This is a genomic window from Spirosoma lituiforme (genome assembly GCF_054776635.1).
Map to the genome: position 1 here is coordinate 1 of NZ_BAAHBO010000011.1, position 57671 is coordinate 57671.

Annotated in this window: 54 protein-coding genes (1 of these 54 running past the window's edge); 21 read left to right on the plus strand and 33 right to left on the minus strand. The window is 45.4% G+C overall.

What is annotated here, in order from left to right; genetic code table 11:
* A partial coding sequence (locus ACYU87_RS25250; RefSeq protein ID WP_461136790.1) for a right-handed parallel beta-helix repeat-containing protein occupies positions 1 to 1129 on the plus strand: 1129 nt, incomplete at its 5' end.
* 335 nt (positions 1130 to 1464) lie between these two features.
* Here ACYU87_RS25250 and ACYU87_RS25255 read toward each other — a convergent pair.
* Positions 1465 to 5103 carry an ABC transporter permease/M1 family aminopeptidase gene (locus ACYU87_RS25255; RefSeq protein WP_461136791.1) on the minus strand — a complete coding sequence of 1213 codons (3639 nt, stop codon included), beginning with the start codon at positions 5101 to 5103 and terminating at the stop codon, positions 1465 to 1467.
* On the minus strand, positions 5093 to 5977 hold the full coding sequence (locus ACYU87_RS25260) for an ABC transporter ATP-binding protein (protein ID WP_461136792.1): 885 nt from the start codon (positions 5975 to 5977) through the stop codon (positions 5093 to 5095). Before ACYU87_RS25260 ends, ACYU87_RS25255 begins: the two co-directional genes overlap by 11 nt.
* 205 nt (positions 5978 to 6182) lie before the next feature.
* Here ACYU87_RS25260 and ACYU87_RS25265 point away from each other — a divergent pair, with 205 nt between their 5' ends.
* The gene (locus ACYU87_RS25265) at positions 6183 to 7217 is read left to right on the plus strand and encodes a sensor histidine kinase (RefSeq protein WP_461136793.1); all 1035 of its coding nucleotides are present in this window, start codon (positions 6183 to 6185) and stop codon (positions 7215 to 7217) included.
* A complete protein-coding gene (locus ACYU87_RS25270) occupies positions 7218 to 7922 on the plus strand; it encodes a LytR/AlgR family response regulator transcription factor (protein WP_461136794.1) in 705 nt (234 codons plus the stop codon).
* A gap of 377 nt (positions 7923 to 8299) precedes the next feature.
* Here ACYU87_RS25270 and ACYU87_RS25275 read toward each other — a convergent pair whose 3' ends face one another.
* The 22 genes from ACYU87_RS25275 to ACYU87_RS25380 form a co-directional block, all read right to left on the minus strand.
* On the minus strand, positions 8300 to 9277 hold the full coding sequence (locus ACYU87_RS25275; protein WP_461136795.1) for an adenine nucleotide alpha hydrolase family protein: 978 nt from the start codon (positions 9275 to 9277) through the stop codon (positions 8300 to 8302).
* Between the two features lie 319 nt (positions 9278 to 9596).
* Positions 9597 to 14708 (minus strand): Eco57I restriction-modification methylase domain-containing protein, encoded by a 5112-nt coding sequence (locus ACYU87_RS25280; RefSeq protein ID WP_461136796.1) that lies wholly within the window; start codon positions 14706 to 14708, stop codon positions 9597 to 9599.
* 317 nt (positions 14709 to 15025) lie between these two features.
* On the minus strand, positions 15026 to 15310 hold the full coding sequence (locus ACYU87_RS25285) for a hypothetical protein (RefSeq protein WP_461136797.1): 285 nt from the start codon (positions 15308 to 15310) through the stop codon (positions 15026 to 15028).
* Positions 15311 to 15438: 128 nt separating this feature from the next.
* Positions 15439 to 15705 carry a hypothetical protein gene (locus ACYU87_RS25290; protein WP_018621604.1) on the minus strand — a complete coding sequence of 89 codons (267 nt, stop codon included), beginning with the start codon at positions 15703 to 15705 and terminating at the stop codon, positions 15439 to 15441.
* A gap of 105 nt (positions 15706 to 15810) precedes the next feature.
* On the minus strand, positions 15811 to 16596 hold the full coding sequence (locus ACYU87_RS25295; protein WP_461136798.1) for a nucleotidyl transferase AbiEii/AbiGii toxin family protein: 786 nt from the start codon (positions 16594 to 16596) through the stop codon (positions 15811 to 15813).
* Between the two features lie 160 nt (positions 16597 to 16756).
* A complete protein-coding gene (locus ACYU87_RS25300; protein ID WP_461136799.1) occupies positions 16757 to 17083 on the minus strand; it encodes a DUF6922 domain-containing protein in 327 nt (108 codons plus the stop codon).
* A 66-nt stretch (positions 17084 to 17149) separates the two neighbouring features.
* The gene (locus ACYU87_RS25305) at positions 17150 to 17332 is read right to left on the minus strand and encodes a hypothetical protein (RefSeq protein ID WP_461136800.1); all 183 of its coding nucleotides are present in this window, start codon (positions 17330 to 17332) and stop codon (positions 17150 to 17152) included.
* Between the two features lie 91 nt (positions 17333 to 17423).
* Positions 17424 to 17819: a YWFCY domain-containing protein gene (locus ACYU87_RS25310; protein WP_461136801.1), complete on the minus strand. Its 396-nt coding sequence runs from the start codon at positions 17817 to 17819 to the stop codon at positions 17424 to 17426.
* Between the two features lie 52 nt (positions 17820 to 17871).
* Positions 17872 to 18615, minus strand: a complete 744-nt coding sequence (locus tag ACYU87_RS25315; RefSeq protein ID WP_461136802.1) for a TraM recognition domain-containing protein — start codon at positions 18613 to 18615, stop codon at positions 17872 to 17874.
* 105 nt (positions 18616 to 18720) lie between these two features.
* On the minus strand, positions 18721 to 19428 hold the full coding sequence (locus ACYU87_RS25320; protein WP_461136803.1) for a hypothetical protein: 708 nt from the start codon (positions 19426 to 19428) through the stop codon (positions 18721 to 18723).
* A gap of 70 nt (positions 19429 to 19498) precedes the next feature.
* On the minus strand, positions 19499 to 20107 hold the full coding sequence (locus ACYU87_RS25325) for a phage replication initiation protein, NGO0469 family (protein WP_461136804.1): 609 nt from the start codon (positions 20105 to 20107) through the stop codon (positions 19499 to 19501).
* Between the two features lie 36 nt (positions 20108 to 20143).
* Entirely contained in the window at positions 20144 to 20527 is a 384-nt protein-coding gene (locus tag ACYU87_RS25330) for a LytR/AlgR family response regulator transcription factor (protein WP_461136805.1), read from the minus strand.
* Between the two features lie 265 nt (positions 20528 to 20792).
* A complete protein-coding gene (gene topA, locus ACYU87_RS25335; protein ID WP_461136806.1) occupies positions 20793 to 22994 on the minus strand; it encodes a type I DNA topoisomerase in 2202 nt (733 codons plus the stop codon).
* 8 nt (positions 22995 to 23002) lie between these two features.
* A complete protein-coding gene (locus tag ACYU87_RS25340; RefSeq protein ID WP_461136807.1) occupies positions 23003 to 23254 on the minus strand; it encodes a hypothetical protein in 252 nt (83 codons plus the stop codon).
* 33 nt (positions 23255 to 23287) lie between these two features.
* On the minus strand, positions 23288 to 23467 hold the full coding sequence (locus tag ACYU87_RS25345; RefSeq protein ID WP_143100762.1) for a hypothetical protein: 180 nt from the start codon (positions 23465 to 23467) through the stop codon (positions 23288 to 23290).
* Between the two features lie 158 nt (positions 23468 to 23625).
* Complete coding sequence (locus tag ACYU87_RS25350; RefSeq protein WP_461136808.1) at positions 23626 to 24471, minus strand: DUF5131 family protein; 846 nt, start codon at positions 24469 to 24471, stop codon at positions 23626 to 23628.
* A gap of 117 nt (positions 24472 to 24588) precedes the next feature.
* The gene (locus ACYU87_RS25355) at positions 24589 to 24942 is read right to left on the minus strand and encodes a hypothetical protein (RefSeq protein ID WP_461136809.1); all 354 of its coding nucleotides are present in this window, start codon (positions 24940 to 24942) and stop codon (positions 24589 to 24591) included.
* Between the two features lie 116 nt (positions 24943 to 25058).
* Complete coding sequence (locus ACYU87_RS25360) at positions 25059 to 25472, minus strand: hypothetical protein (protein ID WP_461136810.1); 414 nt, start codon at positions 25470 to 25472, stop codon at positions 25059 to 25061.
* A gap of 184 nt (positions 25473 to 25656) precedes the next feature.
* Complete coding sequence (locus tag ACYU87_RS25365) at positions 25657 to 25908, minus strand: hypothetical protein (protein WP_461136811.1); 252 nt, start codon at positions 25906 to 25908, stop codon at positions 25657 to 25659.
* A gap of 47 nt (positions 25909 to 25955) precedes the next feature.
* Positions 25956 to 27476: a toprim domain-containing protein gene (locus ACYU87_RS25370; RefSeq protein ID WP_461136812.1), complete on the minus strand. Its 1521-nt coding sequence runs from the start codon at positions 27474 to 27476 to the stop codon at positions 25956 to 25958.
* 52 nt (positions 27477 to 27528) lie between these two features.
* Positions 27529 to 28398 carry a DUF3945 domain-containing protein gene (locus ACYU87_RS25375; protein ID WP_461136813.1) on the minus strand — a complete coding sequence of 290 codons (870 nt, stop codon included), beginning with the start codon at positions 28396 to 28398 and terminating at the stop codon, positions 27529 to 27531.
* Positions 28399 to 28446: 48 nt separating this feature from the next.
* Positions 28447 to 30537, minus strand: a complete 2091-nt coding sequence (locus ACYU87_RS25380; protein WP_461136814.1) for a DUF4099 domain-containing protein — start codon at positions 30535 to 30537, stop codon at positions 28447 to 28449.
* Between the two features lie 81 nt (positions 30538 to 30618).
* Here ACYU87_RS25380 and ACYU87_RS25385 point away from each other — a divergent pair, with 81 nt between their 5' ends.
* A complete protein-coding gene (locus ACYU87_RS25385; protein ID WP_100992994.1) occupies positions 30619 to 31647 on the plus strand; it encodes a M23 family metallopeptidase in 1029 nt (342 codons plus the stop codon).
* Positions 31648 to 31722: 75 nt separating this feature from the next.
* On the opposite strand, the gene ACYU87_RS25390 is transcribed toward ACYU87_RS25385, so the two are convergent.
* The 4 genes from ACYU87_RS25390 to ACYU87_RS25405 all read right to left on the minus strand — a co-directional run bounded on the left by ACYU87_RS25390 (position 31723) and on the right by ACYU87_RS25405 (position 38731).
* Positions 31723 to 32124, minus strand: a complete 402-nt coding sequence (locus ACYU87_RS25390) for a helix-turn-helix domain-containing protein (protein ID WP_100992995.1) — start codon at positions 32122 to 32124, stop codon at positions 31723 to 31725.
* 143 nt (positions 32125 to 32267) lie between these two features.
* Positions 32268 to 34403 carry a YWFCY domain-containing protein gene (locus ACYU87_RS25395; protein WP_461136815.1) on the minus strand — a complete coding sequence of 712 codons (2136 nt, stop codon included), beginning with the start codon at positions 34401 to 34403 and terminating at the stop codon, positions 32268 to 32270.
* Between the two features lie 335 nt (positions 34404 to 34738).
* Positions 34739 to 38215 (minus strand): relaxase/mobilization nuclease domain-containing protein, encoded by a 3477-nt coding sequence (locus tag ACYU87_RS25400; RefSeq protein WP_461136816.1) that lies wholly within the window; start codon positions 38213 to 38215, stop codon positions 34739 to 34741.
* A 24-nt stretch (positions 38216 to 38239) separates the two neighbouring features.
* The gene (locus ACYU87_RS25405) at positions 38240 to 38731 is read right to left on the minus strand and encodes a plasmid mobilization protein (RefSeq protein WP_100992998.1); all 492 of its coding nucleotides are present in this window, start codon (positions 38729 to 38731) and stop codon (positions 38240 to 38242) included.
* Positions 38732 to 39720: 989 nt separating this feature from the next.
* On the opposite strand from ACYU87_RS25405, the gene ACYU87_RS25410 reads away from it, so the two are divergent.
* The 17 genes from ACYU87_RS25410 (at position 39721) to ACYU87_RS25490 (ending at position 54012) form a co-directional block, all read left to right on the plus strand.
* Positions 39721 to 40443 (plus strand): ParA family protein, encoded by a 723-nt coding sequence (locus ACYU87_RS25410; RefSeq protein WP_461136817.1) that lies wholly within the window; start codon positions 39721 to 39723, stop codon positions 40441 to 40443.
* Positions 40444 to 40465: 22 nt separating this feature from the next.
* Complete coding sequence (locus ACYU87_RS25415; RefSeq protein WP_100993000.1) at positions 40466 to 41074, plus strand: DUF3408 domain-containing protein; 609 nt, start codon at positions 40466 to 40468, stop codon at positions 41072 to 41074.
* Positions 41075 to 41086: 12 nt separating this feature from the next.
* Entirely contained in the window at positions 41087 to 42061 is a 975-nt protein-coding gene (locus ACYU87_RS25420; RefSeq protein WP_461136818.1) for a hypothetical protein, read from the plus strand.
* 117 nt (positions 42062 to 42178) lie between these two features.
* A complete protein-coding gene (locus ACYU87_RS25425) occupies positions 42179 to 42511 on the plus strand; it encodes a DUF4134 family protein (RefSeq protein ID WP_018622904.1) in 333 nt (110 codons plus the stop codon).
* A 57-nt stretch (positions 42512 to 42568) separates the two neighbouring features.
* Entirely contained in the window at positions 42569 to 43129 is a 561-nt protein-coding gene (locus ACYU87_RS25430) for a DUF4134 family protein (protein WP_461136819.1), read from the plus strand.
* 7 nt (positions 43130 to 43136) lie between these two features.
* A complete protein-coding gene (locus ACYU87_RS25435; RefSeq protein WP_018622902.1) occupies positions 43137 to 43463 on the plus strand; it encodes a DUF4133 domain-containing protein in 327 nt (108 codons plus the stop codon).
* Positions 43464 to 43509: 46 nt separating this feature from the next.
* Positions 43510 to 46017, plus strand: a complete 2508-nt coding sequence (locus ACYU87_RS25440; RefSeq protein ID WP_461136820.1) for a TraG family conjugative transposon ATPase — start codon at positions 43510 to 43512, stop codon at positions 46015 to 46017.
* A 21-nt stretch (positions 46018 to 46038) separates the two neighbouring features.
* Positions 46039 to 46830: a hypothetical protein gene (locus ACYU87_RS25445; protein WP_461136821.1), complete on the plus strand. Its 792-nt coding sequence runs from the start codon at positions 46039 to 46041 to the stop codon at positions 46828 to 46830.
* A gap of 28 nt (positions 46831 to 46858) precedes the next feature.
* Positions 46859 to 47782 carry a hypothetical protein gene (locus ACYU87_RS25450; protein ID WP_100993005.1) on the plus strand — a complete coding sequence of 308 codons (924 nt, stop codon included), beginning with the start codon at positions 46859 to 46861 and terminating at the stop codon, positions 47780 to 47782.
* Positions 47783 to 47800: 18 nt separating this feature from the next.
* Positions 47801 to 48817, plus strand: a complete 1017-nt coding sequence (locus ACYU87_RS25455) for a hypothetical protein (protein WP_461136822.1) — start codon at positions 47801 to 47803, stop codon at positions 48815 to 48817.
* Between the two features lie 32 nt (positions 48818 to 48849).
* The gene (gene traK, locus ACYU87_RS25460) at positions 48850 to 49506 is read left to right on the plus strand and encodes a conjugative transposon protein TraK (RefSeq protein ID WP_093831988.1); all 657 of its coding nucleotides are present in this window, start codon (positions 48850 to 48852) and stop codon (positions 49504 to 49506) included.
* Entirely contained in the window at positions 49506 to 49805 is a 300-nt protein-coding gene (locus tag ACYU87_RS25465) for a hypothetical protein (protein WP_461136823.1), read from the plus strand. Before traK ends, ACYU87_RS25465 begins: the two co-directional genes overlap by 1 nt.
* Positions 49806 to 49811: 6 nt before the next feature.
* Positions 49812 to 51227: a conjugative transposon protein TraM gene (gene traM, locus ACYU87_RS25470; RefSeq protein WP_461136824.1), complete on the plus strand. Its 1416-nt coding sequence runs from the start codon at positions 49812 to 49814 to the stop codon at positions 51225 to 51227.
* A gap of 58 nt (positions 51228 to 51285) precedes the next feature.
* The gene (gene traN, locus ACYU87_RS25475) at positions 51286 to 52296 is read left to right on the plus strand and encodes a conjugative transposon protein TraN (RefSeq protein WP_461136825.1); all 1011 of its coding nucleotides are present in this window, start codon (positions 51286 to 51288) and stop codon (positions 52294 to 52296) included.
* A 2-nt stretch (positions 52297 to 52298) separates the two neighbouring features.
* The gene (locus ACYU87_RS25480) at positions 52299 to 52886 is read left to right on the plus strand and encodes a conjugal transfer protein TraO (protein WP_461136826.1); all 588 of its coding nucleotides are present in this window, start codon (positions 52299 to 52301) and stop codon (positions 52884 to 52886) included.
* Positions 52887 to 52898: 12 nt separating this feature from the next.
* Positions 52899 to 53306, plus strand: a complete 408-nt coding sequence (locus ACYU87_RS25485) for a TraQ conjugal transfer family protein (protein WP_461136827.1) — start codon at positions 52899 to 52901, stop codon at positions 53304 to 53306.
* Positions 53307 to 53370: 64 nt separating this feature from the next.
* Positions 53371 to 54012 (plus strand): hypothetical protein, encoded by a 642-nt coding sequence (locus ACYU87_RS25490; RefSeq protein ID WP_461136828.1) that lies wholly within the window; start codon positions 53371 to 53373, stop codon positions 54010 to 54012.
* A 354-nt stretch (positions 54013 to 54366) separates the two neighbouring features.
* On the opposite strand, the gene ACYU87_RS25495 is transcribed toward ACYU87_RS25490, so the two are convergent.
* The 5 genes from ACYU87_RS25495 to ACYU87_RS25515 form a co-directional block, all read right to left on the minus strand.
* A complete protein-coding gene (locus ACYU87_RS25495; protein ID WP_461136829.1) occupies positions 54367 to 54954 on the minus strand; it encodes a hypothetical protein in 588 nt (195 codons plus the stop codon).
* Between the two features lie 884 nt (positions 54955 to 55838).
* Positions 55839 to 56252, minus strand: coding sequence for a hypothetical protein (locus ACYU87_RS25500; RefSeq protein WP_461136830.1), 414 nt, complete (start codon positions 56250 to 56252; stop codon positions 55839 to 55841).
* A gap of 88 nt (positions 56253 to 56340) precedes the next feature.
* Positions 56341 to 56688 carry a single-stranded DNA-binding protein gene (locus ACYU87_RS25505; protein WP_461136881.1) on the minus strand — a complete coding sequence of 116 codons (348 nt, stop codon included), beginning with the start codon at positions 56686 to 56688 and terminating at the stop codon, positions 56341 to 56343.
* A gap of 269 nt (positions 56689 to 56957) precedes the next feature.
* Positions 56958 to 57539: a hypothetical protein gene (locus ACYU87_RS25510; RefSeq protein WP_461136831.1), complete on the minus strand. Its 582-nt coding sequence runs from the start codon at positions 57537 to 57539 to the stop codon at positions 56958 to 56960.
* An 88-nt stretch (positions 57540 to 57627) separates the two neighbouring features.
* Positions 57628 to 57671 carry the 3' end of a hypothetical protein gene (locus ACYU87_RS25515; protein WP_461136832.1) on the minus strand. It continues 505 nt past the right edge of the window, so the window shows 44 of its 549 coding nt (coding positions 506–549); its start codon lies beyond the right edge, outside the window; the stop codon is at positions 57628 to 57630.

Here is a 57671-nt window from a genome sequence, read left to right on the forward strand (position 1 = left end):
TGTCTACTCAAATATTATCCGCATGATAACGGTACAGCTTACGCAAAGCAGTCTTATACGATTGATCGGCAGGAATACGAAGAAAGGTATCGGTTGGATTACCCTTTTGTTGGTCTGCCTGGGGCACCCGCTACGGGCCCAGGTGATCTATGTGGACGCCGTGAAGGGTGATGATCAGGCTACGGGCTCCGTGAGCCAGCCAGTGGCCAGTGTGCATCAAGCAGTCCAATTAAGCCGTACCTTTTCAGGGGAACGGGATATCACCATCAAATTAGCGCCCGGCCTGTATGTTCTCTCCCAACTCATCAAGATTCAGCCCGCTGAGAGGGCTGATACGACTCGTTTCATTCTGGAAGCGCTCGTCATGCCCGATGACCCGGCCTGGAAACCGGCCAGTATGCCCGTTATTCAGTCCATTTCTGCCAACAACTTAACGACCTATTTTGAGCACTGTGCTGGGCTGGAAATTCTACGCAACAAGGTGTCAATACGAGGCATAAAGTTTGTCGGCAATGCCAACCCGTCGGTTGAGTACTACTATCCCATTGAACGTGACAGCGCCAACTTGAAGGACTTAACCGTATCACAATGCTTGTTTATCGGCGAGCGTAACTGGGCCCCCATTCAAGGTGCTGTCTATATGGAGGGGGCCAACACGGTTCAGGTAGATCATTGTATCTTTTACCACTGTAAGAATGCACTGCTACTCTTCTATTCGGCCAAAGGCTTTTCGCTCACCCACTCCATTATCGACGGGGCCTACGAGTCCGCTATCTGGTATGGGTATAAGAAAGAAGCAGACGCCCCCTTTGTCTTTCGGAATAATATCATTACCGGCAGTGACTACTTCTTTTTAAGCTCAAAAAGCGAAAATCATCCTTTATTTACATTTAGCAACTCGGTAATTACGGGCAACGTCCATTACATGGGCGTTTATGATAGTGGTCAAGGGCCAACCCCTTACCAGCGCCCTGGTACTCACCAAGAAAGGGGTATTCGGAAAATGGGAAAAGTTATCCTAAACCAGGTTACCCCGATGGGTATCCCCCGCAATTATTTGCACCCTACGGCTCAATCAGCGGGTTACGATCTAGGTGCCGGGTTGTTCAGAATAAATCCCCAAAAATAGCTAATCCGGTCACTAATCAGTTGTATATAGGGCATCTTGAACCGTGTAGAAGAATCAATCCTTTATGTTCAAAGCACGGCAATGAAAACACTTTCGTGGCCAGAATGAGTTATAAAGTAGGGGTTTGAGAGGTTTATTTTTCTTAAAAATCAGGGCTTCATTTAACGCCCGAATTAGGTACGTGAGAATGTTACATGTCTCAAGTGGGAGGGTATTTTGAGATTGTGGAAGGGGATTAAATTCTTAAAAGGACATGACCTTGTTTTAACCCCCTGAATGGCTGGACAAATTTTCGAGGCCTGGCCTCCCTAAGAACAGCCTTTGAAAAATGAATGTCAGTTGAAACGTTTCAAATTATTCCCAGCATTTCTGTCCAGTAAAGTAGCATAGGGGTCTATTCCCACAAATTCCGGCCGGCCCTTTACTTTAACGCTAATCGTATGCGTTCCCGCCTGTAGCTTATACCTCTTTACATATAAAGGATTCGTTTGCCGTCGTCCGGCTTTATTCATGGTACCTCTTGCGAAAACACCCAAGTCTATGTAATCATTTGTCGTTGGGGCAGGTACTTCTTTACCGGTTTTATCCAGCACTGTTTTGGCAACATGCACCGAAAAGGTAACCTGGTATTCGTTTTTTTCAATCGGAATGGCTTTAGCCGCTAGTATCTTGTTATCATATAGGGTTACCCTTAGCCAGTTATCGGCTAAATAGTAGGCTAAGGAGTCGGGCACATGCTTTTGCAGATACTCGTAAAGATCATCATTACCGGCATACGGCGGTTTGTTTTTAAAGGCATACGCCTGTTTAAAAGCATGCAAAGCGGCATTTAAACGATCCTCGCCGATTAGGTTTTTTAACCCATACAGGACCACGCCGGCTTTTGCGCTTTGCTGGGGGAAGTTCATCGTCATCAGCGGTTGTTCGGGTTCATTCAACCGGGCTCTCCGGTAATGGTAATCCGTCAACTGATCCAAAACGATAGCACGCATGTTCGTCGCTCCGTACTTCTTTTCCATCAAGGCCAGCGCGCTATAAGTAGCCAGCCCCTCGGGTATGATCAATGAGCCAACCGTGTTATTGGGCGCTACCTGGAAGCGCCACCATTGCTGGGCCAACGTACGGGCGGTACGGAAACACGTATAATCGAACTGGTTCGGGTCGCTGACATGAGCGTTCCAGGCAAAATCTTCTGTATACGCATCAAGCGTAGCCAGCGACGTTATTTTGTTTTGATAAACATTGGTCTCGGCCAGGCGGATTGCCTTGAAGGGGTACTCCCCGTAAGCCTGGCTGAAATAATGAAGCCCATCTTTATAGGCGGCCATAAAGCGGATGATATTGGCGGCATGTTGGGGATGATAATAAATAGCGATTGCCACCGAATGATCCAATTGCACTGTGTCCTGCAAAACAGCATAGCGGGCCGATAGGATACTTATGGGCATATAAAGTCCCGGATCGGTTTGTGTATACTGAAAATAATTGCGCCCGTTCTGCTTCCATTGGTTAACCAATGTTCCGGGCGCGAGCGCCGTTTGATCAGCCGAGGTGCTAACGGTTATATCCAGCTTTAAGAGGTCAATGGTCGGTCCTGCTTTCAAGGTTGCCCGTCCGGCAGGGTCATCCTGCGGAATAGCACCAGGCTCGTTTTTTTTAGGTAAATGGTATCTTCGGCGTTCAAAGGGGTCGGTCAACTCCTCGAAAGCATCGTACCCCAAGCTTGGCAATCCGCCTTGAAAAAAAGTGCCGTTATGCAGCATAGTTTCGGCGTAGGTATCATTGCGGAAGCCGGGATAGCCCTGCCAGGATTGGACTTCCAGCAGCAACGAATCACCCGGCAGCAGCGCCCCCTCAAACTGATACAGCCGGTATTCAGCCGGTTCACGTGCTGGCCTGAAAAAATTAAATAGCCCGCGAGGGTAATAGAGCGGATAGGTATAGGGGATCGCTTTCCCGCCGGTTTTGACCCTAAAATCGGTTAATTCCTCACCATCGACGAGTAATTGGGTAATTGGCTGTTTTGTTTTATTTTGGATGGTAACCCAGGCATGGGTTAACGCTTGCTGTTTAGCTGGGTAGAGGTCAACCTGTGATCTGATCCGGGTTACTTTTGGCAGCGGCAGTCCGGCAAACTGTTTTAGGACCGTCTCAAACCGTACTTTACGTTCTGTTTGCTCGTGTTGAGTCAGGTAATTGTTCAGGTAGCTTACGTTATAATAAATAAAGATACCGACAATCAGGAAAGCGGCTAAGACAACCAAGGTTATGCATTTAGTCGTCTTATCAAAACGTTGTGTAGCCAAGCTGAACCTGTCTTTGAACGTACTACTTATGCCACGATTATAGCCTAAAGCGGAAAGGATAATGAGCAGCCCGCCAAACAGCAGCCAATAGGTATTAAACCAACTTACCGGTACCAACATATGCCCTAGTCCGTCCATATCGGACAATTGATAAGTGGGGGTAATACCATAAAGCAGCAGGTGATAATCCAGAGTGCCTGATTTATTTAAAAAGAACAAAGCCAGCCAGAGTAGTAGCCCAATGGTATGACCTACAAATTTTTGATTAACCAGTACATGCACCACATAACAAAAGATGACAATCTGGATGAATCGCGGTAGTAACAGCACAAAAACCTGCGTAGCATATAATCCGAAATTAAACTGGTAGAACCCTTGCGCGATCTGCACGCTTAAGCCGCAGATTACCGGGATTAGGGCCATACTCATGCCCAGCGTAAGTAAAGTAAGCAGTTTAGCCGCGTTTAACAGGCGGTTTGATGGCGGTAAGGTATCGTTAATGACGGCAAATCCGCTGCTGCGTTCGCGATGCACGATTTCGCCGGTATAAAACAGGAGGAAAAGGAAAATATAAAAGGGAAACGTATCATTGAAAATAGTAAACAGCAAAACTGTGCGCGGAAACTCGGGTATGCCAAAGGGGGAAACACCCATCCCAAAAGCTAACAAAAGAAAAAAGACACCACTGGCTAAAATGATCCAGAAATAATTGTCGGTAACCAAATTCAGCCATTCTGTTTTGACCAGGCTTACCACTATGCGCCTGCTATACGGGTTATTAAAACTGACATGGACGTTTGGTATGGGTGCTACCGGTGTGTCTGAAGCGGTGTCAACAACGAGCTTTTTAGCTGTTTGCTCCTTAAAAAAACGGCCAAAGCTAAACCGGCCATAAGCCGAAAACAAGATAGCCAAACCAATCGCTATCCATAGCAACCTGTTTACTAAAAACGTCCCCCTGATGGCGATCAGAGACGAATTTTTCTGGATAACGGTCGCCTCATTGGCTTGCAGCATGACCCCGTTAATGGCAAAAGGGTCAGCCAGGTTGACCACGGTGGCGCTGTGGTCATGCATCAGGAAAAAGAAAGACAAAAAATAGCCCAGGAATAAAAGCACACCACCCCCATAGATCACCTTTACACTGCGCGTTAGTGAAACCAGCCCGTAAAACAAGGATGCCGTAAAGAATAAATTCGGCAGGGCGATGGTAAAAAATGGGTGCAGGTAGTAAGCGGGCGCATTGGTCCCGTATTGTTCAGCGTAGCGCCAACCCAGTACAGGGCCAAGCAGCGTACCCCCATAAGCGCCAATGATCATTCCACTGGCGATAAAAAGTAAGCAGCTAAAAGCGCCAAGGTATCGTCCCCAGAAATAACCGGCCTCGCTGATGGGATACGTCAGGTAATACTGTTGCGTGCGGTATTCAATGTCCCGGTAGATCGGCAAACCCATCACCGATGAACCGATCATGGCCAGGATCATACTCATGGCCGCGCACCATAAGGCGAGTACAAAAGGCGCATTGATATGCTCTTTTTCCGATAAGGGTATAGAGCCGGTCGCAAACGTGCCCAGGCTAAACATCAGTACAGCGGCAAAATATAAATACGTGGCGGGCCGCCGGAACTGTATGTGCAGCTCGAATAGAAATAGTTTAGTAAACATGAGTAGCCCGATTAATGATCTGGGAGAAATAAACATCTTCCAGGCTGGCTTCAACCGGGATAAATCCGTCCCCTGCTTCTTGTTCCGCCATTATCCGTATATGCAGTTTGCCGGTTTTTAATTGGGTTGAAATAACGTCGTACTTCGTCTTATACTGGTCGAGTTCAGCCGTTGTAATGGCTTTGCTATAAATCTTACCATTTAGTGCGTTAACGGCTTCACTCGGTTCGCCCGAGTAGCGTACCTCACCCCGGCTGATGACCGCGAAACGGGAACAAAGCGTACTGACATCGTCCACAATATGGGTAGAAAGGATCACAATCGTATGTTCGCCCAGGCTGCTGAGCAGGTTATAAAAACGGTTTCGCTCAGTGGGGTCAAGTCCGGCGGTTGGTTCGTCAACAATGATTAGTTTTGGATCGCCGATCAAGGCCTGTGCGATACCGAAACGCTGTTTCATCCCGCCCGAAAAAGTACCGAGCTGTTTTTTACGGTCAGCAAACAGGTTAACTTGTGCCAGTAAGGCTTCCACTAATGCCCGGCGTTCGGCCTTATTCCCCACGCCCTTTAACTGCGCGATATGATCTAATAAACGTTCGGCGGATAGTGTAGGGTAAACACCGAAATCCTGGGGCAGGTAGCCCAATAGTTGCCGCACTTCCGTCTTGTTGTTTAACACATTCAGGTCATCCAGAAATATACGGCCGTTATCCGCTTCCTGTAGCGTAGCGATCGTACGCATTAGGGATGACTTACCCGCGCCGTTTGGGCCCAGTAAGCCAAAAAGCCCGTTGGTAAGAGTCAGGGAAACGTTCGTAAGAGCACGAACGCCGTTGGAATAGGTCTTGGATAAATTGTCGATCACTAAGTTCATCGCTTCTTTTCTTGACTACGGGTCAAAAATGGCGGAGCGAAATGAGAAAGAAGAACGAACTGGTCGGACAACCCGAATACGCTGACGAACAGTTGGTCTATCCTGACCAGATCGTTTGTCAGCCGTTTACGGCCCTATGACCTGCCGTGCCATTCGTTGGTCAGGGATAGGCTATAATTACTAACTATAGCCAGATATTTGACGTATGAAATTACCGGCCAGCTACTTCGACGTATTTTTTGAAAAAGGGAAAAGGATACACCTGTTGGTTTTCCTGGCTTTATTAATCCTGTTGGTCGTTGTGCTTTACATCAGCCGCAACGGGCGTTACGCGCCGGGCGCATTCGTTAGCTATGCCTGGGTTATCGCTTGCGTTTACACGGGCCGATGGCTGTGCCGCAACTGGTTGCTTAATGGACAGTGGGTTGGCCTGGTGATGATGCTTCTCGTTGCCCTTATCGGGCTTGGCGGGCTCGGCCTTGCGGTTTACATGTATTTTTTTGAACCGAATCTCCCGCTCAATCATATCATCGAATCGGGTATAAATAGTACGGTGGTCACCTTCGTATTGCTATTTGGCGGCTTTTTTTTGGCGGTGATCAGGAGCGCAATCCGGGAAAAGATGAATGGGCTCGTCCTTGCCGAACAAAAAAAGGGAAGCGAGCTGAGCCTGTTGCGTTCGCAGGTAAGCCCGCATTTCTTGTTTAATACGCTCAACAATATGTACAGCCTATCCATTAACCGACCTAACCAGATGCCTGCTTTATTGCTGAAACTGTCCGAGTTACTGCGCTATTCCGTTTATGATGCCGATCAGCCCCTGGTTCAATTAAACGATGAACTGGACTATATCCGTAATTACATCGACCTGGAAACCATCCGGAGCGCGGACAGGCTTTCGCTCATCGTTACCCTACCTGATGCACCCGCAGAGTTGAAAATAGCCCCCATGTTGCTGGTCGTATTCGTTGAAAACGCGTTTAAACATTCCCGTAATACGCTTGAGAGTGACATCCAAATCGGTATCCATTGCCAAATTGTAAATGATCATATTTATTTCAATGTGACGAATAGTTACAGCGAAAACTCAGTGAGGATTAGTACTGATAAACGCAATTCGGGCTTTGGTATAGCCAACGTAATCAAACGGCTGGATTTGCTTTACCCCGGTGAATACAAGCTAAACCAAACCCATACTGAAAATCGATTTAAAGTAGAACTTTGTCTTAAAGTAAACTAAATGGATCAGTTCACCTGCCTTATAGTCGATGACGAGCCTTTAGCCAGGGAGCTGATGGTAACTTATTGCGGTTACCTGCCGCAGCTCAGGATTGAGGCCGTTTGTGGTAATGCTTTCGAAGCAAGAACGATGTTGCTGGAAAAAACCATTGCCATCCTGTTCCTGGATATTCACATGCCCGTGTTGGATGGTATCGGTTTTCTACAAACGCTAAAAACCAGGCCTCAGGTCATCATGACCACCGCTTATAAAGAGTACGCCGTGAATGCATTCGACTTAGCGGTCTGTGATTACCTGGTCAAGCCGTTTTCGCTGGAACGGTTTATTATGGCGGTCGATAAAGCCACGGAAAACATCGGCTCCCGAAATAACCGTAAGCCGGTAGCTAAAGTAGCAGACGATCATCTTTTTATAAAAACGGAAGGCAAGATCTATAGGATAAACCATGACGAATTGCTATTTGCCGAGGCACATGGCAATTATACCAGGGTCGTCACCATTGATAAAACGGTAACACCTACGATGTCTTTCTCCAGCTTAGAGCAGCAACTACCCGCAACGCAATTCATCAAGGTGCATCGGTCCTTTATTATTAACAAATCAAAGGTCGGGCGCATCGAGGGAAATAGAGTATTTATTGGTGAACAGGAAATCCCTATTGGAAAAAATTATCGGGATGAATTATTTAAAAAATTGGGCTTGTAATTACTACTTAATAGGCTTGTATTTATAATTATCCAAATTACTATGAGCGCATCAAAACGGATGCGGTCTTCACTCGACAGGTATTCACGGCGGGTCATAGAGGAGTAGCAAAAAACGCCCGTTTTAGGTGATGGAAATGATTATTGTCTTCGAAAGGACAATCTAAATAATATGAAGTCTCAATATGTTATCTCACTAATCAAAATCGAAATCTCACATTTTAGCTGAGTTTGTGAGACTGATTTTCCCCCAAATAACGAATTTGGTCCGTATTTTAGATTTGCCCTATAACTTAAGATACCCCCGCTTTGCCTGATGAGTATTGTCAACGGCGGGTAGATGTTTATCTTCATTCACATCTAAAAAGGGGTAAGGAATTAATAACGACTCTTTACGCAATGGCCGTGAGAGAAACGGTACGATTCAAGTTCTTCTAACGACCAGTCGCCATACGTAGTCAAGGCTTTTTGTAGAAACTCCGTCAGGGTAAGTTTTCCTTTCACGCCCAAATTTGTTTTTTTATCCTTGAACTTATCCAGTTTCGCTTGCTCTCGCACAACCCAGTAAGACCAGGTAGAAGGGAACGCTCTGTATAAATAGACGATCTCAGCGGGGCTTTGAAACGGGCACATCATACAGTTTGATGGGATGGGAACCTGATGGCCATAACTGGCAATTAATTGCTGGCAGGCGGCCCGGTTTAAACCCAACTGGACCAGTGGGTATTCATGGCGAACGCAAACCTGCCGCCATACGGGTATACTATTCGTTTTTTGTGATTGCTGTTCAAATAAGGGTAGGGTCTCGCCGATGACTAAGGGTTTATGAACGATTGCCCTTTCGATTCGTTTCTCTTCGCCGGCGGCGAATCCAATCCAGCTTACCAATTGCCCATATTGAGCTTTATACTCGTAATACACTTTGTGGCCAATCGCTTTGAAGCCGTAGGCCTGGCGTAGCCAGTCCCCTAAAAACCGGTAACAGACCTGGACCTTCAACTGATCGGTACAGGACTTTTGAAAGCCTACACCCATAATGGAATTATTTTTTTCCATCTGATGCATCAGGCTTTGCCAGGTACGGCCATGATACCCCATATCCGCGCTTATGAGGTAAAATTCAATGCCGACTTGTTGACACCAGTGCTGCAAGCTGGCCACGTACGCCATTGTTTTTGGAAACTCGTTACCGGTATCCGCCATGATACAAACAAAGTGGCCTTGAACCAACTGGCGACGAAACGCAGCATCATAATAATACTTCAGTAAGAGAGCCACCGAATCCTGCCCCCCCCCCACAAATAAGACAGTAGTGGGTTTAGTTAGCAGGCCCAACTTGGCATTCCGTTTCCACATAGACGAGCAGGCAGCCGGTTAATCGACCGTTTATATGTTTATGAATTGATCGACCGATTAAATGAACGGAGCCAAGACAGCTTGACACTGTTTATAAACGATAAACCTTTGTCTATCAGCTATATAAATATAATCAATCGAATTAGAAGGAGCAACAGAATGAATGGCTTAGCCCTTTTTTAAGCCCGTCCTTCCCCCCTTTATCACTTTGTGAATTTCGTGTTGTGTTTGTAGAGTGTCTGTGTAATGATGGTGTAGTGTTGTAGGGGCGGTTGTTGTCCGTTGTATACCCACCGGGATACACAACGGACAAGGGTAATTAAGCCGCAACGGGTAAGGCTTCCGTCTGTAGATTACTCGCGTTACTTTCGGCCTCTAAAAGTTGCTGTAGCTGTTGCACGGATTCTTCGAGCGCGTCTAATTCAGCCTGCCGTTTGAAGGTTTGGGTTAGTCGGGGGCTGTATTCATCGATTACCTGCTGACTGTACGCTATAGACTGCCGGGCCGATACTGGCGCATCCGTAATCCGTTCCAAATTAGCTCGTAGGGATGGAATTAAGCCGCTGGCGTGTTTTATAGCAACCATTAAACTCAATCCCCAACTGTACTCAATTCCATAGGAAGGCTCTGTAAAATCGTCAACTATAAGCAGTCCCTGTAAGCCAATCGTTAATCCATTTATTTTCAGCGTTCCCCGCGCTTCGGCTCCCCGTTTAGCAAGGTGTCTTAACCGAAGAAAATAATCTTCTAAATCATGGCCCCACTTCTCCGAGTACATTTTACCGGCAAATTCTACGCTGTCAATCGTAAATCCATTGGGAAATTTACCGCCTATTATCTCAGCTTCCATGTCCAGTTGAGGGAGCTGGGCAAGTAGTTTGTTTACTACGTTTCGGTTTCGTTCAATCATTCCCTGCGCGTCTATCAACGTCCGTTGCCAGTTCTTTTTCTGCTGTTTCAGGCGGGTAAGCTCATGGTTTTGTGCCGTGTACATCAAGGCGTATTGACTACCCGAAAGCGTTGCCATCATCTGGTCAAATGACATGGACGAAAAATCATCATCGGACGAAACATCACTGATAGAATCGGTTAAATTGGTGCCTTTAAGGACCTGATTAATAAACTTCTGTTTGATTGCCAACCGGCCATAAGCGGTTGCATCCAGGGTTCGTTCTACGCCGTAGGTCAAAATTTCTACTGGTATTTTCCAAAGCGCATGTAAGTTTCCTTGGCGAAGGATTCGCCCGTTACGCTGGCCGAAATCCGTTGGCCGTGCGGGGGCGTCAAGGTGGTGAACCGCGTATAGGCGTTCCTGAACGTTTACTCCTACGCCCATGCGTTCCGATGACCCTAATAATATCCGTACGTCGCCGGTTCTTACATTTTGAAAGATAGGTTCCCGCTTATTGGCGTCTGCTGGAACTATAGCAATCTGATTAGCTTCTACGCCTAATGCGATTAATTTAGCCTTTATATCCTCAAACAGGTTGAAACGAGGTTTGCCAAAATCAGGATTTGGGTAGCGTTGTTCGTCGTCCCAAAATTCGTCCGTAGTGGCCGGGCTCTGGTACAAATCGGAAAACACAAGTTGCGTTCCTTTATAAGATTCTGTCTGAACATAGCGGCTGAATAGTTCAGCTACGGCGCGGTTTATTTTAGAACCGTCTTCGTCGGGATTACTTCTAGATAGTAACCGAATGTCGAGCGTGGCTTTTTTGGCCTGTCCGAACATGACTAACGGAACGTGAGCGTTTTCCTTTTTCTGCTTGCCCGACAATTTTTCGTACCAGGATAGCGTCTGTCGGACCACGTTTAATTCTGCCGCAATCCCTTCTGTTTGGGGCAATAAAATACGGGTATAGCCGGGTTCTATGCGCTGGCTACCGTCTTCCTGGGTTGGGGTTTGCTCCTTAAGAACGGGTAAGGTGGCGTCTTCCTTAAACTCAATTACATCCTCATTCAGCACGACGTCAACGTGACTTCGGTAGAGGTCTGATAACTGCTGAACATTCACAAACTTTGCGAACCGTTCAATTGCCTTAAACTGGCCGCCCGGTGTTAACTCAAACGATGGAATAATTTGTCCAAAGGTGCTCGCAAACTGGTCAAACGTAGTCAGTTGCAGGGATTCCAACCTTTCAATGGCAAGGTAGCGTAGCATTGTCCATGCCTCGGCCATTGTGTTACTGATAGGCGTACCCGTAGCCAGTACAACCCGCCCCCCTTTGCGTTGAATTGTCCGGCATTTTGCCATTGCTTGAAACGCATCTTGTGACCCCTCCGAATCGATACCTTTGATATTCCGGCGGTGCGTGTGGAAGCCGTAGCGCTTATACTTATGGGCCTCGTCTAAGAATAAACCATCTACACCTAACTGCGCGAAATGTAAAATATCGTCCTGCTTGCGGTCGGCCTGCGCTTTGCGCCTGACCTCAACGCTCAGTTTTAATTTGTTCAGCGCCTTAATGCGCTTTTTACTGGCGCGTTGGTCTTCTCTGGATGAACTGCCCTGCGCTTCAATTCGGGCAATTTCTTCACTGATCAATTCCTCCTCGGCGGTCGGGTCGGAAGGTATTAATTTCAAGAACGATTGCGGTAAAACAATTCCATCAAATTTATTGGTGGCAATGCGTTGTAGAAACCGTTTTCGATTGGTGGTTTCCAGATCGGATTTCTCCGGTACATAAATTAACGCGGATGGATACAACGTTCGCCACGCTCTAGCAAAATCCCTTACCGTTGAATTTTGCACGGCAATAATAACCTTCGACAATCGCCCTAGCCGTATCATTTCCATAGCCGCAGAAATCATGGTAAAGGTCTTACCCGTACCTACTTCATGGGCCAACATAGTATCTTCATCTTTTATCCGTTCGACGCCTTTAAACTGGTGGTTCCGCAAAAAAATGAAAGGACTGGCACCGGGATAATGAGCTACCTGTGGTCGGTGATACGTTTTAAATACGTGGCCGTTAAAACGGTCGTTAAACGCTTTTTCTATGCGTTCCACGTAGTTTGTCCGGCAGTAATCAATAAACAGCTCCTGTAGGATTTCCTGCGCTTGTACGGCCTGTGAAGTGGCTTCAATGTCCTTAACCTCCCGCTTATTACCTTCTGCGTCAAGAATGGTTTTTGTAACCACGACGCTACGTCCATTGAGCGCGGATTCGATCAAATCAGATGCTTTACGCTCTGCCGTTCCCATAGATCGGTTTTTCACCGCGTAGGGATTGTTGACCGTAAGATCATACGCACAGGACTGATCGTTATACCGTAAGCGTATATCAAGTTCAAGTTCGTGCTTTATCCACTCCTTAATTAGTTCGGCTGGTAGCCAGACGGAACCTAACTGGAAAGTGATTAATGAGAGCGGAACCGTTGGGGGCATGACAGCTTCCAGGGCAAGGATGTTGGCCTGTAATGCTGGTTTCTGATCCAGCCATAATCTTGCCTGTACTATCTTCTCTCTAATATCCCCTGACAAATACGTGTCACGATCAATCAACTTATCAGTCGCCGGGTGTCGAAAAACCAATCGTTTTGTGATTAATTCATGCTCAACTTCGGAAACTGTTTTGGTTAATTTTGCCGCAATAAAGGCGCTGTCTATGCGTCCGCACTCATAAAGGGAAACCCGTAATGCATCCTCGGCGGTTTCGACCACTGACAAGGGACGGAGTGGATAAACCCGCTCGGTCAGAATAGCCGATTTGCTAATGACATCTTTTCCGTCCTTTCCTTTTTCAATCAGTTCAAGGGCCTGAACCATCAAAAATTTAGGGTCGTACCCTTCCAAAAAAGCAATTGAGCGGTTTTTATTAAGCCTACCGAAACAACCCGTAAAGCGGTAATATTCGTTGTTTAATGCCTGCCGCAATGGGTCGGTAACAACGTCGGCTTCTGCGTTCAGTTCCGCACGTAGCAACGCAGAGAAGGCGGCTTTTAAGGTCTCGTACTCGCGGATAATCAGGGATTGGGTAAAACTGCGCCCTTTGATGTTTACGCGTCCTGCATAGCCATTCACCGCCATACGGCCCAATTCGCCAAATGGGTTCCGGTTAAGGGGTTTAAAAATGGCTGTTGGCAAAAGGGTTAATGCGCCGTCAAGACGAGTGGTCAATTCGTTGGGATTAGCCAGAAATAACGTTTGGGAATCTCCCCGGTATAAACCGCCTTTTCCTACTTCTTCGGCCAGAAACATTTCACCCAGCATCATTGCAGGCCGCTCGGCAAAATACTCATTTATGATAATCGATTTCGCAACTTCGGTTTCTTCATCGACCGGGGCTATCGTGCGTACGGTCGTTGTTCCGACATATGAAAATTGGCTAAACCGGCGTACACTAGCTACGCACTTTTGCATAAATAAAATATCGGTCGTTACTTCTGTACCTGCGTTTTGCTCAAACGCACAACTTGGCAACCGGATAGCCCCTACCAGTTCCATTCCTTCCCGATGCAAGTTTTGGCGAAACTTACGGCTTCCACTATCCAGCGTTCCCGCTGAGGTTATCAGAGCCAGTAACCCCCCTTCCCGAATTAACCGGGCTGAACGGCCAATAAAGTAATTATGAATTGGTAGATCGGATAAATCCCGATTGTGACGGTCGTACACTTTGTAGTTGCCAAAGGGTACATTTCCAATGACTAAATCAATACTTTCAGGCTGAATCTGTACGTCCTCAAACCCGCTCACGTGGGTTTCAAGTTCAGGATACAGCAACCCTAGAATCTGCGCCGTCAGCGTATCCTTTTCGATAGCCGTTACGCGGCTTTGCTGACGTAAATTGTCCGGCATGGCACCAATAAAATGACCACTACCCGCCGCGGGCTCTACTATGCGCCCTCCGGTAAATCCCATTGAAACAACGGCTTGCCAGATGGCTTTGATAACGGTATGACTGGTATAATACGCATTTAGCGTTGATTGGGAAGCACGTTCTATTTCTTCATCAGATAACAGTTCCCCTAGTTCCAAACGTGCTTTATAATAGCGTTTACCCCAACGTTCCACCTCGGCGCTCATGGGCGAGAGCTGGGCGGTTGCTTCTCCGTACTCGGCAAAGGCTTCCAGATTCCACACGTTTGCCAGTTCCCCCCAGCCTGAAAACTGAACTAACAGCTTTTTTTCGTCGTCGGTAGCCGGTCGATCTTCCCGCAGTAATTGTTTGGCTAACCGGATAGCCGTGACGTTGGCAATTAATTTGGCCTTTTCTCCAAAAGGGGTTAATACCGTATTATGATTAATTCGGAAATAGGAATGCAGGGGGGGGATTGCGTCAAGCAGTCCAGAAGCCGCAAGCGCGGTTGGCTGGGTAAGCTGGCTAACGACCTCTTTAGTCAGGGCATCAAACCCAATGGAATCAAAGATGCTCAACTGCTGGTACAAAGATTGTCCAGCCGTCGGTTTTTTCTTTACGGAGCGGTTCATTAAAAGGGCGTATTTGTTGCGATTATCTATTACTAAAATACGCCTTTATTTTCAATAAATCAACTATAAAATCAAATATACGAAAGTGATTAGCCGTTTTTCCCCTTATTCCCTATTGTGGTGAGGGTGTCAGTGCCTAACGGTACGTACTATACGTTTAATAAAATGGTATTGTGTAATCAGGTGTGGTGCAGTAGTTCTTTGTTCAATCCCTGCCGCCCTGCACGTACTACTGTCAATAGATTCGGTAGCGTTTGAATAAATCAGCAATGAGCCTGGTACCAGGCTCATTGCTATGATGGGATTCAGGTAATTCCTTACAAGGAATCAACAACGAGTACTTTACCGTTCGAAAGTTTTCTGATGATGTGTAGCAAATTTCGATCAATAAGCCAGGCTTTGGGAAACGCCGTGTAAACATCCGCTTCCCCTACGCAGAAAAAGCTACCCGTAGCTTTCTGGACAACATCAACTGACTCATTGAAGGCCACATAATACTTACCCTCACCGATCAGTACGGTTGGCATAACCAGTTTATTGTTGATGTATTGAATACCGTGTTGGTTGGCATCCCTAAATAGGGAGGCTTGTTGAGGAGTCATAGCGGTCACGATTATTGATTTACTAAAGATAGTAAATTATTAGCGTCAACCGAAGTTAAACATTTAACAGTCAGAGTAATACAAAAGACTTATCCCCTCTATCCCGTTACTTATACCGGGAAATTGACTCAGTGCCAAATTAATTCATCTGTTTTAAAGTCCGGATGATAGACCGTCCCATTTGGGTCTTGAACGGTGAGCACAATACGGGTTGCACCCTGTTGGATGACTGATGAAACCAGTTGCTGAATTTGTTTTTCCCGCTGTTGAGGCTGGTCCGATGGTTGCTGAAGTGGTGCAACGGCGGTTCTTGTCCTGCCTTTATAGTATTCGTACAAATCCAGTATTTGAGCCTGTGGGTACAAATCGTTAACTGCGTCAAAGTGAACCGTCATGAGTTTAGCCCTGTAAGGTTTATCCTTTTTATACTAGTCTGGGAGTGCATCCTGCATCCTATCAAATATACTACCGATTGGCTTTCACTCAGGAAAACTGCTCTATTAATGTTTCGGGGATTGCCTTGGCTTTGTAGTAGTCCCTTTCTGGTTAAATGTTACTGGCAGTGCTGGCGTTGAGTTGCTTATTGTTAGAATACCCTGTTGATGCGGATTAGCGGCCAGGGGTGGTTTGGGCGGGGGAAGCAGTTGAATATGTCGTGGGTTGGCGACGCTCTGCCGGATGATCTGTTTACTCGTTTCCCACCTGCGGCCATTTAGCATATCAATGGCAGTAGTGGTACGTTCAGCATCATCAAAAAATGTAATTGCCCGGCGCGTATGCTCAAGTGCTTGTGGGGAAGGGTTAAACTGATTTTGATAGTTAATTAATATTCTCTCAAATGGCATTTTCTGGAGCAACTCGGCTAAATCAACGTAATCCCGACGGGCTCCCCGGTTAGCGGCCGCATGAAGTTTCATGGCCGATGCATCATCGAGACCTATTACTCTCAACCCATTGACCTCAAGTGGGCTGTGCTTCATTGGGTAAGGAAACTTGATCATATCCAGTTTAACACCGTCCAAAAAGCCCCTGATCCCCAGGTCACCCATAGACGTTATATCCAACCGGTCCCCGAAGGTTTTCTCCATATAGGATTTCATCTTGGGCGCTGTTACATTAAGGGGACTGAAGAGGTCAATGTCAGTGCTCATGCGGTGACCCAGTTGAAGCGTTAGTGCCGTTCCTCCGCACAGGACAAATCCAGCCTCCTTAAGGGTTGGGTTCGCCATTAATTCATGAAGTACGTTGAACGTACTGGTATCCAGGCTCTGATAATGCAGCATCATTTTCTACGCGGGTTAAACACTCCGCATTGTCATTATAAAATGAATTTTCAATAGACAATATAGAAAATATTTATCGTTAATAATAGCTTATTGCCTAGTAATGAGCTAATTATACTAGCTCATTACTAGGCTTTCGAAATCTTTCACTACGAGTATGTTATTAAAAACTGACGAATTGAATGGGTTCTGCGGCTTTTTTACGGTAGCTCAGGAAAGCAGTTGGCTCAACACTCCACCACAAACTGCAGAAAGAAATGGTAGTCGACTGGAGTTCGGGGGCGTTAAATAATGCCTGTTTAATTCGTTCAATACCAAAATAACGGACTGCTATGGCTCGGTCCTCATGCGTACCATTGTCCATTACCCTTGCTATAATCGTATCTGCATCGACTGGGTTATTGATATCCATCTTTTGAGTATCTAAACCCCAAAAACTACGTTTATTGAATTGCAGAGAAACGGGTTTGGATTCAGAGGAGACATTCATCGTTTTTGTCGTTTAAATCTGATTTGTTGACCGGCAGAGTCCTGTTGTTAGAAAAACCATTAATACCTAAAAATAAACGAGATAGGTGTCGTAGTCAAGTATTTTAGGCTTGTTTCGACTTAAGGTGCTAACAGGCAGTAATTTAGAATTATTGGTGTGAGGCAGCGGATTGTTGACGTATTCTTCCCATACGTGGCAGGATCGCAGCAGGCGAATCATCTGGACCTCCACGCCAGTCTGATAAATCATTAGGATCTGAATTACCATTATTGCCTAGTATTGGCACCAAAATCGTCAAGGAGCGTTTTATTAGAAACAGACCAACTACTGTCAGGCTAATCTAAAACATGGTTGAATAGATTTCATTTAAGGTTGATGGCTTCAACATCCAGCCACTTCCCCAAAAAAGCATAAGCCCGATCAAACTGAGAGTGATTCCTTTTTTTAATTTAGTTTTGGCAACGGGTTTACTACTATACTTTAGGTAGACAAAATCTTCTATTAAGATCAGAAACAGAATGAGCAGTTTTATTCGCCAAGTAACGGTAAAAATACTGCCGGCTTCTTTGGTATTGTCCAGTCTAACAACGATTCTGTCCATAAACTGATGTGGTAAGTTTATCGTCTGTAAGATTCCATTACCGATCACGTAGTAGTGAAAGATCAACAGGGCATATGGTAACCATTCATAATCACAATAAGCACGCTCTTTGTCTTGTTCAAAGTCCTTTCTCATAAGTGGTCGACTAGTTGATGTAAGTTGAGATACCGTTAGATTGAGATTAAATTCATGATAGGTTATTCTGATTGTCGGCGTTTCGAATTAATTCACCGATTTGATTTCGTACTAAATCCATATTTTCCTGAAAACGCAGTTCAATCTGCTCGTCGGTAAGTCCTTCCAATTCTGGATGAGCTGGTAAGATTGTCGATCGACGATTTGCCAGCCAGGGGGTCGATTCTAGAGGGATTTTAGCAATAAACTTTGCTTGTCCTTCTGAACCGGCGAATGAAGGTGATACTCTCCCGGCGAAATACCCGTAAGGCATCGTCCGTAGCATGTCTTCAGTAATCATCTTAGCCTTTTTTGTTCTGGATGCAGACTCATCAGTGCTCCATTCAGCTACTTCATTCAGCCGACTGGCCACGCGCGCCGCTGAGGGTCCGAAACAGGCCCCCGTGATAAGGGTGTTAGGTAGATCGAAAATTGCTTTTACTTCGTGTTTACCATAGTTACGTTCCAGCTGAACTACGTCCTGCATTGTAAAACAGGTAGCTACTTTATTCGAGCGGCCGGTTGCTAACAAACTATCAAGTCCATCGATATAGATCGTAGGCAATTCATCGACGATAAATGCCTTTTTGCCGTCATCCCGCCTGTTAATCTGATGACCAACCTGTCTGGCCAGCAACGCTAATGATACACTATAGGCTGAGCTATGCTCCGGATGATTAATTAGGCTTAGAATTTTTGGGGCCTTCGAATCATTAATGTCCACCAAGGGCTCCTCGCCAGTCATAATCCAGTACATCTCCGGATGATTAGCCAGACGAGATAGCCCTACTCGGGTAACAGCCAGTATGCCTTCAATATGGTCAAATGAATCCGTTGAGATACCTTCTTCAAAGCACTTTCGCTAAGGCTGGATCAAGGGATATAATTCCGGGAGCGTGTCCAACAAGGCAAATACGGTTTGATAATCCTGAAGCGCAAATTCAATCAGATGGGGTAAACTACAGTAAGAAGTCGATATATTTTTACTTGCCATTTGCGCATCAGTATATCGTTTCAGAAACCACAAACAGGAGGCCAGGTAAGTAATGCTTGACTCGACGAAAAAATCACCTCGTTGCTGTATCCAGACTTTATTCAGATTGCAAAGAATGGAAGCAGCGGCCAGTTGAGCATCTATAATACTCAGTAGCTGATTGCCCGCAAAGGGGTTGCAGCGTACCGAATGGGTAGGTGACATGAAATTAACTGCATGAAACGTAGCGTCTACCCCATATTGTTTTTTGAAGACATGCTGGTTTGTCTGCAGGGTGTGAAAGGCGACTTGACTTAAATAATCGTCCTTATATTCGTAGAGCGAAGTAACAAATCCCTTCTCAATAAACTGCTTGACATAGTTGTGAACAATCGTCTTGGTCTTACCGGATCCGGGGGAACCCAGAACCAGATTTCCCCGGAAAGGATTGAGAATGTTTAACCATTCCTTGTATTTGCCAGCATAAAAATCATTGGTTACCAAGGGAATGTTTATGGAATACTCGTTACCCTGAAAGCTGGTAAACTGGGAAAATGCGTGGTCTAAGTGGTCGGAATCATTGAAAATGTTTTCCATAGGTTAGTCTGTTTTTAGTTGAAGTCCTTTGCTTTTTTATGCTTGTTTAGTTGCCACGTAGCGGGTTAAATTAAAGTGGCAGATTAATTGCCGTCTCATCAACAGCTGTAGGTTGCCGGGTAGGATTTTGAGCCAGTACCTGCTGAAACTGCGGCGTTTTTTCCATCTTTTCCCGAACTGTCTTACTGAGTGAATTATATAAGGCCCAGTCAAAATTGGTATAAGTCAGGGATTGGAATGAGAGATCGGTTTCAGGGTAAAACTCATCTTCTGGAAAAGCCTCGAGGCTGATAACGATAGGTTGTTTTCCCGTTTCCTGTTTGGTTGTGACCAAACAGGGCATACCCAGGATCGATAACACGTCAAATGGGGTGTTATCGTATTCATCCCCAAATTCACGTCCTCTCATAGCGACGATATCTTTGTAGAGGTGAGCATTTTGTTGCAGTGAGAAAAGATATTCTTTATGCACCAGAGCGGGCCGGGGTTGATCGCCAATCATTAGCGTTATTGACGGAATTACCCAGGTTAATAAGAGACGAGGCCGGATGGTAGTGACGTTGTTCCAAACGGTTGGTAAACTACCAAGCTCAATAATTCGACGTAGTAAAGCGGGGTGAGCCGCATCAGGTAGTTGCTCCCGAAGTTGGTTCTTTTTGATGATCGTAGTTAAGCTCATGATTGAAACAGATTAGCGTAAACCAGGTGGGGTAAATTAATTGGCAAAGGCTTCTAGGTAGTGGTAAAGCCGACGTCTTGACCAGGGCAGGCGGTCGCCACTGTGGAGGAGCATCATGCCTTTACTGGCCCAGCTTGCACTGATTTTTCTGCCGGCCGGTGGCGATGAATCATGAAACCGTTTAATGTAGATTGGATTAATTAGATGGCCTTTGTTGATGCGCAAAAAATGAGGAAGTATCGCTTCGATTCGCTTCAGCGTACTAGCCAGTATATGCTTTTCTCCATTGGCCAGGTATAACCAGGTATAATTACGTTCGCCCTGCAAACGAATGATCTGGTCCGCCTCAATCAGTTCGCGACCATGGTATCCTGCAATCAACAAGTAGGATCCCGAAGAAGTGGATTTACCCTTTTTCATCGTAGTGTAATCATTACTTAACTAATGTCTTTTTATACGCAAAGATATTCTTATAAAATAATTTTCAAATTAATGATATGAAATTCAAATCAAATAATAAAAAAAGTCGACGAATTTTTTCATTCATCGACTTTTCAGGCATGTGGGCATGATGACCGGGGCGATCTGAGCAAGTAAGGCAATCGCTGCCGGCCTTTTTCCATAGGCAGTCGGGTTTTAGAGTAAATAGAGATTAGTTTACAAACCGAGTGGCTAGACCAAGCGATCAACCTTTTTTGGCAACTTGTTTTGGTTGGCCTTTGCCTCCCGCCTGCGATTTTTTCCAGGTTTGATAGCTATTTAGTATTGCCTGGCAGTTTTCGCTTGTCAGTTGCTTGATCTGCTCGGTGGTTGTAATTTGCTGAGGTAAACGGGCATAGGTCTTACCATCAGTTACGTACTGGCCATGTGGACCCTGACGGACTTCATACTTTCCTACTTTGTGAATCAAATTTTCCTGACGCTGCTGGAGCTGCTGGTTTTTCTTTTCCAGTAATTGCATGACCAGGTCCAGCGTAATTTGATCTGGTTCATACTGGCGTGCATCCAGGAATTCCCCTTTATACAGGACGTAAGTACCGTACTTCCCCTTGCCGGTTTTTACGGGTTCTCCATTAAGTTCTCCAACTTCAAGCGTCGATGGGGTTCGGACGACGTCCTGCTGAGATGCATCCGCTAACTGCAGCAAATGCTGATGATCCGTATCAAACTCACTTACCACTTGTTTATAAGTAGCTTTTCCACCGGCAACTTCATCCAGACGCTTTTCCATGGAAGCTGTGAACGCGTAATCGACCAGTTTGCTGAAATTAGCTTCCAGATATTCAGTTACCTGATGGCCCACTGAACTCGGGACTAATTTGCTCTGATCACCGCCAACGGTTTGCTGCTCTACTTTTTTTTCCAGTTTATTATTTTCCAGGGTAAGAATAACTGATGGAAACTTTGAGGCTGGGATAGAATCAGTACGCACGTAATCACGAGCCTGAATTGTACCAACAATGCTGGCGTACGTAGATGGGCGCCCAATGTCCCGTTTTTCCAGTTCACGAATCAGACTGGCCTCGTCATATCGTTTGGCGGGTTGGCTGTAGGTTTGCCGGCCAACGAGTTTCTGACAGCGTAGTTTATCTCCTTTGGCAATTTTTTTAAGGGATGTTGTTTCTTCTTCCCCTTCTTCATCGGCTTCTTCGGCATAAACGGCTAGGTATCCATTGAACTTTTCCACTTTAGCTACGGCCGTAAATAAATCCTGTGGATCAGCTGAGGTGATGAAGATCGTAGTCTGTTCAAACAAGGCCGGTTTCATCTGGGAAGCCATAGCCCGACGATATATCAGTTCGTAAAGCGCCTGTTCATCCGGTGTATCACCAGCTTGTTGATGGTAAAAGTGAGTTGGTCGAATGGCTTCGTGAGCCTCTTGTGCAGCTTGCTTGGCCTTGAAGGTTCTTGCCTCAAAATAGGATGCGCCTATACGGGTATTCACCTGTTCTTTAATAGCCTCGACGGCTTCCTGCGATAAATTAGGAGAATCCGTACGCATGTACGTGATATGCCCTTTGGCAAATAACTCCTGGGCAACCTCCATTACTTTTTTGGCTGACCAGCGTCCCGCTTTCTTACTGAGCTTCCGGATTGCATCCTGTTGCAGGGTGGAGGTGGTAAAAGGTGGACTGGGTTGACGCACCAACGGTTTCACCTCAATGTTGGCCACCGCGTAGGTTTTCTGTACCGATGCTTTTAAATACGAAACAATAGCGTCTTCCGTCAGAAACGGTTGATGGTAGGTTGCCTTGATCCCTTCACCATTTGGTGTCAGGAATTCCCCCTTAAGTCTGAAATCCGATTTTGATTTAAAAGCTTCAATGGTTCGCTCCCGTTCCACAACTAAACGCAGGGCTACCGATTGGACCCGGCCAGCACTTAGCCGGTTGCCTAGCTTGCGGCTCATGAGTGGTGAAATCTCGTAGCCTGTCAACCGATCTATTGCCCGGCGACCCTCCTGGGCACTTACCAGTTTCATATCCAGTACCCGCGGGTTTGAAACAGCTGCTGCAATCGCTTTTTCGGTGACTTCGTCGAAGGTTACCCGCTTGGTCTGGGGAATCGGAATACCGAGGATTTGAGCTAAGTGGAATGATATAGATTCTCCTTCCCGGTCCAAATCCGTTGCCAGATAACAGTTGGCAATCCCGACCTGCTGAGCCAGGCCTTTGATGTCCTTAACGATCTTCAGTTTATCAGGATGCAGCTCATAGCTCAGGCCATATCCCTGGTCCCGATGGACGCCCAATGATTTGAGGGGCAGATCCCGAAAGTGACCCACTGAAGCGACGACTTTCCAAACGCCAGCTCCGTAGAGTTTGTCAAGAATGGAACTGATTTTTTTACATTTATTCGGCGATTCAACAATTAGCAGTTTTTTCACGGGCACGGTTAGTTACAGGTTCGAAAAAGCAATGTGTACATCAGTAAAGATGTTGATGGCCGGTCGGCCAGCCGGATTGTAGCCATCGGCTTGATCCCCCCGCCAAGTTGAACGAGCTGGTCGGCGTTTATCAACGCTCGGGGTAAGTGTAGCAGCTGCTGCTGATCATTAACGGGTGGAGGCGTAACCCCCTGTCCCAGGCGGTAAAAGGACAGCGGCATGGGCGCCAGCAAATCCGAGCTTTTTTTTTGTTTATGCATGACTAAACGATAGAAGTGATTGGCTGCTGATTATCAGCGGGCAAAAAAACGCGTGAGAAACTGGGTAAGAAAAAGGGTTAGTCCGATAAAAGCCCCCCGTCCGTAGAGACCCCATTCATAGCGCTGGCCCGTGGGCGAAGTACCCAGCCAGAAGTTGACCAACAGGAAAGCCAGTAGTAAAGCAGCCGATAAACATTTTAACAGATCACTCATTCGGCTACCAGTCCATTGTACTGCAGACAGTCGGCCGGCAATTTGAGAAAACCAAAATCTACCAACGAGAAGCAAAACACCAATGAGCATAAATTGCGCCCATAGTGGAAGATTCATCAGTTCATGTCCCGTTTGATATAAAGTTCTTACCATAGTATTTAATGAGTTACGGTTAAGTAGTCCTGGGGAAATCGCCATGATAGTTGTTCCCATTCTTCGACATGCTGGCCAGCTTTAGCGGAAAGCTTAAATTCGTGAGCCAGATGTGAGCCAAGTTGCTTGACAAATACCGGTATGCCAGCCGCTTCCAACTGATCACGTAGTGAAATCAACCATTCAAGTTGACACCTTCGATAGCGAAAATCTTTTTTTCCTGGCTGCCTGGTTTTATAGCCTGACTCGCCCCCCAGTATGGCCCAGTCGAAGGGTAACCGTTTGAAAGAAGCGGACGTTGAGGGCTGAAGGAACGGGTTCAGATCGATCGGACCTAAAAGCGGTTCAAACGAAATGACTTTGTAGTTAGCCCGAATATTTATCAACTCTGGGATTCGCAACTCGGCGGCTTTCTGATCCTCCACTGAGGTTCCTATAATCACGTGGGAATAGCCGTTTGGATGATCCTTTGTACTCCAGTTTTGGGGTAACCGATTCATCACGCGCTCAGGATATTTGGTTAGAATCAGGTATAATAGCTTAGAGGTTTGCTCCAGTATGGGATATACCTCCTCATGCCAGGCATCCGCATGAGGAATGAAGAAGTCACTCATCGAATTCATGAATACGATTCGATCTTTTACCGGTTCATTGCCTTGTAATTGCCGGTTCCAGCGGTAGGGAGACTTCCAGACATCTTCACTGCTTCGACTGACAAGTGTAGGATCCTGTCCCCAGCGATTGGCATGCCGGAACATATAGCACCGGACGCAACCCCGGCTTTTCATCTCGCAACCTTTCCAGGGATTAAACGAATGTTTGGCCCAACCGATTAATGTGTTTGCACCCATTAGATTAAATAGAATTTAGCTTAGAAAACTATAATTTAAATCAATGTAGCCAAAAAAAGTCCGTCCACTCGTCGAAGAGGTTTTCCGGCCTGGACCTACTACGCAGGAGCAGTTAACCTAAACCGGAACCGTCGAAGAGGGAGGATACACCAGTGAAAATGCTTTTCTGAATGTCCCCTGTTTGTAATGCCGCATTAGTTCGTCCGGCGTTGTAAATTGATAGGTGGTGGGTATCTGAAGTAGTTTTTCAGCCAGATAATCCAAATTACAACTCATTACCAGACCAATAGCCATCCCATTTTCGAGTATGACCCCGCAGTAGTCGATCCCGTTCTCCTGAACCGATTCATAAACAAGCCCTACCGTACCCGGTGAAATTTGGTAGATTGGTTCTGTAAATTGAAGTAATGCACCCAGTCTGAATGAACCCGACTTGGTAAAGGGTACATATGGTTTGATGACGAGCTCCATATAATGTTTAACGTAATATCGATCTACAATCTGCGAAAAAGTAATTTACTTTTCATTGTAAATAAGTCTTATAAACTAACAATCAGCTTATCATTCGTTGCCAAACCCACTTATAGTCAGAACTCAATATCGGGAGATTGTTCGTCTCCACATTCCGAATCATCCAGCAGGTTTTCACCAAGGGGTAAGAAATCAGTACACGCTTCTATAAAGCCTAAAAACTCAATCTCATCCTCCAACTGATCAATTCGTCGAAGCGGAACTCGCAGCTCTCCGGTCTCTGAAATGTTAAGCCAGATGGCTGGTCCAAAGTAGACTTCACCAGTAGGTACGTAACGCCAGGCCGCTGGCAGTAAATCGGTTTCCAAGGCTTCCGCGTTCATCATGGCGGCATCCAAAAATGGCTGCTTGGCATATATGCCCATGTGCCGGCTTCCCAGTTGATGAGCCAGGTAAGCGTAACTATCCGAACGTATTATTTGATCGATCGTTTCGGAATAGGGGTCGATCTTAATGAAGTATTCTTCCATAAGTTCAGAGGACTTTTCAGCCAGTTATCAGTTAATAGTCATGTCTAGATGTTAATGGTTAAATATACACGTCCATTTTCAATAAATTAATATTTAAATCAAATACAAGATAATAATCGTAGATCTTTTCCCCCTTAGTCCGCGCTAGCTAGGTTGCAACCACTTCTTGGTAGCTTAATGAGACCTAATATTCCGGCAAGAGTGATAGTTCAACCTGTAACAGTAACAGGGCCTGTTGTAAGAAAACAACTTCATAGTTATTAAGATGGCCACTCTGGTTCAGTGCCTTTAACCGGTCAGGGAGGTCGGTCAATGTTTTTTGAACAAACAAACAGGTTGAGCCGGAAAGGTTCGGAATAGCTGCCGAAATTGTCAATGAATACGATAGGGCTGCCGATTGAAGTGGATTTGCGTTCGATTGTACGATCGGGTTCATACGGGTATATGCGTTAAAGCCGTAAAATTTTTGAACTACAATGTGCGCTAGGGTTTAAGTTTAGTTTTCCGTCGGGTATCCTCACCAGCTGAGCGATCGGGCATTGGCTGCGTTATCGATTTGGGTATTGCAGGTTTAACCGGAGTGGGTAAACTGGGTACACCTGGTTGGTTTCGTTGCGGCTGAACTAGGACGGGTTGATGATTTAGTGTGGGAGCGGATTGTTTCTGGCTCAGTAAACGGGCTTGTTTTTCTTTTAAATCATCGTTCCAGTCTTTATTCATTGAGCGTTTTATTTCGATTGACGCTCCGGACTGACGTAATTCTTTCGTCAGGTTTTCAGCGCGGATAAGCAGTGGCCGTTGATTGGGGAAATCAGCGCGTATTTGCGTAATGTCATCCCGGCTTGTAATGGTGGACAAAGTGGCCTGGTCACCTTCATTATGTAAACGACGGTTCAGTACGTCCCCGATGCGCAGTTTGATTTGCTCAACTGGTGGCGTTGGGCTTGTTGGCAATTCGGGTTTCACTTCAACGTAGAGTGTATTTCGAAATTTACTGCTCCCTATTGCCACAGAGATGCCCGTTACTGGTTGTTGCGGCATATGAAGCTTACTCATCATATTAATGTTATGACGAATGCCTGCCGGGTCATTATCATTACTAAGAATAAGCTTTTCCGGCTGGAGTTTATTGATTAATTTTTGAATCGTAAGCGGTTGAGTAGCGGATGCATTTCCACAGGTGGCAATATAAACGCGGTCAAACTCATTTTTGGGCGGATGCAACTGATGATAGGAAAGCGCATTGATCGGGCTTTCCAGAATAACCATCTCTTTTGGTTTTACAGTCGGATTGATGTTAGATACCCAGATACCATCCTGTTTCTCGCCAACCATACTATTCCAGTCGGTGTTCCGGGTGCTGATGGCAATGATTCCTTTCTCGTTTTCTAGGGGAAAAACCGTATTGGTTCCTGATATACCCGCTTTGGTATCATTGAATGGTTTGTTTAGTATTTTGCCCGCAAACTCGGGTGCCTCAATGGTCGCTTTATCGATTTTACGCTCGTTTTCCAGATAAGACGTATCCGTCAAAGGCTTTAGATTGAAATATTTTACGAGTGACTCGCTGCCCTGTTCAAGTTGTTTGAAACGGTGGGGTTGAATGACTTCATGTTTGGTAAAATACACATTACCCAGCCGGTCACTTAATTTTTTATGCAGATCGTCCCAGCCGGATCGAGTACTCAAATCCAGATTATAGTGCCGGCTAGCCAGGTTTATGATATTTCCCTTATCATAATTATCCTTAGGATTGGTGTAAAAGTACTCGCCTGATGCTGAGTTTCTTCGAACGATGATGGTTTGCCCAGTGGCTGGATTATCCAGAACTGGAACATTGCGGGTCGAGTGCTTTTTATCATAGGCAAAACCAAGATCCTCCGCAAACGTGGCCAGGTTTATATCGGATTTATAGCGCCGAATTAATTCATCATCAGCCGCTTTTTTCTGTTCTACCTGTTCGCGATTTAGGGGTCTAGATGAGATGCTAGTTGAATCAGCCATACGTTTTTACAATAAGAAAAGGGTGGTACAATTTCCCCTCGCGCGTTTTAGGTTAGCGACGAAGTTTGACTTTTGACTTTTTGACGTCTGGCTTTGGTTTGTCACCAGTATCCGTTTGGGTATTGGCAGTAACGTTCGACTGGCGAGTTGATGAGGATAACTCTTTAGATTGGGAAACTGGCGTCAGCTTCTGGTTCGAGGGCTGGGGGGCTGGTGAGCTTATCGACTGGACTTGAGATGGCAGGCTGGCCAGTGGTAGATTATTTTGCTGGGTCTGAATCTTATTGTATTTGAACCCACCTTTGGCCGCCGATAGGCGGGTATACGCTGAGAATTTAGTTCCCTTATAGTCCATGTTATCTAACCGTAAAGCTTTCCCCTCCAGTAGCATCAATTTCTGAACTGGGGTTAATTTTTTACACAGGATTTCATCCGGCATTCTAAACGTATCGATGTTAAAGAGCCTCAACCGCCTGGTTTCCTGATCGACACCAATCAAAGCCTTAAAGGGTTGCCCCCCATTCGGATCAATGAGTTGAGCGGGACGGCCCATATCACCGTACTTATGTAAATACTGTTTATCCTGTTCGGTGAAGGTATCCCCCAGGTATGTCTTACCCAGGGTTAGTTCCGCTCGTACATCCATCTGATGGATTCTAGGACCTTTATCCGGCGTATTGAGTATTACCAGTTTAGCGGTTGATCCATCGTTAAGTATCACTACATCGGTTTGCTTTCCAGCCAGCAGTTTTTCCAGTTGTTGGGCCGTTTGCGGGTCAACTGAATTATTAATTACCTGAAACTTATCACAGATCATATTTTTAAATAAATCCATCTGATAGCGTTTGCCAACGATGGAATTCAGATTTACCCGATCGACGGCGTAGTCGACCAATGGGCCCGGTGTACGAGTGGCGCTCATGTGGCTGTTATGGATTGGTATACACGAAGGGAGTGGTTATGGAATCGACTATAATTTTGGACCTTTTTTCTTTTTAGGTGTGTCCTGCTTTTGAACAGCCGTGCCATTGACCATCGTCTGGGTTTCTTTTTTTCCAGCCTGCTGCCCTTTCGTGGGATTAGTTATCGTAAGCGAAGGACTATTGGTTGATTTATCCACTGTAATGCGCTGTTGACCATTTTTAGCCGCTACACTAACAGCTTGCTTGGTATCGGCATCTTTGCCTGCTCCCGCCGGCTGGACTTGCTTTTTTGATTGCTTGGCTGAAGTCGCCTGCTCAGGCTTAAGGTTGGGATCTACCTTCTTTCTGGTTTTAGGGCTGGCCTGCTTTACGTCTTTTTGATTTGCCGCTTTAATTTTTTCGTCCTGTTCATTGACGCGTTTAAAGGCAAAGCTTCGTTTATTGACGTTAATCTGCACATCGGCCGTAAAGGGCTTTTGATCATCGCCAACCATATTGCGGACGCGTACCACCTGGTGATTACGCAGGGCCTCGCGTTGATCTGGACTGAGTTCTGCTCCCAGCAGCTTGGTTGGGGGCGTAAACCGTTCCTGTCTCATCACCGTCAGGGATTTGTTGGCCGGGTCCACACCAATAAACGCCTGATAGGGTTCCTGGGTAATCTTGTCTTTCAGTGTGACGACACGTCCCATTTCGCCATTCTTCAACAAATTCTCCTGATCCTGTTTGGAGAATACATGGCCCTGATAGCTGACTGGCAATTTCAGCTCCTGCCGTTCCGGTGAGAGGTACACGACTGGCCCTTTACCGGGGACTTCAGCAATGTAGAGTCGACCTGAAACCGGCGTTTCAGCGCCTTGTTCATCACGCCGACTCAGTTGCAGCGTTTCAGTCCGCCGTCCATTCAACAGGTTATCAAGATTACCCGATTTTTCCAGGCTTTCACGAGTAACTCCGTTCCTCTCCATCTGATCTTTAATCTGATTCCAGTCATACCTTGTAGCGGTTGGAATTTCCATACTTGTTTGTGATTGAGATTGATTATGTACACCTAAAAGTTTTTCAATGATTTCCTGCATCATCTGGTGGTTGTGGAGCATATTAGCTACCATCCCTCCATCGAACGTTTTCAGTGAGAGCAGTTTAGACACGATACCGTCTTCCCGTTGCGTTTCACGACGCGTAAGTTCATCAGCACTCTGGACAAGCTGTTCCTGCTCGCGAAGGCCATCCGGATTATGAATAATGGCAACCAGCTCATATTTACCATCCGGGGCTAAATGCTCGCGCAAGGGGCTGTCCATCACGGACTCGTGGACGTCCCACAGGTAATTGGTGATTTTGGCGATGATATCCGGGTTTTTTGATGAATCCAGCGTTTCTACCGTATGCTGCAGTTCCTCCCGTTTCAAACCGGCATCGTACAACGCCTTGGAAATTTCCTCATTGGACAAATACCCGTCATTGCGTAAAAACTGCCGTATCTCTTCGGCTTCAGGAGGCAGCAACAACTCGTACCGGGTCGCTTCAATCTGTTCGTATACCTTCAAAGCCTCGGTATCCGATCCGCCTGGTTGATTTAAGGGAGTCTCGTGAGATACCGGATTAAAGCGAAATTCAACAGTCTGTCCATACTTTGAGTCCGCATCCGACAACTGGTCAGCACGCTCGGTAGCACCAACAGTAAACCCAATGGGTTGATAACTGGGTTGGACAACTTCTTCCCTTTGAGGAGCCTGCGAACTAATTACTTCAGAAGTTGGCTGGGCTTTAGTCCCTGAATCGATCTCATTTTTTACGGGTTGGCCAGGTTGTCCAAGGTCGGTACTTACTGGAGGGACGGAGTTTTGGGCATTCTTATATTGGCTTTCAACAAGGCGCTTCGTGTCAAGATCATTTATTAGAATATCGGCAAATTCGGGCGTAGAGAAACTTGTATTTCCTTTTAAATATCTAGAAACTATTTCATTAACTAAGGGCGTCCTATGCTCGGGCAACAGCTTCCTACCGTTTTCTTTGTACGCTTTATACACTGGTGCCGGGACGATACCCTCCGCAGCAAATTGCTTCAAATCATGATTATCTAACTGATAGGGCCTATTTTGGGTATCAGGATTATTAGTTGAAGTAGATTCCATACGTGTTTTTTTAAGTTTTCCCTTGACCTGACAATATTATTATGTAATATTAAAATTAATATTATTTATACTGTATTTGAAATGAAAAATATTTTTCGATTTATTATTTCAATAGCATTGACCGGCGCTTTCCACTCAGCCGCTGGTCAGGTCATGTTCAGTAGACCCGTGCGCCAATCTATCCAGCTTGGGGACTCAGATAGTCTAATGACTGGTCGAGCGACTAAGCCTACTCAATCCGATAAAGCCTCTTTTGTGGTGACCTTTATGGGCCAATCGATATACCCAGTCACGGAAAAAGCAGCCATGCCACCAGTGACGGCACCATCTCATTTTAAAGCCGTCAACATCAAAAGTCTGAGCCAATCAGACTCTTTGGTAGTCCTGTTACTGGAGGATTCACTAAGTAAAATCCGGACTCAATTGCGAAACTTCACAACCCCTAAATCACTGTCGCCCGACAACTTATTACGGACCATCCCATCGATCTTACCCATTCGTATTCGCTCCTGGTCAGATTATAGAGTTAGTAGTGGTTTTGGGCTTCGGTACCATCCCGTGCGGGGCACTGTTCATAATCACGCCGGGATAGATTTACCCCAAGCAAAGTATTCACCGGTTTATGCTACTGCGGATGGTATTGTCGACAGGGTGGTTTGGCAACCGGATGGCATGGGTTTAGCCATATATATTAAACATGCCTCTGGCTACTTAACGGGCTATGGCCATTTAGAAGACCATTCGGTTCTTGTGGGTGAGTCGATCACTCGGGGGCAGGTTATAGGCCATATCGGAGAAACAGGCATGACGACAGGGCCCCACTTACATTACAGTGTACTTTGGGGAAATGAACCGGTTGATCCAACTGAATATTGTTTTCTCTTAATGAAGAGGTTACAGGCAGCTACGCTGACAACAACTCCCCTCACTCAGCAACGGAAATATGTAGGGAAAGTACGCCTGGCTAGTACGGGCTTCAAACCCAAAAACGCTCCCAGAAGCCTAATTAAGGCCGAGTTTATCGAACCTCTAAAACCAGTAACCATGCCGCGCTCTTCCAGCTTAATGGCTTTGGGTTTGGGCAAACGAATCCTAACCGTTGGACGGTAATAACCAGGCATTAAAACGTAGCCCCCAATATGGATTTAGTCTATTTGGGGGCTTTATTTTCTTACTAGGATAAGTTTACTCCTGAGTCGTATTGGATTCAGCTTGTGGCATAAGGCCATCACGCTGCAACATGTTGAACATGTCCAGAATGATTTTGTTCCGCCTGCGCTCGACGGCTGAGGACACTCGTTTTGTTTTTCTTGATTCCATCTCATAAGGAGTAAACCCGGAATTGTCTTCGGCAAAGAACCATTCCGGGTTCATCTTATAATTTTTCATGTAATGGACGAACAGGAGCAAAAATGAATTCAACGAAATGTCACAATCTTTCTCAGAGCGATAAACTAGATTTTGACTCATGCCAATCGTATCGGCCATCTCAACCTGACTCATTCCGGATGCTTCCCGAATCAGTTCAAATCGCTTAGCAAATTGGGATTTCCATTTCACAACTTCCGAATCTTTTTTCTTTTTCATGTAAGTAATGGTTCGTGTTAAGTATGATTTTGGTCAACCAGCGAGAAGCTCGTCAATCATTTAAATTAATGGGACAGCGTCTGGCCATAGCACAGATATTTCACGTTTTTGTAGCCGCCGGTTCAGCATCGTATTGATACCCATCAGGCATTCACCGGCTCCTGAATACTGTCCATAAGATAGTTGGGATTGGCCGTTACCAAACCCCGTAATAAATGACTATCAGGTCCAGTTCGTATAACCCCTAGTTGCTCGGCTATGATGTTTCGAACATCTTGCTTCACCTGCTTATACTGGTTGTCCACCATGAGGCGTATTTGCTGATCTGAAAACTGTTGGTAATGTGGCAACGGAGGTATTTGGGGCAGCTGCTTCAGTTCTTTTTCCATTGTTTTACTAATGACAATCTTAGCGTGGAACATTTTCTGTTTTACTTCCTGATCTACATTGTCAGCTATGGCACCAGCAAAACGGCCTTGTGATAGATTGCTGAGTTTGGATTCAGGTATCACTGAATCCATTTGCGTCGATAAATTGGTTGTTGTTTCTTTATCAGTGATATTAAAACTTTGACGCTGTTGCACATTTTTCCCAAAACTGCTGCTTAGGTTTTTAGCGGTTTCTCCTTTTACCTGACCGGTAAAAATATTACCAATCGTTGTGAATATGGCATTGGCAACCTCTCTTCCATAGTCACGGATCAATTGACTCAAATCCTGAAGACCTAGCACAACAGCTACCTTGTTACTCCGACCGGTCGCTATCAAATTATCAAGCCCACGTAATAAGACTGTAGGCAATTCATCAATGATGAAGCCGCATTTGATACGGTCTTTTTTGTTAATAAGCTTAATAAGTCTAGACGCATATAGGCCTAATGCTGCGCCATATACCGATTGTCGGTCAGGGTTATTGCCAACGCATAAAATTTTTGGATCGTTTGGGTCATTGATATCCAGTGAAAAATCGTTCCCAGTCATTACCCAGTATAAGGTCGGTGATGCCATTCGGGAAAGGGGGATACGAGCCGAAGCAATCTGCCCTTCCAGCTGTTCCTTGGCATCGTTCTTTAAGGCACTGAAAAAAGGTTCGATGACCAGATCAAGTTCTGGCTCTGCCTTCATGATAGGAAAAATTTCATCATATTGATGGCAGGCAAATTCAATTACATGCGGCAGCGTACAGTAATTGATATGATCGGTTACTCTTGGCTCATTTCGCTGTTCTTCGGATAGTGTGTCCAGGTATTCTTCAACCTTGCGATCATTGTACCGTTTTAGATACCAGATACACGCTGTCAGAAAGCTAATGGGGGATTCCACAAAAAATTCACCCGATTTTTGTATCCAGACTTTATTGAGATTTAACAGGATGGCAGAACTGGCTTCCTGGGCATCGATGATATCAGTCATCAATTCAGGCAGTAACGGATTACAGCGGTGAGACCGTCGGGGATCGTCAAAATTAATAATGTAGAACTGTGGTATTTTACCGTACAGTTTTTGGTATACGTCTTTATTCTTCTGAAGATAGAAATAAGCTATTCTGGATAAGTCTGGAAACTTGAAGTCATAGATAAATAAACAGAATCCTTTCTCGATCATCTGGCGAATGTAATTATTGACCACCGCATAGCTTTTCCCGGACCCTGGCGTGCCAAGCACCATTGTCGCCCGAAAAGCATTAACGACGTTAATCCACCCCTGATGAACCTTCTGTTTATAGGTAAATAAGGTAGGAATATTGATTGAATATTCATTCTCAATCAACTCCGTTTCCTGCATGAAACTTTCATTAACTTCATTGAATGCATCATTGCCAATGGTAATAGGTATGATGCTTGTTGCTTTGGAACCTGCTTTCATAAGTAACAGATACCCCCCAAACGTAGTCACCGTATAAAGAATATTGATGGTGTCGACGTTTAGTTGCCGCATGTCCAGTAAGAGGAAATTGCCAAAGTAAAAAAACAACCCAGCTAAGGCCAGGTAATACACTTCACTCCAGGTAGCTCCAATGTCTTTCTTAGACTTATTACCGAAACAGTAGAGAATCAGTATAGCCAGTGCAGCGAGTTTACTGGCCCAGGTATTGTTAAATAAATGCGTTAGATCATTAAGTGAGCGGATAAAATTGGTTAAAATCGATAACGGAATTCCCAGCTTAGTAAAGACATTGTGGCAGAATACGTAGAGATGAAATAAAAGAATAGCAAACCCAATGTAGAGGATCGTGTTTAAGATCCCCCGGTAGTCTTTGTCATGTTCTGTTTGGCTCATAGCAGTTATAAATTTAGAATGTCCATGAGTACGGAACCTGATGTCCTTTAGTTACACAGAATAAGCTAATTTTTAAATTTTTACCGATGAAAACGCTAAAATACATTTTTGCATGGCAAAAATTAGCTTCCATAACGGTAAATTTTTAACTCTTCATCCGGCTATGGAAGCTTGGCCCTGGAATGAAGGTGAAAAATTCGACCGTATTTAGAAAAAGTCATCAAGCACCGTAATCGGCAAACAATTTATAATTCATTTTTTCAAACGGATAAAAGTGTTATCAAATGGTTAAGTTGATCACCAGTCAGGCACGTATATTTCGTTGATTTTTAAGCTTACCGCCTTGGTCTGAGCTTACGAAGGGGTTGTCCTACCCGCTGTTTCTTCCGCATTTGTGACGTATCCGTACCCTCTGCCAGTGCCTCAAGCAGGCCTCCCGGCTGATCTTGAGCTGGAACCGGCATCACTGGTTGATTCGGCACCGCATCAGTTTTATTCACTTTATTCTCCTGGAAGGGACCGTAGGAGTTGGATAGATAATCCAGGACTTTTTCGGGCTGCGAAACCAACGGCGCTAATGACGGTACTTTATGAACTAATTGATGGAGTATATAGTCAACCCGTTTGTTATTTTTTTGATCCAGCGCCTGAGCCAGATTAAGCATCGCTTTTCCCCGCTCAGTGGTCAGGCCCGTAAGTCGACGATCGGTTTGCAATAGGGCTTCCATCCTGTGGTCTGCATAGGCTCCGGCGGACCGGTGTGATTCCAGGAGCTTCACCAGACTTTCCGGCACTGGATGGTAGAAATTAGGATCCGTTAAGTAGTGACCCATTCTGTAGCCTTCCTTGGTTGGTGCAATGACCATACCGCGCTGATAAAGCCAGTCCACTTTTCTTTCCACTGCCAGGGGAGCATCTTTAAGCAAACTCTCGGCTGTATGCTCATTTAATAATCGACTGGCCCGCTCCCACTGTTCATCGGACAACAAAATTTTCGCTCGCTCACCCATTATATTTCGGAAGCTGGGTTTCTCAACTCGTTTCTCTTTATCAACTTTTGATTTTGTTAGGTTTTTACCCAGGACAATTTGTTCATACAGAGCCCGTTCATGACGCGGAAATTCCTGAGTTGGCAAAGCGATGGATCTGATCTGATCGGGTGGAGCCCCTTTTATAAGCGACTGGGTATCCGTTTCGGAAAGAGGAGTTCGAAACGTTTTGTGTTGATGGTGAACCAATTCCAGTTCACCCCTGGCATTCCGGTGGATATCCAGATAGAACGCTTTCAGGGCTTTTTGTCGATCCGGACCACTCAGCGGAGCCTGATTAATCATCGTCAGAAACCCTTGACTTGTCAGGGCAAAATGGTCCTGATCCCGTTTGATGATCGAGTCGAGTCGGTTCAGTCGATTTTGCTGGAAGGCTTGTACCATATGAATAGCGTCCATGGGCTCTATCTGGTGGGGAGGGCTAGTCAGCAATTGGACCAATCGAGTGATGGGAAATTCCGCTGGCTTTTGTAACAGGGCACTCTCATAGAAATATCCGTTGCGACCTCGAAACTGAAAATAATCTTTCCATAACGCATCCTGTAAGGCTTTGGCTGTGGAATCAGATTCCGATCGATTAATTCCCTGGTTCGTTTGTTGCGCAGAACGCATGGAGGTTGGTGCGGCTGGTTTAAGTAACTGCTCGCGTAGTTTGGCAATGACCTCCGCATTCGGTAGGGAGTTTCCTCCTACCGACTCGGGCAACTGGCGTCGGAGGCGCTCAAGACGGGATTGATTGCCGGTGTCTGCGCTCTGAGCCGCCTGAACTAATAACCGTCCATTTACGGTATGAAGACCTGCTGCCAATTGAGCGTACTCGTTGGGCAGACCTTCGCGTTCCAGTTGATGCCCGTAAATAGAGGGTAATTGCGTAAACGTTGCCGGATTTGTTTGGCTGAAACCTGCCCGGAAACCCTGCTCATTCTTTTCCACGATGATGCCTCGATCCAGGAGCTGCTCAGCTAAGCTTCGATCCGAATGCTGGCAATGGCCCATGACCTGCTGCAGGTAATTCTTGTTGAGGACCGTGCTGATCGACTCATAGAGTGGAGGAGGTAAACAGCCTTTGAGCAAGGATCCGTTAACCTCGTAAAACGAAGCCGATTCCGGGAGTTGGCCACTGGCCGCTGCCAAAAATACCTCCCGATCGGCTTTGCCCAGCGTGGCGGGGAAGGCCACGGCTCGGCTGCCTCCTGTTAGAAGCGCCTGCGTTTGGTCGGCCGTTATACTTAATTTCAACGCGGAGTTATGCCGATGGACCAGCTGCGTTTGCCCTTCCTCGTTGCTTTCTGTTCGCAGGTTTACCGATTCCAGAAAGTTTATTCGGCATTGAGCAGTAATGGGCATCTGGGTGGCCAGTTTTACGTAAATCCCACCTGTTTGCAAAAAGTAACTCTCCTCCTTACTTTTTATCTCCGCAAGTTGACTTTGTTTGTACTGCTCGAATAAACGCACGGCGGTTTGGGCGTGGCCCCGCTCGGTGCCTTCCTGCTGGAGCTTTTCGACCAGCACTTCGAAAGGAAACCGCTCGATGGTTTGACTCTCGAAATACTGGCCAGCCTCTTTGCGATAGGTCTGATAATGACGTCCGACCTGTTTACGAAGATTAATTGCCTCTTTTTCGGAAAGGGTCTTTGCCGCATGGCTTTTTTTGGCAACTGGTTTCGGTTCGTTCACCGTATGCTTAACCGATTGAGGGGGTAATGGCTGAGCTAATTTTACCTGGCTCGTTTCAACAAAGGCTCCCAGCAAATGCTTCCTGCTCAGGCGCGAGTCCAGTTCAGATTCGCCATAGACTGTTCGCCGGTGGTGGTCGACATACATAAATTCTTTTCCCGTATCCAGTACTTGAATGCCGGCTGAACGCAACTGATTTTTATAATCGACTTCACTCACTTTCTGGTACCCTTCCAGTGCTTTTTGTACGTTCTGAAGTAGGTACGGTTTGGCCTGTTCGATTCGCTTTTGGCCGTGTTTGAACCGGTTGTTCAATCGCTCCTGGGTGGGGGCAAAACTGTAGCTCGATGCTTTGATCGCGGGACTGATGGCATCGTCCCCATTGGTCAATTGAAAACTGATTCCCTGATAAGGTTTTCCTGCTTTGGATTCCCCCTTAAGTTGATTGAGTTGAATATTATAGGTAGACAAAAATTGAGTGAACGTATCGGTGCAAGAAAAGCTGTAATCCGTAAAAGCAGTACGAACAATAGAACCGATCGCTTTTTTGGTTTCCCCTTCTCCATATGAAAGCATCTGTTCGGGTAATGACGTCGTCATCAGTTGCTGTTTTCCCTGTTCTTCGGCTTTGACTAACTGATACTTTATTTCCATCTCTTTTCGGATGGCATTGGAGCGGGGCCGGTTATTAGAATCCGATATTTTCTTACCATCTATATCGACTGAAACCGACACGATATGCATGTGCGGATGATGAGTGTCTTCATGGCGGTAAATTAACATGGGTTGATTACCATACCCCATTTTTTGCATATACTCCTCCCCCATCCTTTTTAGCTGTTCATCATCCAATTTCTCCGACGGATGAAAGGCAACTGATATATGCAATGTTGGGCTTGACACGCGTTGATTAAAACCGGCGTATGTTTCTAGCATGGCTATTTTTGATCGCATGCTTAATTCATCCGGATTATCTTTTGGATAGTTACTAACCCCAATTAAATGAGCCTGTCCGTTGGACACTTTTTCTTCATTATATCGAACGGCACCAGCCGGCTTTTTGCCCGTATTGATTCTGACTATCATTCGCTTTCAAACCGTTTAGTTTATCTATTTAGCCGTTCCACTTTGCTCTCTGGTTAACTCATCCAACAGGCTGGTTAACCGTTGCATCAAGGGAGCCAACTGTTTGATTATATCGTTGGTCTCCTGCACTTCCTTTTTTAACTCGGCGGCCACAAACAAGCTATTAATTCGTTTGACTACCTGGTTATGCAAGGTGTTTACTGATCGTATGTCCTGCCGTATTTGCGTTAGTTGAATGATGATCGTGTTGATATAGGTAGGGTCTTTACTAGGCGTACTCGGTAGGGTAGCAGAGGTTTCCAAGGCAAAAATTACCTCCTTGGCGAATACACTAAACGACTTTGTTTGACCCGCAGTGTAGATTTTGTGAATCCGGTTTAACCGGATTTGTTCGGCTTCGGTGGTTGCGATGCACTTTATTTTATCAATCTTTTCATCAGCCACCTTGCTGGGTCTACCGCCTTTATTTCGTTTTTTTTGCTGATCAGCGTTTGAAGTTTCTGATTTGGTGACCATATTTTTTCCTGCTTTGTCGCCTTTACCTGCTTTTTCTCGAATGAATTCTTCCTACAGCGATGTGTTAACTCGCTGAATTGACTCGAAAAAGCCCGGATGCGTTAGCGTAGGGCTTTTTTCGCTGGAGACCCCGTAGGGCAAGACCGTTTTCTTAGGAGCAAAACGAAGGCGATAGCCGGAGTTTTGTTAATAAGAAAACATATCTTGCTCTCTTCTCACGAAGAGGATTTCTGGCGAAGATAGGCGACTTTTGAAATAAAATATAGTTTCTCTAAATAAAATATACATTTAGCCTTTTGAGCTTATTTAGTTAACCCGGTTAGTAATAGCTATAAGTACTAGCACCATTATAATTCAGTCTTATCAAGTGGCCGACTGGTGACTGGCAAGTATACATCGAGTATGTAATGTCAACACAAAATACCATATCTTTCATTTCAATAACTCATTAATAAACAGATAGTTATAATAATAATCAATAGTACCTGCGGGATCACGGGTAAACGGGTATACTGGACAACGGTACTTAGGGTTTACAGGACTACGGGTAGACGGGTAAGCGGGTAGACGGGTAAGCAGGTAGACAGATCTTCAGGTTAGAAGTACCGCAGGTTAACGGGTTAGAAGTACCGCAGGTCAACGGGTTAACAGTGCTGCGGGTTAACGGGTTAGAAGTACTGTGGGTAGACGGGTATACGTGTATACAAGACCGCAGGTTAACGGGTTTACAGGACTACGGGTAGACGGGATATAAGGTTAACGGGTGAGCGGGTTATAAGTATGAAAGGTAGACGGGTAAACGGTACTGCGGGTATACAGGACTGCAGTACTGCGGGTAAGCAGGTAGTTAACTGATTGATTATATGACTTTTATGTTATCAGCTAATTTTATAAGAATAAATAGATGAAATTTTATATCAGTTTAATTAGGTTTTGTTTTTCACAATTTCAATATATTTGTCAAATCACTATTTAAATTTCATTTAACTATGGAACAAACAAAAGTAATTGCCTTCTCCTCTCAGAAGGGAGGAGCTGGCAAAACAACCCTAACTCAATTAGTGGCAACCTATCTCTTCTCTCAACAGGTCAAGGTGCTCGTCATTGATGCTGACTTTCCCCAGCACAGTTTTTCCCGAAGTCGGCAACGTGATTTATTGCCCTCAATAACCAGTGCGGATTTACTAGCATCTATGGCCGAACTAGGGATTGTTCCTTATCCAATTGAAATCATGACGATGGATGATTTAATTCGCGTGTTGCCGCATATTAGAACCTCAACTAATCTCGATGTTATTTTTCTGGATTTACCAGGCACGCTCAACGTCGATAATTTTGCGTTACTGGCCAAGCAAATTGATCAGGTTGTTATTCCATTCGAACTGGAGTTTAAATCGTTTGTGGCCGGCATGGATACTATAGATTTTTATCAACTCCATAATTCAGCGATGCCAATTAGTGCTATCTGGACTAAGCTTAAAACGCCCCACAAAATTAAAGTTAAAGAGAAGCTCGAAGCTGCTATAAAGGAAAAAGGGGTATACGTTTTTGAGTCGGTCTTAAGAGAAGCGGGAAGTTCAATTGCCGAGCAAATATCCACCATCTTTCCTCTAAAACACGTTGCTCAACCTATTGTGGATGAACTGATGAATAAAGCCCCTAACCATGCGGTAATTAATTCAATCCATACGGCAACCCAACCCGTTCCCTAAGGCCATTTAATCACAACAACTTATGGCAGGTAATCGAAAAAACGCCTTAGATGACTTGGCTGCAGGATTCATGTCGACTCGCCCGCCGGCTTTTGATAAATTTCTCCAGCAGCCTACTATCACCTTGCCTACTGAGACAATTTCCGATGGCCAGCAACGGGAAAGCAGTATGGATGAAACGCCTGATAGGTTTGAGCAGGTTCAGGAAGAGACTCGAGTTGAATCCGAGAAGCCAGGGAATGATCACTCAATTATTCATCCGGTTCTTGCAAAACCAGTAGAATCGGTCAAATCAATTAGTGGTAAGCAGACGGAAGGGATTGCCATCTCGAAAAAGCCTGCTTCCACAACCGCTAAACCAAAAAAGCTGGCTGGACCTTATGAAGAAGGCTTTTTAGCCAAAACTGATCAGCATCCCTTCAATCCAGGGGATCAACGAATCTATCTTAAAAAAGCGCATGCCAAAATACTGAGTCGATTGGTCCTGTACTGTGAACATACAGATCGTCGGATTAACCTTCAGGCAATAGTCGATAATATTTTGCATCATCATTTTGAGCAGTATGCCTCGGACATCAAGCAAATTGACCAGCAGCTATTGAGCCTGTTAACCCAACAAATCAACGATTAACGCCCTACTGCTATGTTAATAGCCTACCTGTTATTTATAATTGGCGTGATTTGGTTAGCCCAGATTTTGCTAAAAAATCGTCTGGAATTTACTCTGCCTAAAGTACGGTGGCAGTCCGGTCCCACTTCTGGTGATCCGGCTAAAGCAGACCAGCTAATACCTGTCGCCCAGCCAGTCGAGGAAGTATCATTATTGGGTAAGTCAAGAACGGTGTTTGATGTGTCTCAACCTGTCAAAAGTATTGCCCCTCCCCCAGTGGAAAGCCAAGGTATTCAGGAACATGAACTTCTGGAAAATCCCGACGCCTCAACTAAAAACTCTTCGACAACCGAATTCACCCAGTTCGGGGATGAGCCGGGTGAGCGAGCGGGCGATCAGCCAGATTATTCTTTTAATCCTGATGCTACAGAATCGGACCCTGACTCAACCGAACCAGAAGATGGAGACCAGGATGTTGATGATGAATTGATAAACGGGTCAGAAGGAGTCGTACTCAACACGTTTAGTGATCAACTCAATTCGTATCCTGAAGGGGAGTCATTAACGCAACCCAATGAATTTGTGATTCCGCTTGATTTACCGACAGAGGGAGATAACGGAATAGAGCAAGTTTCGCTGGACGAGTTAATAGACGAAGAAACGGCCGCAACCGACGTGCCGCTTGATAAGTACTTTTCTCAGCTCCAAACCGTGGAATCGATACTAGATGATATCCGAAGACAAGTAAGACGAAAACAGTCTAGACAATCAGTTGAAGAATTATGTACTCAATTCACTGCCGTTCTTGGATACTATGGCATGATCAACGATAAAAACGTAGTTACCCGGTTAAACAACGTCCTGAAACCCGAGCAGCCCAGTGATTACGCCCATTTATTCATGCAGGTGCAGCGTGAGAGTATGGGCCTGGAGGAGGAGGAAGATGAAGAAGCCAATGAGGAAGAAGGCGAAGTGACCGATATGGTCGATGAAGCTGCGTACGTTTAGTGTACTAGATTGACCTACTTGTTTTCGAAAGTTTAAAAAAGTTTTTTTGTGTGTTCATTTTAATTTGTAATTTAGTTCGTCAAAATAAATTTTCAACAACAATCAATTTCCATTTTCATGAAAAAATCAGTTTTCTTTAGCAAAAACGGTCGTGTTTTAGCGGCTACTTTGGCACTCGTGTTGGTGACTGTTTTGCAAACGTATGCCTCTGGAACCGTGAGTTCTGCTTTAACTGGAGCGGATACGGAGATCCGGGCCTCTTTTGCTCCTGTTTCCAAGATTATGCTCGCTGTTATGGCTATTGTAGCTGTTGTTGGCGCCATTGCCGTGTACGGTAAATGGTCGAATGGTGATCCAGATACCCGTAAATCTGCGGCTAGCTGGTTTGGCGCGCTCATCTTTGCTGGCCTAGTCCTGTTAGTTATCAAAGCAGTTTTCGGCGTAGCTTAATTTTTTGAGCGGTCGAAATGAATTTTAAATTAATTAATCAAAATTCATTTTCAGCACATGCATACCAACTGGCACCGCTACACTCCGTCGCTTTTGCTACTAGCCTTACTACTGATCATCGCCCTACCCGCTGTGGCGGGTGGGGCTGATGTTTCAAGCGCCACGTTACAAGTTTCGGACGTCTATAAAAAATTCAAGCCTATAGGCATGTGGGTAGCGGGGATTTGTGCCGTCATCGGCGCAACTGAGGTATTCTCGAAGTTCTCGCATGGAGATCATGATGCAAAACGCTCATTGATCATTTGGTCAAGCGCCGTTTTTATTACTGCACTTTTTCCATCGGTACTTGATGTTATTTACCGTCCTCATTCATCGTCTGAACTGGCTTCTGAATTAGGTACTTCGAATACAGCAATCCGAAACGGGTGGTCCCATATGACCAAAATCATGTTTTCCTTTTTTGGCATTTACGCCTGTTTGGGAGCAATCGCCGTCTATTCACGGTGGCAGGCCGGCGATCCTGATACACAACGGTTAGCGCTTTACTGGATTGGTTCTCTGTTTTTTGGGGGCCTTGTTTTAGGAGTTTTAGAATCAGGAATTTTTGGTACCCTCTAAGTAGATCATGTACAAAGTTAACAAGGGCGTTGATCGTCCTCCGGAAGTGATGGGCATCCGGGGTATGCAGTATTTAACAATCCTCGGGGCGGGGGCCGTCATCATGATTATTTTGACGGCCATTATCTGCGGTATTTCGGGCCTTACTCCTATGTACGGTTTTGGTATTTATTTGACCCTGGTCATGGTTTTGTACACGAAACTGGTTGGCTTATCGAAAAAGCACGGTGAACGAGGATACAAAAAAAATCAGGCTCACAAACGGATGCCGACACTAATTACTGCGCGCGATTCGTCGGTTTACAAGGCTTTACGCCAATCGACGAAGAAATAAGGATGTCCTCGGTTTGACATCGCTTCACTGAAATCTCAAATGCAATATGGTGTTTAAAGCAACAGACTTACTAAAAGTCTTTCCAATTAAATCCGTTTACCACGATTGTTTAATATCTGGGTACGGCGATATTACTGTCGTATATAAGGTATCGTTACCGGAAATTTATACGTTGACTGGCAATGTACAAATGCACGGCCGGGACCGGTTGGAAAGCGGGGAGTTTAAGGATCTGATTCAGAGTTGGGAAAAGGCCATTAGCGTCTTACCGGATAATGTGATTATTCACAAACAAGATTGGTATACGGAGGAAAAGTATAAGCCAGATTATTCGGTTGATAATTATCTTGATCAGGCGGGACAGCTACATTTTAACGAGCGCCCTTTTTTGTACCACAATTGCTTCGTCAATATTACCAAAACACATCCAAACCGAAAGGATATCTCCTCCCTCCAGACTACGCTTGCCACGGGAAAGATTCTCCCCAGAACAATTACGGATCGAAAGGTTCTAAACGAGTTTTTTTCTAGTCTGGAGCAGTTTGTTTCCATTTTAGAGTCAACTCGCAAGATCAAGCTAACCCGGCTGCGTGACGACGACCTCTGCGGTGAAACGGGCAAACCCGGATTGCTGGAACGCTACATGGGTTTAGAAATGCGCGATCCGGTTGTTCCTCTCTGCGATCTTATGCGCGATCCGGAATTGTCATTAGGCAATAAGTCTATTCAGTTTTATGGACTAACTGACGTGGATGATATGCCCGAACAAGTGTATACATTCTCTAAAGTTGATGCACTTTCTACCGAAAATTCAGCGGTTTCCGTATGTTTTGCTTATCCGGTAAATCTAATGCTGAAAGTTAATCATGTGTATAATCAGTACATCTTCAAAGAGAACAAGCATGATATACTGCCGAAACTAGAGCAGCGGATGACCCAGATGACGGCATTGTCATCCTTCTCAAAAAACAATGAATCGAATGCTCGTCAGATTACCCAGTATTTGGAATACCAAGCTGATACGGGCTACCCACCCGTTCGAACGCATTTTAATGTAATGGTATGGACCAATGACCGGTCGTCGATGCACGCGATCCGGAATTTAACAACCTCTGCAATCGCTAAAATGGGTATTCGTCCCCGTGAGAGTTCGGCGGTTGAAGGAATGAGTTTATTCTGGGCAGCCATTCCTGGCAATGCTGCGGACCTGCCATCGGAGGAGAAATTTCAAACGTTTATTCCCCAGGCTTGCTGCATGCTGAATCAGGAGTCGTTGAACACTGATTCTCTTTCGGAGAAAGGAATACGCCTATGTGAACGGGTGTATGGCAAACCAATTATTGTAGATCTTTCAGATTTACCAATGGATAAGGGGATCATCACCAACAGGAATAAATTCGTGATTGGCCCTAGTGGCTCCGGCAAATCATTCCTGACAAACCATTTGGTTCGTTCTTATTTAATGATGGACTCCCATGTTGTCATTGTCGACGTAGGAAATAGTTACCTGGGATTATGCCAGATGATGAAGGGGAAGTACTTGACTTACTCACGGGAAAAACCCATTCATTTTAATCCTTTTTACATTGATGGACGACGGTACCCTGAGGAGGAGAAAATTGAAGCCATAAAGGGGCTCATCACTACGCTGTGGAAAAAAGAGAACGACCCCATATCTATGGCGGAACAGACACTAATCGGTGAATGTGTCTTCAGTTATTTCCGACTGCTCGACGCAGATCATAACATAGAGCCTTGTTTCAATACTTTCTTCGAACACATCAATACCGGTTTCAAAAAAATTCTGGATGATAAGAAGGTCAACTTACGAAATTTTGATTTTGACTCTTTTCGGTTATGTCTGGAACCGTATTACATGGGTGGGGAATATGATTATCTGCTCAACTCGAAAACAAATCTTGATCTGACTAACGATCGGTTTGTGGTCTTCGAATTGGATAATATCAAAGATAACAAGGTCCTTATGCCCATAATCACGATTATTATTATGGATACCTACATCACCAAGCTTCGTACACTGGAGGGTATTCGTAAAATAATGCTAATCGAAGAGGCATGGAAAGCGATTATGCGGCCCAACATGGCTGAGTATATTCTGTACCTCTATAAAACGGTACGGAAACATTTTGGCGAAGCCTGGCTCGTGACCCAGGAGGTCGATGATCTAACCTCATCGCCCATCATCAAGGATACCATTATTAATAATGCGCCCACCAAGATACTGATGGACATGCGGGAATATGCCAATAAGTTCGATAAGGTGCAGGAATTTTTATCGCTGACGCCTAAGCAAAAGAACCTGGCACTTTCCATTAATCGGGATAATCGGCCCGGTCCTATATATAAGGAATTTGCGGTTTTTCAGGGTGATCATTGTGCAGTCTATGGACTAGAAGCTTCTGCAGCCGAAAAGTACGCCTTCACCACCGAACAAACGCAAAAAAAGAAAATCACCGATCGCGTGCTTGTTAACGGTGGAGACTGGGATTCAGCTATTCGTCAGCAAGTGGCTATGGACAAAGATTCACTTTAGTAATCTTAATCAGCTTATATCATGAACGTAATTAGTAAACGCTTCTTTTCGCTGGCAGCGGGATTGGCTATTCTTCTGGCTCCCGGAACACTACTGGCCCAATCCTTGCCGAATCAGTTGACCCCAACTGGTGGAGGCTCTTCCCTGCAGTCCGAAATTGAATCCATTTTAGGGGAGTCAGAACAGGATATCATGCAGGGCATTAAAGATGCTATTATCAATATGGCTATCGGTGCAGTGGCCGATGCCTTAGGCGTATCGCCCGTCAAATCAGTAGAAAAGCTGAAGGACATGTTAAAGGATGCTCACTCAAAACTGCAGAAAATAAATTATCAGCAGTACAAGGTTGGTTACGAAGAGAAACGGGCGGCTACTACGCTGTCAAACGGGTTTGTTGATTACTACAATAATTTAAACCTGAAAGGAGATCTCGACAAGCTGGTTAAGGTGAAGCAGGGTGTCAATAAAGTCGTGCAAAGTCGACTCTTTACCGCTAGTGAACAGTCCGTAATGAGTCAAACGCTGAGTGAACTGGCAAAGACGGATGACATCGTTGATGACGTAAAGACAGCCTGTAACTTATCGAATTCGGGGGAAGTGTGGATGTCCGATGCCGAGCGTGCGAATGTGCTCGACGGCGCTAAGGAAGAAATTTCGGACCGCTTAAAAACGCTCATGGCCGTCAGATCTCAGATCGTGAATGCCTATGCCTACCGGGTGCGGCAATTAGCCCATAATACCACCCTGGGCAATCTATACGATAAGAATACAACGCTCAACCGTACGATCGGTATTGCCCCTAAAAGCTATTAATACTACTTCGTCGTAACCTAACATTCGTATGAAAGCGAACATAAAGACAACACTGGTCTGCCTATTGGTAACAGGGTTGAGTGGACCACCCCTCTGCCGGGCGCAAAATACTAACATTCCCGCTCCCAATACACTCTACAATACGTCGACGGGTACAGGCTGGGTCACCCGTGAAATTGACAATCTGTTAAAAGCCGGTCCTGGAGAAATGATGGCTGGCATTAGCGGGTACGATCTAAACGTAGGCGATTTAATCAGCGAATACGTAGAGAAAGAAATCCGTAAAGCCATTGCCGAAGCGGTGGGTGAAGCGCTGGTTTATGCCCCGGTGGGGGTACCGGTGACGATGGAATTGTACGATGCCTTTATCTCCGAGAAAAACAACGAATTGGCGGAAGAGATTGACAAGGTCAAGCGCTTGATGAAGGACGCGATGTCACGTAACATCAAGTCCAAGTATCAGGAGTACGCAGTGCAGTACGAAAAATTCGCTTCCAAAGCTCGTCAGGGTGAGGCCATTAAAAACAGCATTCGAAATGCGGGTCTGAAACAGGATATTACCACCCTGTTCGGCGACTTCGCCAAGGTGACAGGTGTATACTACTACCCTTCCTCGAATCAGAAAATTTTTGAACAGGGTGTCGATCCTTCCCTAACGTTTGCGATGACGGCGGCCGCTATCGACTTGAACAATGGGGATGCGCTGAGGTCAAAACAAGCCTTGTCGTCAGCGGAGTTTGACCCCTCCGACCGGACGTCGACCGAACTGGTAGCGATGACTCCCTACGAACGGATGAAGTTACGTCAACAGGTGTCAAAAGAAGTGATGAAGCGCAAGCGGGCCTTGATGGCCATCGTTGCGAGCTCTAACGCAAACATGAAGTACAAGTTCAGAAAGCTGAATCAGAAAAGCTATTCCCAGCAGATCTCCCTACCCTCCACTAAACTTTAACCAGAGCCTATTACTCGTATGGATTCAATGGAGAAAGCGTTAGCTGCCGTACTCGAATCAATGGCCGATGATTACTCAACGTTTATTGATTTAGGGCAGGCTATTGGCGGTCTTGGATCGCTTTTATACATTTTCTACCGGGTGTGGGCGCATTTGGCCCGGAACGAAAAGGTCGACATATATGGTCTGATGCGGCCATTTGCCATGGGGCTTTGCCTGCTATTCTACGGTAATATTGCCGGCTCCATCGTTACCCTGTCGGGTTACCTTAATGAAGGAACCAAGCCCCTGGTTACCTCCAAGTCTGCCCTAGTCCAACAACTTAACGATCAAAAAGACCAGGCCTTGGAACAAAAGAAAAAGGATATCATCAATGCCAACCCGGATCTGAATGGTGATGGTGAGTTGACTATGTACGAGAAGTTGATGGATTATTTACCGGCGGGTTCGATAAGTGTGTATGCTTCAAATGCAATATCCTATGCTATCCAGAAATACTTTGATGAGTTTCTCTTAACGCTGGGAGAACTGGCTTATAACGTGGCGTCATTAACGATTAAATTTCTGATGACGTTTTTTTTACTGGTTCTCCTCATCATGGGACCTATTACGTTTGGCTTAGCCTGCTTCGAATGGTTTTACGGGGGGCTGGCGGCCTGGATTAGTCGGGTGATCCACTTACTGCTTTGGATACCAATTGTCAACGTACTGGGCGGCATTCTGGAAGAAATTCACATTGTCATGCTTAAAGCGGACATCGTTCAGATTGTCAACACCCCTAAGGATTCATTCTCGTCTTCCGACTTCGGCCTGATCGTTTTCTACATCATCGGTACGGTAGCCTACTTTATGGTACCCAAAGTAGCTTCCTGGGTGATTGAATCGGCGGGGGCTGATTCAGCCGTGAAAAGTCTGGCAGGCGGTGGTCAGGCAATGGGTGCAGGTACTGGCGCCGTAGTTGGCGCGGCCACCGGTGGCGTGTCCGGCGTCGCCAGAGCGGGTTCATCCATACCATCTCCGGTTAGTTCCATTTAACTTTTTTAACGCTTTAATCAATCATTTTCATTATGGAAGCACCAAACTTTAAGTCCCTTAAGGATATAGACACCAGCTTTAGCCTGATGCGTTTATTTATGCTTGTGGTTATTATCGGTTGTCTGGGATTTTCCTCAGCTATCAGTTTCTGGGCGTTTGATGCCGTTGAGAAATCCCGGCAAAAGGTTTACGTGATGGACGGGGGCAAAAGCATTATGCTGGCCATGGCTCAGGAACACAATATGAACCGTCCCGCTGAAGCTCGTGATCACATCCGCGTGTTTATGAAAGCTTTCTTTGAACTGGAGCCCGACGAAAACCAAATCAAAAATAGCATTAAAGAGGCTTCTTACTTGGGGGACGAATCCGTCGGGCGGCTGTATAAAGACTTGTCCGAGAAGGGCTATTACCAAAACCTGATTCAGGGTAATGTGCATCAGAAAGTCGAAATTGACAAGAACAACATTATAGTAGACTTCACGCAGAGCCCATATAAGTTTCGGGCTAAAGGCCGGGAAATTCTAATTCGGGAAACGACAATAACCGTTCGAAATCTGGTCGTTGAAGGCTACCTGATTGATGTTGCGCGGACCGATAACAATCCCCACGGATTTCAGATCGAACGGTTTCTGCCGGTTGATAACACGGACATCGAAACGGTTAACCGAAATAACCAGAGCACTTACTAATGAAATTACACCTGCGCAATCCGGTTCATCAAGTGGCTCTCATTCGGCGCTACAGCCTGATTCAATTCACGCGCTGGATAAGAGTGTGGGAAAAACGACCGCTGACCCAGCGCAAACGAGAGGTCTTGCTGCTCTTTGGCAGTTTGTTTGTGGTCTTGTTGGCGAATTTAAGTCAACAGTTAAAGCCTTCTCCAGCGTCAGCTAAAGAGTACTCCCCAGCCAGGCTAGGGGACTCTACAGCGCACCACCAGCTTTATATGAACGAATTACATACTCACAAATTAACGCCTACCCGTTAAGTCCCTATGGATACGCAAGAAAAAAAATCAATCAAGGATTTGTTCCAGGACAAGAAATTCTTGATGAGCCTTCCGGTGCTTTTGATTGTTACCAGTCTGTTTCTGTGGTACGTACTGAAAGATGATACCTCGTCGGCCGTTACTAACCAGCCCGTTTCAGCTATAAATAGTACCGTTCCTCTGGCTCGAACCGATACCTCCCATGCTAATAATCGGCTGGATCTACAGCAGCAAGCGTTGGACCGCAATCCAAGCTCGGAAACCGCCATTGCTGCTGCGGGTAAGGCCATGAACCCAACCGTACCAGGTGAATTAGATGGGTATATGTATGGGCAGAAATATCGACCTGTTCATGATCCAAAAGCCCTACGGCGTATTGATTCCACGTACAACCCCGCGACTAGTCCCAACGAAGTATCGGCCGGCTATGGTCGGGGGAATCCGTCATTGCCACAGTCACTCCGACCAGGTGGATCTCGGTCGTCTGTTAATAGACCTCCTCTTTCGGAAAAGGATGTGATGCTCGCTGACGAACCATCCGAACGTCGGAGTACGGTGTCAGCTGGTGAGGAGGAGCGTAAAAAGGCGGAATACAAAGAGGCGCTTCGCAAGCAGGAGCGGTTAACGGGCTTACTGGAGCAATACAACCGGGATAAAGCGAATCAAAAAACTGCGGAGGAAGAAAAAAGAACCGTTTACAAAGTTGATCAGTCTGAAGTAATCAGTTCACTGAACGGCCGCTCAGAGGGGGGCAATACCTTTTATGGACTATATTCTGAAGATCAGAAAAAAAACGAACGCCGACTACTGGAAGCTGAAGTCGGCACCATTCGGGCAATGGTGTACGGAAATCAGGATATAATGAGCGGTAGCCGAATCAAATTACGGCTGCTACAGTCCATCAAAGTACGGGGAGTTGTTATTCCCGAAAATACACTTCTGTTTGGAATAGGCAGTTTCTCTACGCAGCGAGTTCAGATAAAAATTACGGATGTGGTTTATGAAGATCATATCTTTCCCGTTAACATGACGGCCCTTGACATCGACGGGATCGCCGGCGTGTATGTACCCGAAATTCAAGGGTTGCCCGAAGCCCGTCAAGCCCTGGGTCAGAGTGTAGGCAACATCAACATGAACACCTATGGCGCAACAACTGGTAATGTAGCGGCAATGGCCGGTGCATCCGCAGCGCAGGCCGGCATTCAGGGCGTTCGAGCCATTGCAACCAAAAAAACAACGCTTCAGCGGGCTCATCTGAAAAACAACCACATTATTTATCTGCGTCAGACGGAAACTCCGACTACTACCAATTCAAATTATCAGCAGGCTCCCCAAAATTATCCGGTGAATCGCCCGCCAAATGGCTATCCAGCGTCTATCAATACGCCCGGCGGTCGGTATGATTATTCATCTAACCAGTAATTTTTTTGATCTACTCAAAATAAAATTTCAATAAAAAAACTAAAATCTATTTCGGACTATGAAGATTTCCATCATTAATGTACTCCTTTTCGCAGGTTTGAACACCGCGCCGGTGTTTGCCCAAACAGTTTTCCATAAAACGGTAGCTGATACGAGCCAATCAGTGCCAGCCAAGGCAGTCGGGGAAATGCCGTCAGTACCCTCCCCTATTTCGACCATCATTACTCCGTCTGCCCCAGCGATACCCATTCAGGAAAATAATGTTGTACGCTCGTATTACGTGGAGCTGCCCTTCAACAAGACGGTATCGGTCATTTTCCCTACCACGATTCGTTCTGTCGATTTAGGCAGTCGGGATATTATCGCTGACAAAGCAAGTGAGGTTGAGAATGTTCTGAAGGTCAAGGCTACCCGCAACGGTTTTAATGAAACCAACTTCTCAGTTATCACGACGGATGGAAAATTCTGGTCATTCGTGGCCAACTACAACGAGCAACCCACGGTGCTGGCGCTAAACCTGGCTGCTAACACGCTGACGGGTGAAACCATCAGTAAATCGGCCAGTAACGTATCGATCAACGGATCGGATCCCAAAGGCGGTATCATTCAATTTTCGGGCGTCAACGCTACGCAGTCTGAGGTGGTCTATAACTGCACGACGATTCTTAAAAAGAGCCGTGACATCCGGCATCTGGGCATGGAGGCCAACCGCATGGAAGCAACCCTGAGGGGTGTGTACGTCAAGGATAATGTCATTTATTATAAAATAAACATTCAAAATAAGTCTAACATCAATTATGACGTAGACTACATCCGATTTTTTGTCGTCGACAAGACGGTTGCTAAACGCTCATCGCTTCAGGAAGTAGAAGTTTTGCCTTTTTATGTCTACAACGACGCAATCAAGACAATTAAGGGGCATATGGCCGTCGAGCGCGTATTTGCTTTTCAAAAATTTACTATTCCCGACGAGAAACGGATTTTGGTCATGGCCGGGGAGATAAACGGGGGACGTACCCTCTCGTTTGTCATCAATAACGAAGACATCATGAACGCTGATAAGCTATAATTATGAACCTGCGACTCATTCTATTCAGTTTCCTGCTGGTGATTTCCTTTCACCAGGCCTTTCCTCAGCGTCATATCAAAGGACAGCTGGCCCTCACGCCTTACGTAGGCATCGTTGATAAATTTCCGGCTAAACCCCTCAACGGCGATGGCCAGGGTTATGCTGGCGGTATGGACCTGGTTCGCTACACCAAAACCGAAACGTACTGGAAGGTTGCCTATCAGTATGACCGGAAATTTTACCAGTTTTTTGATGACCGGCTGATGACAGAGCGGCATCTGCTTTCCTTCGACTGGGCTCCCGTAACGTTTCATGACCTGCGCCGAAACTACTACATCATGCCTTTGATTGGGGCTAATGTAGGCGTTGAAACGGTCAATCGTAATAACCTGGAATTGGCCCAAGGTACAATCCTGAATCGGTCGACGGGCACGATGGGGCTGCAGACGGGTCTGGAGGGAGAACTATACTTTCTGGAACGAACCGCGTTGTTTCTAGCCGTTTCGGAGCGGTGGTTACCTTATTCAGAAGTTGGCAGCTTTCGTACGTATGGTACGATCGGAGTACGATTCAGTTTTTTCAAACATTAAGCCCTTACGCCAATGCGACCACTCTTATTGTCCCTGCTAGTAAGTCTACTCATGCTGAGCTGTAATACGGATTCTCTTACTATTCAGACTCAGTTTCCCTTTACCATCACTAATGAACCGTTGCCGACGGCCGTTAAAGTTGGTGCACCCGCGACGTTTGGCATCACCATTACGCCCGAGCGACTGACGAGCTTAAGCCAGTATTCGCTACGTTGGCGTAATCAAACGGATACGCCCGGTACGCTGTATATTGATTATACCAATGTCGTCGAAAATAAAGCAACCGCGCTAAAAACGCTAACACCCACCTTACGCTTTACCTCGTCGGTGGCCGGCTCCAACAACTTTGAGTTGATCATTACGGATCAGAATAATGTGAGCCAAACGCTCAATTTAACCGTGACGACCAACGCCCAGTAACCATCTGATCGTATAAGTTTGATCTGGTTGATTGTCTTTCTTTTCATATACAACCCATAGCGCCATGCCCGAAAATCGCCTGTATCGATTTGATGAGTTACTGTTTTACGCTTTTGATCTGCAGCGTGATCTCGACCGTTTGAATACGGAAATTGAGCAGTTGTTCCTGAATGACCTATTGATTAAAGCCAGAGGCTTCGGGTATGATGCACAAAGCGTGCAAGACGAAATTGATTTAACAAATCAGGTATTAACTAAAGCCAACAAGCCTCTTTCCCCATGGACATTTTTGTTCAATCCATCGACCTATTATAAAGAGCAAAGTCGCCTTGAAGGGTTAGCTTCTTGCGAAGCACGACTGAGTCAATTGTACGGCCTCCCGATGAAGCACATTAACGAGTCAGGCGAATTTTTAAGTAAATCTTCCCGCATCAAAGTGCTTATTAATGATGAATTGATTCAGCTTAAGTATCAGCGTTTTCAAAGTCTTTATCGTGCCTTAATCAACGATTCACAACCCAACGCGTTGACCTTCGTTTCCCAAGGCGGACTTACATATTATAGTAGGTGTATTCTTACCTGCCCAAAGGCCATCACCTTACAACCAGAGCGATTTGCCTTGTTAGCTGCGCTTCCCCTCACGGCCCTGATTCGGGAAGATAGGCAATTAGATGAAGAATTATGGGAAATCAATCATCAGGTATGAGAAGGAAGTAACGATAAATTTGCGCGAATGACAAACCAGGCTTTACTCCTGTACCAACAATTGTTTACTGCCAGATATGATGCTGAAAACTGGTACACTGGTTTGCTTACAACCACCCATTTTTATACATCGGGTATAGCACAAACCTTTTTAAGGCCAGCGCTCAAGCAGCTGCAGGAAATTTTAGAAATACTGCTCTCGAACTAGGTTGGAAAAACAGTCGCAGAAAACGTACTTATTGAATCTTTTGGTTTTCCAACGGCAGATATTTTACAAATGGAGGTTGACCATTTTTAAACCTGGATCCATTATCTGCGCTTGTAGGTTCGAATCAGCGCGAAATGAATTATAAAGTCAGCGTGCGTCCTTTGACTTTTTTTTGTTTTTTCCCTTTCCATACCGGGCGCGATTACTTTCCTGAACCGAGGGATCAGGTTCAGCAATAAAGTGGTCGGCGGGGTTGGCCAGTCTGATCAGGGCCTGGCCATATTCTTCTAACCGAGTGACAACGGCGCTTATTTCACTGGGAGTCCAAAGGGCATAATCAAGTACCCGGAGAATAAATTGATTATAAGAGATTACGGCGGGACCCTTCCAGGTTGTAACAATTGCTGGCTGTTTGGGAGTTTTATCGAACAGAAGCTTGAGTTGAATTTGAGTTGCCAGTATATCATCGGCTAGCCGGCGCCGAAGTTTATCATAATTAATAACAACTGGTAAGCGATCTTCCAGCGCTGGAGTTGCTTTCACAATGGCAGCTACTTCTTCCATCGTAAACCGTGTATGTCCATTTCGTTTATTCTGGTAAGCGGCCATCGATGCCCATTTGTAGGCTTCAAATTCGTAGTAGGATGAGTTAACCAGCAGCGACCTTAGATCTTCCTCTAGTTGAAGAAATGTCTGAGCAACCTCCAGGTAATAATTCGTAGACAATCGATTCATTGAAACCGTATGGGTAAAACAAATTGACCCGAGCACGAGGGCCTGGGTCAATAAATGGGAATTAGCTGTCAACACCTTCCAGTCACGTTCGTATACACAAATGCCTGAGCAGCGAGCGCCAGCCAAATATAAGGCGTTAACCCTGACTAACGACGCGACTTACGAGGTACATCCGGTTTGATAGCATTTACAACCAAGCTGATAAAGCCTGTTACAGCTAAAAATCCACCGACGGCAAATAATCCAAAGATAAACATAACGGTACGAGATAAAATACTATTGAACTTAATCGAAAGATACACAAGCTTACATCAACTGTCAAGCTTTAACGCTCATGCAACGCATTTAAGCCCTCCATTTGCTTCCCCTCACTCCTACTCCTTTTTTTGAATTCCTTCCCCCTGAGGCGCTAATAGAGCTTCAGAAAAGGGCATAAAAAAACCAGCCGGTTGGGGCTGGGTGAGTTCGTTATTTCTATTAAAGCTATTTGTCTTAATTAGGACATCCAGTAGGATTCCTGCCTACAGTAGCTTGAGAACCGAACGAATAGTCACCCAACTGGGCGTTTACGGGAAAAACAAAATCGTTGCAGCTCACCTTAGCCGCTTGCGATACAGAGCGATCGGTTAACATATTAAAAGGGTCTTACTTGCTTATTCAATGAACACAAGCGAATCTGCATTGGTTTCGCAAACTTAAAATAATATTCAAATATAGGAAAATAGATCATTCTTTCTCAAACGAAAAAGCTCCTTTCGTGGTCATTCTCCAACGAAGTTAGTTTCGGAAAGCGATTAACCCAATTTGCTGTGACAATTAAGCATTTAACGCTTTAACCGTAAACAGGTCTGATTAAGTATAATGTAAACCAATTAAGACAAGCGTTAATTCTGGGTGATTCGCTCAAAAAACACGGGTGCATACTGACGCACCAGATGGGAAAAACATTGTTTGGTTTTGTGACCTTTAGTAACGGTTACGTACATGAGGTCTTTTTCAACAGTCCCTCCATCATTGGCAAAACCAACCAGGCTGGCTACCAGCTGTGCATTGGCAATATCATCTTGGCTTTGCAGGTAGTCGCTCTTATCCAGTACACCTGCCTGGGCCAGCGTCTTTAAACAATCCAGACCAATCACATACTGATCTCCCGTAGTAGTCTGAACTGTCGCTTTGTTGGCTATCTGTCGATTACAGTTATCGCAGCAGTACCAGTTCAAATTAATACCTGTAATAGAAATTGACGTGACTGCGTACCGGTTACTGAATTTCAGATTACGTTCGATGAGCCTTTTCATGCGTATGGATTGATTACGTATTGTACTGGTAAAACTCCAGGTTTAGTCAGGATAAGCCGTTGGGTTCATCCCGACCAGTCTCCAACAACTACACTTCCTGAAGCTCCGGCTTCTTGTCGAGATACGTAACCGCTGCGCTTTTAACAATGAGTTTTGCCGTTGCTTTCCCTTCACCATCCAGGTAAGCATCAGCCACTGGTCGGCCCTCGACAAGTACATGGCGGCCTTTGGTTAGATATGGTAGTTGTTCCGTGCCCTTTAGCTGCACCTCTACCCACTTGACACGCTCTACCTTTTCCTGATTTGTAGGATTGGTATACGACTCATCTACTGCCACTGAAACAGACGTGAATGGATTTTCGGACTCTACGGATTTAGCATTACCGATGTAGTCTGTAAATGAATAGCGATTTAAATTATAAATAATCCTAGCTATTTAATGATTAATAATTACTCCTTTACTAGATTAAAGATACAGGTTATTTTACTGATGAACAAAGGCTTAACCGAATAACACATACGTTATATTGGCTCTCTTCCCCCTTAATCCCAACGAATGAAAAGAGATGCTTTAACTATTTTTTAAATTTCGAAATAAAATAGTGTAGTAAAAAAGCACAGGTTATACTTAGTACACGTCAAAAAAAACCACCCTGCTTTTAATCAAGGCGGCTTATTATTAACCTGTACAAAATATGGCAGACTTTAAGCCTTGTTTAGGCCCCTTAGGTTCCTATGGGTCTGCACATCAAACAAACTCATCTGCCTTGTATCAACGTATCTGGCAACAGGGGTTACTGGCGGCAATGGAGCCCCAAACCGTTGTCGTAATCCTTCCTGAATATGTGGCCAACTGGCTGGCCAAAGGGTGAGGGTTGCCAAACCACCGTACTGTACCGTTTCATTCCACATCGAATAGCGTACGTACCATAACTTCTCATTTTGCGGTTCCTGAATCACTTGATTCTGTCGCTGAATATATTCCAGAAACCATTCAGCCGTTTGTTGGCAGGCCATTAAATGAGTCTTTAATTTTGCTCTATCGGGAATCTGATAGGACTGGGTAAACAGGTACTGATAATAATACCATACTTCATTCCATCGTAGCTGAAGGATGCGTTTTTGTTCGTACTCCTCTTTAGAATCACCACTATGCGGATTAACCCATTCGTGCCACCGGGATCGCCAGTAAACCTCATCTGTTGATGGTAAAACAACTGCCTGTAACTTAAATAAGGTGGGCAGAAAAGCGCATAACGCTTCGGTTGCTTGGTCAAAAACTGTCATGACCGCTGATTGATTGGGGAAAGTAGCTATGAGCTAATTCTCGGGTAAGTACGGGTGGTGTCAAAAATTTTTGACACGTGCACACTAGTTAGGCTGCCTGGAATTCAACCAGGCACTCCTCAAGTGGCTCAG

Bases quoted from the DNA above. Each gene is read 5' to 3' on its own strand.
- ACYU87_RS25255 (WP_461136791.1), bottom strand. From the start codon at position 5,103: ATGTTTACTAAACTATTTCTATTCGAGCTGCACATACAGTTCCGGCGG.
- ACYU87_RS25260 (WP_461136792.1), bottom strand. From the start codon at position 5,977: ATGAACTTAGTGATCGACAATTTATCCAAGACCTATTCCAACGGCGTT.
- ACYU87_RS25265 (WP_461136793.1), top strand. From the start codon at position 6,183: ATGAAATTACCGGCCAGCTACTTCGACGTATTTTTTGAAAAAGGGAAA.
- ACYU87_RS25270 (WP_461136794.1), top strand. From the start codon at position 7,218: ATGGATCAGTTCACCTGCCTTATAGTCGATGACGAGCCTTTAGCCAGG.
- ACYU87_RS25275 (WP_461136795.1), bottom strand. From the start codon at position 9,277: ATGTGGAAACGGAATGCCAAGTTGGGCCTGCTAACTAAACCCACTACT.
- ACYU87_RS25280 (WP_461136796.1), bottom strand. From the start codon at position 14,708: ATGAACCGCTCCGTAAAGAAAAAACCGACGGCTGGACAATCTTTGTAC.
- ACYU87_RS25285 (WP_461136797.1), bottom strand. From the start codon at position 15,310: ATGACTCCTCAACAAGCCTCCCTATTTAGGGATGCCAACCAACACGGT.
- ACYU87_RS25290 (WP_018621604.1), bottom strand. From the start codon at position 15,705: ATGACGGTTCACTTTGACGCAGTTAACGATTTGTACCCACAGGCTCAA.
- ACYU87_RS25295 (WP_461136798.1), bottom strand. From the start codon at position 16,596: ATGATGCTGCATTATCAGAGCCTGGATACCAGTACGTTCAACGTACTT.
- ACYU87_RS25300 (WP_461136799.1), bottom strand. From the start codon at position 17,083: ATGAATGTCTCCTCTGAATCCAAACCCGTTTCTCTGCAATTCAATAAA.
- ACYU87_RS25305 (WP_461136800.1), bottom strand. From the start codon at position 17,332: ATGATTTATCAGACTGGCGTGGAGGTCCAGATGATTCGCCTGCTGCGA.
- ACYU87_RS25310 (WP_461136801.1), bottom strand. From the start codon at position 17,819: ATGAGAAAGGACTTTGAACAAGACAAAGAGCGTGCTTATTGTGATTAT.
- ACYU87_RS25315 (WP_461136802.1), bottom strand. From the start codon at position 18,615: ATGTACTGGATTATGACTGGCGAGGAGCCCTTGGTGGACATTAATGAT.
- ACYU87_RS25320 (WP_461136803.1), bottom strand. From the start codon at position 19,428: ATGGAAAACATTTTCAATGATTCCGACCACTTAGACCACGCATTTTCC.
- ACYU87_RS25325 (WP_461136804.1), bottom strand. From the start codon at position 20,107: ATGAGCTTAACTACGATCATCAAAAAGAACCAACTTCGGGAGCAACTA.
- ACYU87_RS25330 (WP_461136805.1), bottom strand. From the start codon at position 20,527: ATGAAAAAGGGTAAATCCACTTCTTCGGGATCCTACTTGTTGATTGCA.
- ACYU87_RS25340 (WP_461136807.1), bottom strand. From the start codon at position 23,254: ATGCATAAACAAAAAAAAAGCTCGGATTTGCTGGCGCCCATGCCGCTG.
- ACYU87_RS25345 (WP_143100762.1), bottom strand. From the start codon at position 23,467: ATGAGTGATCTGTTAAAATGTTTATCGGCTGCTTTACTACTGGCTTTC.
- ACYU87_RS25350 (WP_461136808.1), bottom strand. From the start codon at position 24,471: ATGGGTGCAAACACATTAATCGGTTGGGCCAAACATTCGTTTAATCCC.
- ACYU87_RS25355 (WP_461136809.1), bottom strand. From the start codon at position 24,942: ATGGAGCTCGTCATCAAACCATATGTACCCTTTACCAAGTCGGGTTCA.
- ACYU87_RS25360 (WP_461136810.1), bottom strand. From the start codon at position 25,472: ATGGAAGAATACTTCATTAAGATCGACCCCTATTCCGAAACGATCGAT.
- ACYU87_RS25365 (WP_461136811.1), bottom strand. From the start codon at position 25,908: ATGAACCCGATCGTACAATCGAACGCAAATCCACTTCAATCGGCAGCC.
- ACYU87_RS25370 (WP_461136812.1), bottom strand. From the start codon at position 27,476: ATGGCTGATTCAACTAGCATCTCATCTAGACCCCTAAATCGCGAACAG.
- ACYU87_RS25375 (WP_461136813.1), bottom strand. From the start codon at position 28,398: ATGAGCGCCACTCGTACACCGGGCCCATTGGTCGACTACGCCGTCGAT.
- ACYU87_RS25380 (WP_461136814.1), bottom strand. From the start codon at position 30,537: ATGGAATCTACTTCAACTAATAATCCTGATACCCAAAATAGGCCCTAT.
- ACYU87_RS25385 (WP_100992994.1), top strand. From the start codon at position 30,619: ATGAAAAATATTTTTCGATTTATTATTTCAATAGCATTGACCGGCGCT.
- ACYU87_RS25390 (WP_100992995.1), bottom strand. From the start codon at position 32,124: ATGAAAAAGAAAAAAGATTCGGAAGTTGTGAAATGGAAATCCCAATTT.
- ACYU87_RS25395 (WP_461136815.1), bottom strand. From the start codon at position 34,403: ATGAGCCAAACAGAACATGACAAAGACTACCGGGGGATCTTAAACACG.
- ACYU87_RS25400 (WP_461136816.1), bottom strand. From the start codon at position 38,215: ATGATAGTCAGAATCAATACGGGCAAAAAGCCGGCTGGTGCCGTTCGA.
- ACYU87_RS25405 (WP_100992998.1), bottom strand. From the start codon at position 38,731: ATGGTCACCAAATCAGAAACTTCAAACGCTGATCAGCAAAAAAAACGA.
- ACYU87_RS25410 (WP_461136817.1), top strand. From the start codon at position 39,721: ATGGAACAAACAAAAGTAATTGCCTTCTCCTCTCAGAAGGGAGGAGCT.
- ACYU87_RS25415 (WP_100993000.1), top strand. From the start codon at position 40,466: ATGGCAGGTAATCGAAAAAACGCCTTAGATGACTTGGCTGCAGGATTC.
- ACYU87_RS25420 (WP_461136818.1), top strand. From the start codon at position 41,087: ATGTTAATAGCCTACCTGTTATTTATAATTGGCGTGATTTGGTTAGCC.
- ACYU87_RS25425 (WP_018622904.1), top strand. From the start codon at position 42,179: ATGAAAAAATCAGTTTTCTTTAGCAAAAACGGTCGTGTTTTAGCGGCT.
- ACYU87_RS25430 (WP_461136819.1), top strand. From the start codon at position 42,569: ATGCATACCAACTGGCACCGCTACACTCCGTCGCTTTTGCTACTAGCC.
- ACYU87_RS25435 (WP_018622902.1), top strand. From the start codon at position 43,137: ATGTACAAAGTTAACAAGGGCGTTGATCGTCCTCCGGAAGTGATGGGC.
- ACYU87_RS25440 (WP_461136820.1), top strand. From the start codon at position 43,510: ATGGTGTTTAAAGCAACAGACTTACTAAAAGTCTTTCCAATTAAATCC.
- ACYU87_RS25445 (WP_461136821.1), top strand. From the start codon at position 46,039: ATGAACGTAATTAGTAAACGCTTCTTTTCGCTGGCAGCGGGATTGGCT.
- ACYU87_RS25450 (WP_100993005.1), top strand. From the start codon at position 46,859: ATGAAAGCGAACATAAAGACAACACTGGTCTGCCTATTGGTAACAGGG.
- ACYU87_RS25455 (WP_461136822.1), top strand. From the start codon at position 47,801: ATGGATTCAATGGAGAAAGCGTTAGCTGCCGTACTCGAATCAATGGCC.
- traK (WP_093831988.1), top strand. From the start codon at position 48,850: ATGGAAGCACCAAACTTTAAGTCCCTTAAGGATATAGACACCAGCTTT.
- ACYU87_RS25465 (WP_461136823.1), top strand. From the start codon at position 49,506: ATGAAATTACACCTGCGCAATCCGGTTCATCAAGTGGCTCTCATTCGG.
- traM (WP_461136824.1), top strand. From the start codon at position 49,812: ATGGATACGCAAGAAAAAAAATCAATCAAGGATTTGTTCCAGGACAAG.
- traN (WP_461136825.1), top strand. From the start codon at position 51,286: ATGAAGATTTCCATCATTAATGTACTCCTTTTCGCAGGTTTGAACACC.
- ACYU87_RS25480 (WP_461136826.1), top strand. From the start codon at position 52,299: ATGAACCTGCGACTCATTCTATTCAGTTTCCTGCTGGTGATTTCCTTT.
- ACYU87_RS25485 (WP_461136827.1), top strand. From the start codon at position 52,899: ATGCGACCACTCTTATTGTCCCTGCTAGTAAGTCTACTCATGCTGAGC.
- ACYU87_RS25490 (WP_461136828.1), top strand. From the start codon at position 53,371: ATGCCCGAAAATCGCCTGTATCGATTTGATGAGTTACTGTTTTACGCT.
- ACYU87_RS25495 (WP_461136829.1), bottom strand. From the start codon at position 54,954: ATGAATCGATTGTCTACGAATTATTACCTGGAGGTTGCTCAGACATTT.
- ACYU87_RS25500 (WP_461136830.1), bottom strand. From the start codon at position 56,252: ATGAAAAGGCTCATCGAACGTAATCTGAAATTCAGTAACCGGTACGCA.
- ACYU87_RS25510 (WP_461136831.1), bottom strand. From the start codon at position 57,539: ATGACAGTTTTTGACCAAGCAACCGAAGCGTTATGCGCTTTTCTGCCC.